Source organism: Microvirga sp. 2YAF29 (assembly GCF_052114605.1).
Lineage (GTDB): Bacteria > Pseudomonadota > Alphaproteobacteria > Rhizobiales > Beijerinckiaceae > Microvirga.
This window is the reverse complement of the sequence record NZ_JBFRFB010000001.1, coordinates 343903-400783: the sequence shown is the minus strand read 5'-3', so window position 1 is coordinate 400783 and position 56881 is coordinate 343903. Positions and strand designations below refer to the sequence as shown.

Here is a 56881-nt window from a genome sequence, read left to right as displayed (position 1 = left end):
GATCTGTTGACAGGCCGCAACGGGCACGGGTCCCGTCATCTGCGATACGCCGTAGAGGATGCCGAGCAGGACTGGCTGGTGGATGAGGTAGATCGGCAGGCTCTTGCGCCCACCCCATATGAGAGCCTTCGAGATGGGATTGCTTGATCTCCAGCGTGCAAGCGCCATCGTTGCATGCCGGGACACCAGCATTTTGCCGATGGCGACGCCGATCAGCACCATTCCGAACCACGGGAAAATCGGCACGTAATCGTTCGTCACAGGATCGCTCGCCCCAAGCCCGAGCCAATCGAGATAGGGCGCATCGAGGGCAAGGCTCGTGAAGAGCCAGGGCGCGACGATGCAGAAGGCAGCGGCCACGAGTGTGAGGGCAGGGTGCAGCCGCAGGAAAGGCAGCGCGAGCAGGCTTGAGACGGCAATGCAGTGCAGAATGCCGAAGAATATGTAGCTCTGAGGGAAGGCGAAGAAGCTCACCAGCGTGACGGCGAGCGCCGCGCCACCGACCTTCAGGACACGCTTGAGGAAAGGCCGTTTCCGAAAGCCCTGAGCGTGGGCGAGCGCGAGGCCTATACCTGCCAGCAACAGGAACGAGTCGGCAATGCCCCGCGCGAACCAACGCCATGCGGGCACATGCAGAATGTTGGTCTCGATCAGCTTGAAGAAGCTCAGGTCCCAGCTGAAATGGTAGACGATCATGGCTACGATCGCGAGCCCACGCGCGACATCGATGGCATCCCAGCGTTGAGACGCGACCAGCATTGCCTGGGCAGCCGGTGGATATGCGCGTTCCACAGCCTCCTGGGCTCGGGAGAAATCTGAACTCACGTTGTCCTATCCTGTCCGTCGCAGGGCATTCTGTCTCCGCCCGCATGTTCTATATTGAGTGACATGACCGAGAACATCGCCGCGTCAATCGCCACATTGCAGGAAATGATTCAAGAGTCCCGCATCGTCGCCGGGTTTACCGGGGCGGGGATCTCGACGGAAAGCGGCGTACCGGACTTTCGCTCGCCCAACAGTCCTTGGATGCGCAACAAGCCGATCCCCTTCGAGCATTTCGTGCAGAGCGCGGAGGCGCGCCGTGAGGCGTGGCGGCGCAAATTTACCATGGACGATATCTATCGCGATGCACAGCCGAGCATGGGGCACATGGGATTAGTCTCGCTCGTCGCCTCCGGGCGTATGCCCGCCGTGATCACCCAGAATATCGACGGCCTGCACCAGGACTCGGGCTTGTCGGACGATCAGGTGATCGAGCTGCACGGCAACGGGACTTACGCCAAATGCCTGTCCTGCGAGCGAAGGCATGAACTCGACTGGATCCGGGAGCGGTTCGAGGCCTCCGGTGAGCCGCCTGAATGCGTAGCCTGTGGCGGGGTGCTGAAATCTGCAACAATATCCTTCGGCCAGTCCATGCCCGAGACGGAAATGCGCCGAGCGCAGAAGCTGATCGCGTCCTGCGACCTTTGCCTCGTGCTCGGATCATCCCTGGTGGTCTATCCGGCGGCGGCATTTCCGGCCTTCGCCAAGGAGAACGGGGCGGCCCTGGTCATCGTCAATCGCGAGCCGACGCCGCTCGATCATGTTGCCGATCTGGTGATCCGCGCAGAAATTGGCGCCGTTCTGTCCAGTTTTATCCCGTAGTTTCAATAACCTCGCCGTTTGCCGAAAATTTCATCGCCCTCAAATGGCTCTTTCAGGCTTCCCCTGATTCAGGACGATGTTATCTTCTTCTTAAGAATCTGGTTCTTTGATTCGAGTTTGGGTTTCTGCATGACTGGCGATTTCGGCTCCAAGTCCTTCAATCTTCGAGAGGAAACCTCTTCTCTCGATCAGGGTCGCCGCGAGGTCACCCAGCCTGTTCCGGATGAAAGCGCGCTTGAACTCGTTCAGGTGAGCGGCCGGATCAAGTGGTTCGATGTGGCGAAAGGCTTCGGCTTCATCGTACCCGACAGCGGTGGCGCCGATGTGCTCCTCCACGTGACCTGCTTGCGCAGAGACGGCTATCAGGCCGCGAACGAGGGCGCCCGCATTGTCGTCGAGGCTGTCCAGCGCCCGCGCGGCCTGCAGGCCTTCCGCATCGTCTCCCTCGATGAATCCACGGCTCTGCACCCGTCCGAGCTGCCGCTGCCTCGCACCCATGTGCAGGTGGTGCCGACCAGCGGGCTCGAGCCTGCCGTGGTGAAGTGGTTCAACCGTCTGCGCGGCTTCGGTTTCCTCACCCAGGGCGAGGATAAGCCGGACATCTTCGTGCATATGGAAACGCTGCGCCGCTACGGCATTGCGGAGTTGAAGCCCGGCGAGAAGGTGTATGTGCGCTTCGGCGACGGCTCTAAGGGCCTCATGGCGGCGGAGGTTCGCCTCGCCGAGATGAACCTGCCTCACTCCCACTGATGGGCTCGAATGTGTTGAAGCAGTTCCGGCTGGGCCTTCAGGCCATCGGTCTCGTCGTGATGCTGGCGGGGACGGCCTATGCGCAGGCCCTCGAATCTCTATCCATTGCCAATCAAGGCGGTCAGCGCCAGACCTTCCAGGTTGAAGTGGCCCGCAACGACGCTGACCGCGCTCAGGGCCTGATGTATCGCCGCTCCATGCCGGCGAACCAGGGCATGCTGTTCGATTTCGGGCGGGTCGAGCCGGTCTCCATGTGGATGCAGAACACTTATCTGCCCCTGGACATGCTGTTTGTGCGCCAGGACGGCACGATTGCCCGCATCGCCGCGAACACGGAACCTTTATCCACTCGTACCATTCCTTCAGGCGAACCGGTGCTGGCCGTTCTGGAGCTGAATGCCGGTACCGCGGCCCGCCTGGGAATCAAGCCCGGGGACAAGCTCGAGCATCCGCTGTTCAAGCGGTAAAGTTCTCGTCTCTGTCGATTTCTGGCGCTTGCTGAAGCCAGGGGTCCGTGATAGCGAAAGCCTTACCGGTGCCGAGAGGCGGGGTGTAGCGCAGTCTGGTAGCGCATCTGCTTTGGGAGCAGAGGGTCGCGGGTTCAAATCCTGCCGCCCCGACCATCCACCGGTAAAGTCCTTGAGAGAGTGCCGAAATCGATGCCCGCACGGATCTATAAGCCCGCCAAATCCGCAATGCAGTCCGGCATGGCTCGGACCAAGCAATGGCTTCTGGAATTCGAGCAGGACAAACCCCGCGAGATCGAGCCGCTTATGGGCTGGACCAGCTCGGGCGACACCCGCCAGCAGCTGCGCCTGTGGTTCGACACGAAGGAAGAGGCCATGGCCTACGCCGAGCGCGAGGGCATTGCCTACCGTGTGGAGGAGCCGCACGAGGTGAAGCGGCGCACCATGTCCTACTCGGACAATTTCAAGTTCAATCGCGTCGGTCCCTGGACCCACTGATTTCTGGCCGCTGCGGCCCGACGGCCCCTTAGCTCAGCTGGATAGAGCAACTGCCTTCTAAGCAGTAGGTCGCAGGTTCGAGCCCTGCAGGGGTCGCCATTTCCAAAGAATCGGGCCGAGAGGCTGCAAGTATAAAAGGCCATGGAGCGGATATATCGCTCCATGGCCTTCGTCGTTGTGGCGCGATTGAGGTGAGGACGCAGGCAAGCCTAATCGACCGCCGGGGTCGGCGATTTCGGCTCCGGCACGATGGCGGCGAGAGGCTCGGACGTACCTTTCTTGAGGGTCTGCTCCCGGGCGAAGATGAACAGGCCCGCGCCGACGACGATGGCAATGCCGACGAGGGCCAGCGCATCCGGCCATTCATTGAAGAACAGCGCGCCGATGGCGAGCGCCCAGAGGATCTGGCTGTACTGGGCGGCGCCGATGCGATCCGCGGGCGCGTAGGTCGTCGCCACGATGAAAAGCGCCTGGGCTACGAACGCGGTGGCGGCGAAGGCGAGGAGCAGGATCCACTGGTTCAGATTGGGCCAGGAGAAGCCGGGGATCATCAGAATGCCGGCGATGACCGTTGTGCCGAGAAACACGCTGCCGATCAGCGCATAACGCTTTTCCGTCGTGCCGATCATCCGCCCCATGATCACGCCGCCCGCCGCACAGAGCGCGCCGGCGATGGCCGCGAGATGGCCGGGCTGGAGTTCCTTGAAGCCTGGACGGACGATGATGAGAACGCCGATGAAAGCCGCGCAGACCGCAAGTCCGCGCCGCCAGCGCACTTTTTCCTTAAGCACGAAGATCGAGAGCACAGTCACGAGGCTCGGCATGAGGAAGAGCAGCGCGAAGGCTTCGGCGAAGGGCAGGCTTGTGAAGGCCATGACGCTCAGAGGCGTCGTGATGGAGATGAAGAACACGCGCAGCGTCATCAACCAGGGGCGCTTCCAGCGCACGAGATCCTGGATCTTGTCTCCCGGCTTCATGAAGACGGGGGAGAGCATGAGGGGAATGAGGTAGCCGAAGAAGGTGACCTCGAAGGGATCGAGGTCATGGCCGATGGCCTTCACCACTGCGTCGCCCCAGGCGAAGACTGCAAAGGCAAGGAAAGCGAGGACGATGCCTTTGATCATTCGGGCGTCTCAAAGAAAATTATTCTGCAATGATACTTATAATCTCACGGGCAGACAAAGAACCCATGGTTGCGCCAGGCGGATATGCTTTGGCGTATCAGCGGGCCATGATGCGAGGGCGGCGGCGCTCCACGACGACGGCTTTAGGGCCCTCGGCGCGCTCGAAGCTGGGGATACGCTCGGCACGGCGCGGCTGCGCAGCGGCTTGCAGGACGGCGGGACGAACTTCATCGTCCGACATCCCCATGAGCTGGCAGGCGATCTCGATCTGGCTCTCGATGTCGTCGGTCAGGCCCTGAGCCGCAATGATGGCTTCTTCAAGCGCCGGAGCATCGACGCGCGTGACGCGGCGGCCCTGAGGGGCTGTTTTCTTCTTCGTTCCAAGCATTCCGCTTCTCCTGTGCACCCCATAACGTAGGAGTCCTGAGTTTGTGCAATGCACAAGCGAGACGGCAGGGATGCGCTGGGCGCAAGCTATGGCTGCTCAGAGCCTCAAGGGAAGGCGCATTCCTGGATGCCGACTGTGCATCGAACCTAAATGACGTTATCCCAACAAACGAACACGCAAATGGGCATTTTCAAGCCGTTTCACCTCTCTTAAGAGGTGTCGCGGCCACAACGTTCCCACAAAATTTCGGAAAGGCGTCCCAGTGTTTACAGCCAAAATCCTCCTCCTGGGTTCGGGCGAACTCGGCAAGGAATTCGTGATCTCCGCGAAACGATACGGGTGCCATGTGGTTGCCTGCGATTCCTATGCGCAGGCACCTGCCATGCAGGTGGCGGACGAGGCGGAGGTGTTCTCCATGCTCGATGCCGATGCCCTTCGGGCCGCCATCGAGAAGCACAAGCCGGATTTCATCGTTCCCGAGATCGAGGCGATCCGCACAGAAGTGCTTCAGGAGTTCGAGGACAAGGGGTTTACAGTCGTTCCATCCGCCCGCGCGGCGGCGCTCACCATGAACCGGGATCGCATCCGTGATGTTGCCGCGACTGAGTTGGGGTTGCGCACGTCCAAGTATCGATATGCGGAGAGCCTGGAAGAGGTGAGGACCGGCGCCGAGCACACGGGCCTGCCCTGCGTGATCAAGCCGGTCATGTCCTCCTCCGGGAAAGGACAGAGCACGGTTCATTCCCAGGACGAGTTGGAGAAGGCCTGGAATTATGCGGTGGCCAATATGCGTGGCGATCGGCGCAAAGTGATCGTCGAGGAATTCATCGCCTTCGAATACGAGATCACACTGCTTACCATCCGTGGCCGGGACGGCGTTTCCTATTGCGCACCCATCGGGCACCGGCAGGAGCGCGGCGACTACCAGGAATCCTGGCAGCCGACGCCGATGACGGACAAACTCTTGGGCGATGCGCAGGCCATGGCGAAGAAGGTCGTCGACAATCTCGGGGGCTATGGAATTTTCGGCGTCGAATTCTTCGTTACGAAGAACGAGGTGATTTTCTCCGAGCTGTCGCCAAGGCCGCACGATACGGGCTTGGTGACACTCCTCTCGCAGAACCTGTCGGAATTCGATCTGCACGCCCGCGCTGTTCTCGGCCTGCCGATCCCGGAAATCCGGTTGCATGGACCGACTGCATCGGCGGTCATCCTGGCGGATCGGGATTCCGATCAGTTCGCCATCGAAGGGCTCGCCGATGCGCTGGCTCTCGGATCGTCCGAGGGCGATGTCGAAGTTCGGTTGTTCGGCAAGCCGACGACGCGTCCTTATCGCCGCATGGGCGTGGCCTTGGCGTCAAGCGGAACGGAGGGCGAGGCCAGGGCGAGGGCGCGTGAGGCCGCCTCTCTCGTGCGGATCCGGTATGATGCCTGAAATTAATGTAATTTTATTGCATTTTACAAGCAGTGTCTTTTCCGTGACAGAGACGCCACAGTGTCAAACTGATTAATCTATGTACATGGCGACTGATTGGACCTGTTCTAAAATATGGGAAAGCTTGGAGCGGTAATAATATAAGGGGAGCTGGCGAAAGTCCGGCGCAAACCATTGAAATCCATAAACTTTGAGGCTCTTTTCAGCGCATCGCCCAACCCGTATGTGCTTCTCAGTCCTTCCCTCGAAATCATGGGAATGAACGAGGCCTATCTGCAGGCCACCATGAGGAAGCGGGGTGACTTGATCGGGCGGAACATGTTCGAGGCCTTCCCCAGCGATCCGAACTCCGACAGTTACAGGCAGCTCAAAGACTCGTTTTCGCGGGTTGTCCGGGAGAAGGTGACGGATCATCTGCCGATCATCGAATATGCGATTCCGCTTCCGGACGGACAGGGCTTCGAAGAAAGGTACTGGAGCGCCACGCACACTCCGCTTTTCAATGAGAAGGGGGAATTGATCTCCATTCTCCAGCACACGGTGGACGTTACCGAGCTTCACCGCCTGCGTACGCTTGCGAAATCGACAATCATCTCTTCCGGTCCCTCCGCGCTCATCGAGACCGATCTTTTCCGCCGCGCCAAGGCGGTGCAGGAGGTCAACCAATCGCTGAACAAGGAGCGGCAGCATCTTCGTGAGCTGTTCGAGCAGGCGCCGGGCTTCATCGCGGCGCTCAGCGGCCCCGACCATGTGTTCACGCTCGCGAATGCCGCCTATCGCGCGGTGGTGGGCCGTTCCGAGTTGATCGGCAAGCCTGTGCGTGAGGCGCTGCCCGAGGTGGTGGGGCAGGGCTTTCTCGATCTTCTCGACGGAGTGTACAAAAGCGGCGAAGCCTTCGTCGGGCGGAGCGTGAGCATTCATCTTGAGATGAAGCCGGGCGCGGAGCCGGAGGAGCGTTTCCTCGACTTCATCTATCAGCCCATCTTCAATCACGACGCCACGGTTTCCGGCATCTTCGTGCAGGGCCATGACGTCACGGAGCAGAAACGGGCCGAGATCGCCCTGCGGGAGAGCGAGCAGCGTTTCAAGCTCGTGGCCGAGAGCGCGCCGGTGATGCTCTGGATGGGCGATCAAAGCGGGCAATGTGTCTATCTCAACCGCATGCAGCGGGAGTTCTGGGGCGTGGAGGAGGACAGCATCCAGGATTTCACCTGGGTCGCAACGGTCCATCCCGACGATCTGGAGATCATGGTGAAGCCCTTCGCGGAGGCGATGGAGAAACACGAGCCGTTCATGTTCGAGGCACGCTTCCGGCGGGCCGACGGTGAGTACCGGGTAGTTCAGATCGACGCCCAGCCGCGCTTCGGCCCCACGGGCGAATTCCTCGGCATGATCGGCGTCAATGTAGATATGACGGAGACGCGCAAGGTCGAACAGGCCTTGAGGGAAAGCGAGGAGCGTTTCCGCGCCACCGCGAATTCCATCGAACAAATGATCTGGGCGACCCGGCCCGATGGCTTCCACGACTACTATAATCAGCGCTGGTACGAATATACGGGCGTGCCGGATGGCTCGACGAATGGCGAGGAGTGGAACGGCATGTTTCATCCGGATGACCAGGAACGGGCATGGGAGGTCTGGAGGCACTCTCTCGAAACCGGTGAGCCCTACCACATCGAATATCGCCTGCGGCATCGCTCGGGTCAGTATCGCTGGGTGCTGGGCCGCGCTCAGCCTGCGCGGGACGAGCAGGGGCGGATCACTCGCTGGTACGGCACCTGCACCGACATTCACGAGCTCCGCCAGATGCAAGATGCGCTCCGGGCGAGCCGCGAGCAGGCCGTTCAATCCGAAGAGGAAACGCGCCGCCTCGCCGGCATTCTTTCCGAGCGGGTCTCTGAACTCGATGTCGCCAACGAGGAGATCCAGCGTTTCGCCTATATCGTAAGCCACGATCTGCGCGCGCCGCTGGTCAACGTGATGGGCTTCACGAGCGAGCTGGAAAGCGCTCAGGGAGAGCTTGAGCGGTTCTATGCCCGGGTATCTCAGTCCCACCCCGAGTTGATCACTCCCAACACCCGTGAGGTCGTCGAGCGCGATCTGGCGGAGGCCATCGGCTTCATCCGGTCCTCGACCGTGAAGATGGACAAGCTGATCAATGCCATTCTGAAGCTCTCCCGTGAGGGCCGCAGGGTCCTGGTGCCGGAGCCGATCAGCATGCGGCAATTGCTCCAGGGTCAGGGGCGCAGCATGGAGCACCAGCTTCAGGAGCGGGGCACCGAACTCGTCGTTGAAAGCGTTCCGGATATGGTCAGCGACCGTCTGGCCATCGAGCAAGTCTTCGGCAACCTCATCGACAACGCGGTGAAGTATCTGAGCCCTGAGCGGAGGGGCAGGATCACGATCCGGGGACAGGAAACCGCAAGTGGTGTCCGCTTTGAGGTGGAGGATAACGGGCGCGGTATCGATCCGAAGGATTTCGAGCGGATCTTCGACCTGTTCCGGCGCTCGGGCATCCAGGATCGGCAGGGCGAAGGAATCGGTCTTGCACATGTGCGCGCGCTCGTGCGAAGGCTCGGCGGCACGATCTCCGTATCCTCGAGGTTAGGCGAGGGCTCGACCTTTACCGTCGTCCTACCCAAATACATCAGCATGAGTTCAGAGGCCGCGTAATATGCCACAGCAGCATCCCGTCACCATCATCATGATCGAGGACGACGAGGGCCACGCCCGTCTGATCGAGAAGAATATCCGTCGTGCCGGAGTGTGCAACGAAATCCGCGCCTTCGCCAACGGAACAGCTGCCCTTGCGCACATGTTCAGCGACGAAGTGCGCAATGCCGGCCCGTTCCTTGTGCTGCTAGACCTGAACCTGCCGGACATGAACGGCGTCGAAATCCTCGCGAAGCTGAAGAGCGATGAGAAACTCAAGCGCGCGCCTGTGGTGGTTCTGACCACGACGGACGACCAGCGCGAGGTTCAGCGCTGCTACGATCTCGGCGCCAATGTCTACATCACCAAACCGGTCGAGTACGAGTCGTTCTCGCAGGCTATCCGCCAGCTCGGCCTCTTCCTTTCTGTCATCCAGGTTCCCGAAACGCTGTGAGCCAGCTTCCGTCCATCCGCCTTCTTTATATCGATGACGACGCCGGCCTCGGGCGCTTGGTGGAGCGCTCGCTCGCCCGTCACGGCTTCGAGGTCACGCATGCATTGAGCGGCGACGAGGGTATGGAGAGGCTTTCGAAGAGCACTTTCGATATCGTTGCCCTCGACCATTTCATGCCCGGCAAGGAAGGGCTCGATGTTCTGGCCGATATTCAGGCCCTGGGCGATCCGCCGCCGGTCGTCTACGTCACTGGTGCAGACGAGGGGCGTATCGCCGTTGCCGCCTTGAAGGCGGGCGCAGCCGATTACGTCATCAAGGATGTCGGAGGCGTGTTCCTCGATCTTCTCCGCTCTGCTGCCGAGCAGGCGCTTGAGGCAGCGCGGCTGCGGCGTGAGAAGGAAGAGGCGCAGCACGAGATGCGCCAGGCACGCGAGCGCGCCGAGACGCTGCTGCGCGAGGTGAACCACCGCGTGGCCAACAGCCTTCAGCTGGTCGCGTCCCTCGTCGCGATGCAGAAGCGCGCCATCACGCAGGATCCCGTCGTTCAAGATACTCTGACGGAAACACAGAGCCGTATCGCCGCCATCGCGCAGATCCACCGCCGTCTCTACACCTCGAACGACGTCCGCTTCGTCGAGATGGACACGTATCTCGGGGGGCTCGTGGAAGAACTGGAAGGTGCCATGCGTGCCGCCGGCCGCGAGCACAGGATATCCCTCGTGGCCGAGGCGATCCCGATCGCGACCGACAAGGCCGTCTCCGTGGGCGTGATCGTGACGGAACTCGTCACGAATGCATTCAAATACGCTTATCCGGAAGGCGCTTCCGGCGACATTCGTGTCATGCTGTCCGCGATCGACGACAGGATCCGCCTGTCAGTCGAGGACGATGGCGTTGGCTGGAAAGGGACCGGCGAGGTGCAGGGAAGCGGATTGGGGACCAAGATCGTCAAGGCGATGGCGGCGAACCTGAAATCGGCTATCGAGTTCGACCAGCAGCACATCGGAACCCGCGCGGTTCTTTCCTTCATGGTTTGAGCGCCACTCTTCACGGGCCAGCCGCCCGGAAGACAGCCCTTTTGCCTGCGCAGGCGCTATGGGTGTTCGTTCTCTTGATCTTTCTTGTATGGCGAGACGGAGACCCGTGCCTTGATGGCGGCGGCGATGATGTTCAGCTCCCGCTGAACACGCTGCAATCGGGAAAGTAACTCCCCATCGCCCATCGTCGGGAGATTATGCAGGCGTTCCTCGACCGGCGTTTCCGCGATGAACCTGCGTATCTCCTCGAGGGTGGTCGGCCCGATATTGGGTACGGTGAGCCATTGCGCATCCGAGATGCTGGCGACCTCCCGTATCGTCGGGCATCGCCCCTGAAATTCCGCGAGGACTGCTCCTCTGACACGACCAGAGCATTTCTCGATTGGAAATGGATCGTCCAAACCCATCTCGTTTCCTCGCCCACTAACAGGTAACGCATTTTCTACCAGCACTGGGACCGTCTCCGATCTTGGCCATATTGACCCTTACATGCCTATCTGTTGCCTTTGGAAAAGAGCAGAGGTCATTACGGTGATTCAAGGCATGCGAATGGGGTAGTCAAAAGGGCTCAAGATTTTTCGATTAACTTATGTTGCATCGCGATAAGTCGAATGCGGCAAAATTTCCGCATATCCACATGGATTATATTCGGTATCGCGGTGTCTCATATCGTATAATATTGGAAAAAACCTGCCTTTTAGCCCTCTTTTGCCATACATATGGCGTTGAAGTGGCGCGAATACGATATGGTAAGGCGATATTACGTCCAGGAACCTATGCAATTGGCAGGAAATTCCGCCTGCGGCCTCAGGCGCTTATACTCCTTTTGCTCAGCTTTCTTATCGCCAAGCTGCCGCTTTTGACGGCTCCTACGGGTTTTGAACGCTAGACGCAAAAGCGATCACTACCCGTCAAGCCTCACCGAACAAAGGGGAGAGGGAGGTTCAAATTCACGAAAAGGCGTTGAGCGTGATGGATTTTTTCCGATTCGATGCATTATTAGCCGGCAACCTGATTGCCGTGCCTTTGCAACAGGATTAATCAGGACGCTTGTGCCGCCCTTAGAGTCTCCTAGAGGAATCGATGTCCGCGACTACCGTTCTGATTCACCTGATGGGTGAGATTGCCCTGCTTTTGTGGGGCATCAACATGGTCAATAGCGGGGTGCAGCGCGCGTTTGGCAGCGACCTGCGGTGGATTCTCGGCGTCGGCCTGCGCACGCGCCTTCGCGCATTCCTGGCTGGGGTCGGGGTGACGACGGTGCTCCAAAGCAGCACGGCGACGGCTCTGATGGTCGCGTCCTTCACGGCGGGCGGCGCGGTGGACATGGTACCGGCGCTGGCTGTGATGCTGGGCGCCAATGTGGGCACGACCCTCATCGTCCAGGTTCTGTCCTTCGACATCACCCTGATTTTCCCGTTTCTGATTTTCTCCGGCTACATCGCATATAAGCGCGGTTCCTCGAGCCGCGTGAAGGATCTGGGACGTGTGGCCATCGGCCTCGGCCTGATGCTGCTGTCGCTTCATCTCCTGAGCCAGACGATTCATCCCATCGAATCGTCGGAAGTGCTGAAGAACGTGCTCACGGTGATCGCGCCCGATCCGCTGATCCTGGTCCTGCTCTCCGGCATCTTTGCGTGGATGGCCCATTCCAGCGTCGCGGCGATGCTGTTCATCATGTCGCTCGCCACAGCCGGCGTCATCGATCCGCATGCGGCTCTCGTCATGGTTCTCGGCGCGAATCTAGGAAGCGCGGTCAACCCGATGCTGGAAGGCATGGAGGGCGACCCCGCCAAGTTCCGCGTGCCTTTCGGAAATCTCGCCATGCGCGTGATCGGCTGCTTGGTTGCGCTGCCGCTCATCGATCCCTTGCTGACATACATGGCTATCTTTGATCCGAACCCCGCGCGCCTGGCGGCGAACTTCCACACGATCTTCAACATCGCGATCGCGGCGGTCTTCATCCTGCCGCTGCCCTGGATCGCGACGCTGCTCTTGAAACTGTTCCCCGAAAAGATGCGTGCCTCCGATCCCGGTACGCCGCAATATCTCGATAAGGACGCCCTCGATACGCCCTCCGTCGCCCTTTCCAACGCGGCTCGCGAGGTTTTGCGCATGGCGGATACGGTGGAGATCATGCTCCGCAGTTCGCAGGACTTGTTCCGCGAGGACGATATCAGCCGCGTTGCGGAGGTCAGCCGCACGGACGACGTGGTGGATCGCCTCTACAGCGCCATCCGTCGCTATCTCAGCTCCATCAACCATGAGGCCCTGAGCGAGACAGAGGCGAAGCGCCTGTCGGATATCCTGACCTTCGCCATCAACCTCGAACATATCGGCGACATCATCGACAAAAACCTGATGGAGCTGGCCGCCAAGCGCATCAAGAATCATCTGCGCCTGCCAAAGGACAGTCTGGAGGACATCGACAGCATGCACGCGAAGCTGCTGGAGCACCTTCAGCTCGCAGCCTCGGTGCTCATGTTCCAGGACATCGGCTCGGCTCGCCGACTCGTCTCCGAGAAGGAGCGCTTCCGCGATCTCGAACGCGCCGTCACCCAGAAGCACCTGGAACAGATCCGTTCCGGCAAGACGGTGGGCGATACCAGCGCGCTGCAGCTGGACATCGTGCGCGATCTCAAGCGCATCGAGGCGCATATCGCCTCGACCGGCCATTCGCTCCTTGAGCAGAGCGGCGAACTCAAGCCCAGCCGCCTAGTCACCTGAGGGGCTGGACCAGCCGTTCTTACGGAGTGATTGCCAATCGGCATATCGTGGCGGGTCGGGCATTCCGATATCGCGGCGCAGATGCTCGGACAGATCGCCCGTGCCGAGAGAGCTGGCGCCCCTGTGAGGAAACGCCGGATGGAGCCAGAGCTTCAGACGCAGCCAAGCGCTCTCAAAGCCGCCGGGGCGGCGAGTTTCATCGTATCTCATGACAGCCTACTGATTTTCTCAAAGGCGAGGAGTTCAGTGCCTCGCTTCTGGAATTAATGTGCTCCTCTGGGCTGGCCTTGACAAAGTGAAAGCCAGCAGGCTGGCATAAGGCAGCCTTATGGATCAGCCATGCCCAAAATACCGTCCAAGCTTCCGCCCATGAGCGCTATTCGGGTCTTCGAAGCCGCCGCGCGTCATCAGAGCTTTACCCGCGCCGCAGAGGAGCTGGGGATGACTCAGGCGGCGGTGAGCTACCAAATTAAGATGCTCGAAGATAGGGTTGGAGCGCCCCTGTTCATTCGCATGCCGCGCCAGGTTTCTTTGACTGCCAAGGGACAGCAGCTGGCCCCTGCCGTAACCAGGGCTTTCGAGGCTTTGCGGGCGGCATTCGACGGGATCGAGGAGGCGGTTCAATCCGTCATTTCGCTGACGACATTGACCACCTTCGCATCGAATTGGCTCATTCCGCGTCTCGGGCGCTTTCAGCAGCTCTTTCCGAACATTGCCGTGCAGGTTTCCATCTCTCAGCAGGTGTTCGAACTTGTTCAAAGTGAGTTCGATATTGGAATCAGGAGCGGATCAGGAGAATGGCCAGGGCTTGAGGCTCATCTGCTGTTTCCCAACAAGTTCACGCCAGTATGCAGCCCCGAACTCATTAAGGGGCACACTCTGCGGGAGCCGCTGGACCTTCTGAAATTCCCTATCATCTCGCCGAACGATCCGTGGTGGCGGGATTGGTTCGCCGCTGCGGGCATCCACGATGTCGACCTGTCGCGCCGCTTGGATAATTCGCTCGGCGTTCAGCAATTCGAAGGCATGGCGGCCATGGCGGGGCAGGGCTTTGCGCTCATCAATCCCAGTTTTTTCCCAGCCGATCTCGCCGCGGGCCGCCTCGTCCAGCCTTTCGACCTTCTGGCGGCCACCGATAGCGGATATTGGCTGGTCTATCCGAAGTCCCGCAAACGCTCCGCGAAGATCCAGGCCTTCCGGGATTGGGTGTTGAGCGAGATCGCCGGAGATGCGGAAAAGGCTTCTGCATCGGCCCAACGAAAAACCGGGGCCTCAGCCCCGGTTGCATGACATTTCCTATTCGGCCGCTTCCGCGTCGACGGGTTTCGGCTTCAAATGGACGAGCATGTTGAGAAGTGCCCGATCATGAAGAACGACCATGCGCTCCTTCGGGTGCAGCCAGGCGATGGCGTCGTCGATGGTTTCGGCATCCACGAGTTTGGCCTCCGCTAGCGCGCGCTCCGTCTCGATGACTCCACGCTTACGGGCGGCTGCCGGGGGCAGCATCTCGAGATGGCGCTCGCGCAGATTAGCATCCGCATAAATCGCCCGCAGGCTGTCTGCGTCGTCGTAGCCGAAACCAGCGTTGCGGGCCTGCAGCTCGTTCGCCCGTAGGGCAATGGCTGGGGGCTGCTTTTCTTCGGGTGTCATGAGCAGGCCGAGCCGTTTTAGGGCGAGGCCCGCGCCGAGCTGCCCACTGAGCCAAGAGAGCGGAATCGCGAGCAGCAGGCCGAGAATCGTGGGCGACATCCATAAGAACAGGGAGGTCGCGATCATGAAGGCCGAGAGCCCCGCCAGAACGCCGAGGACCGTATGCGCCCTGTGACGTCGGACGATGTCTTTGAAGGGGATCGACCCGTCGTCGCGCCGCTGTGGTTGCCAGCCCGTGTCCCGACCAAGCAGGATCTGGAAGACCGAGCCGGATTGGATCAGCATCAGTATCGGCGCTACGAGCGCCGAGAGGGTGATCTCGATCACAGATGAAATGACGAGTCGGATGCCGCCGCCGGAGGCCCGGCGGTCGCGGCCCTTGATGAGCATCAGGATCAGGCCGAAAAACTTCGGCGCGAGGAGGATGCCCATGGTTACGGCGAACAGCGCCAAGGCGCGCTCGGGGTCGAACCGCGGCCAGATCGGGTAGAGCCGGAAGTCGCGGGAGAAGTATTCCGGGCGGATATAGGTCGTTTGCAGCACCAGCGCGATACCGACGATCAGCTGGAACAGCCAGAAGGGCGACGCGAGGTAGGACATGATGCCTGTCGCGAAATGCTGCCGCGTGGGCAGCTTGAAGCCCTTGGCGTTGACAACGCGCATGTGCTGAAGATTGCCCTGGCACCAGCGCCGGTCGCGCGCCGAGAGATCGATGAGCGAGGGCGGGCTTTCTTCATAGGAACCGCTGAGATCCGGCAGCATGTAGACTGCCCATCCGGCGCGGCGCAGCAACGCTGCTTCCACGAAATCGTGGCTCAGGATGTGGCCGCCGAAGGGCGGCTTGCCCTTCAGGTCCGGCAGGCCCGCATGGTCGGCGAAAGCCTTCGTGCGGATGATCGCGTTGTGACCCCAGTAATTGCCGTCGCGGCCCATCCATACGGAAAGGCCCATGGCGATGACCGGCCCGGTGACGCGGGCAGCATATTGCTGGAGGCGCGCGAAGAGGGTGTTGCGGTTGATGATGAGAGGCAGCGACTGAATGATGCCCGCATCCGGGTCCGCCTCCATGGCATCGGCCAGGCGCACAATGCATTCGCCGGTCATGAGGCTGTCCGCATCGAGAACCAGCATGTGCTCGTAATGACCGCCCCAGCGCGATACGAAATCCGCGATATTGCCGGCCTTGCGGTGATAATTCTTAGGCCTGTGACGGTAATAGAACCGCGCATTCGGTCCCAAACGCTCTCTCATCGCGAGGAAGGCACGCTCTTCCGCTACCCAGGCATCCGGATTCGTCGTGTCCGAGAGGATGAAATAGTCGAAATTCTGTCCGAGCCCGGTCGCCTCGACCGATTCGTAGATCGCCTCCAGCGCCGCATAGGTCCGGTCGGTCTGCTCATTGTAGACCGGCATGACGATGGCCGTCCGCTCTTTGAGAGAGGACGGCAGCGGGCCCGTATGGCGGGAAGGGCGGAGCAGGGCGAAGAAGCCGAGCAGGGCGCTCGTGAACGCTACAGCGATCCAGGAGAAATTGACCGTGAAAAGCGCCACCAGGACCCACTGGAGAACCGTCGTGCGGCTGACCGACACGACCTGGTACATTTCGTAAGTACCATAGGCGGTCAGCAACAATCCGCCCCCGAACACGAACAGCCTCGCGAGGTACATTCCCAGCTTGGAATGGTCCCGAACCGGCTTGCGCTCCTCCGAGGCCGACCAGCGCCGAAGCGACTGGGTCGGCATGTTCAGGTGCTTCTCGGGAGGCATGACTACATCGGGCCGCCCGATGGGAGCCACGTTCTGTTTCGAGTCTGGGCCTACGGTGTCCAACGATAAAGCCATGTCTCGCTAATAGGTTTTCCGCCAGCTTCAAGAATGAGACGCATCTCAACCGCGTTTTCGTTGCCCGGGTCAAGCTCGAATGCGACGCGTACCGTCTTTCGTTCCGGATATGGCAAAAGTTTGAGGTTCTGGAATGTTCCCGGTCCAACGGTCAGGACGGATTTAAGGTCCTTAGGCCAATTGTCACCCAGCATATCCCCCGAAAAGTCGATGGCGAACTTCCTGCGCCGTCCACCCGAGCCCCGGCCCACGCGGGTTCCGGAAACTGTGGCGAGCGGTGGACGCTCGGGGGAATTCCACCCCCAATACTGCCGGTAGGCGAAAGGCACCTCGGAGCCGGCTGCCATGGGGTTTTTCGGGCGCCAATAGGTGAGAATGTTGTCGTTGATCTCTGCATCCGTCGGGATTTCGAGGAGCTGGACGCTGCCCTGGCCCCAATCGCCCAGCGGCTCGATCCACAGGCTCGGGCGGCGCTCGAAGCGCTGGTCATCGTCCTGGAAGGCCTCGTAAGCGCGTTCGCGCTGGAGAAGGCCGAAGCCCTTGGGCGTATTGTCCACAAAGGCCGAAATCTGCAGCGTCTCGGGATTGTGAAGCGGTCGCCAGAGCCATTCGCCTTGGCCGTTCAGCATCTGAAGACCGGACGATTCGTATACGGCGGGGCGGATGTCGTCCGCCGTGCGGCGGTCGTTCGGGCCGTAGAAATAGGTGGAGGCGATGGCGCCGAGCCCTACGTGATCGAGGTTGGCGCGAGGGAAGAGCGTCGTCTCCACGTCGATGATGGTCATGTCGCCCGGGCGGAACGTCATGCGCACGGCACCGGTCGTGGACTCAGAATCAAGGACGCCGTGAACCGTGATGCTGTTGCTGCCGATGCCCGGACGCTCGATCCAGAACGCGCGGAAAATCGGGAATTCCTCGCCTTTCGCGTCGGCTGGCTTGAGGGTCAGGGCGCGGCTGATCGCGCCGTAATTCTGACCGCGGGCGAGCGCTCGGAAGAAGGTCGCCCCCTGAATGATCGCGAAATCGAAGGCCTGGGCGTCACCTTTTTGCGAGATCAGGCGGAAGCCCGAAAACCCGATATCGGTAAGATTGTTGGGTACGCTGACCCCACCGAAATTGAATTGGGCGGGGTCATAGCCCACCCGGCGCACGTTGCCGTCTTCCACCAGATAGAGATCGACCGCGTTGCTGAATACGAAGCCGCGATGCAGCGGCTCGACCGCGATTCCGCGTCCTTCGCCTTGCCAGATCGGCTGGCGGAGGGACTTGATGGTGACGTACTGGTCGTATGTCAGGTTCGCGAAAGCGTCCGGCAGGTCGTTCGCGGGGGCTGCGAAGGGCCGCTTGGAGAGCTGGCGCGCGATGTCGACGACGACGGAGGCGTCGAAGCGCTGATTGTCTCCCATACGGGCGAAAATGGAAGCTTGGGGTGTCTGGCCCCAGACGGCAGGTGCGTATGCGAGCCCGGCAATCGAAACGCCGATATAGGCCAGCATATCGCGCCGGCGGGGATGGGAAGGGCGCGAAGACCCCTGCGAATCCGGCACTGCGATACTCTTGTGTGAACGTGGCTCTTCAGCCAGAAAATCGGGAAGACTCATGTTTTATCGTGGATCACGAGTATGAAGTAAACGAGGCAGTTTCGATTCATACTCTTTCTTCATGAAAAGATTGCCGAATTGTCACTTCTGATCTAGCTCCACACACGAAACGCGACCGGATTGTAACCTGATGACATCAAGCGCCTCCTTCACGACACCGCCAGCCAGATCCTGCCTTGCCATTGTCCTGGCCGCTGGGGAAGGCACCCGGATGAAGTCGGACAGGCCCAAAGTGCTCCATCGGATTGCCAACCGCTCGCTGCTCGGCCATGTTCTCGCTGTCGTGACGGAAGCCGGCGCGACGCAGGTCGCCGTGGTCGTCGGTCCTGATCGCGAGGAGTCGGAAAAGGAAGTTCGCAAGGCCCTGCCCGAGGCCAGCACTTTCGTGCAGCGCGAGCGCCTTGGGACGGCGCATGCGGTTTTGAGCGCGCGGGAATCGCTGGCCGCCAAGCCGGACGATGTCCTCATCGCCTATGCCGATACCCCCCTCGTAAAATCCTCGACCTTCGCCACCTTGAGGGCTCCGCTGGCCGAGGGCGCAGCCGTGGTCGTGATGGCCTTCGAGGCCGAGGACCCGACGGGTTACGGTCGCCTGCTAACCTCCGGAGCTGAGGTTCTCGCGATCCGCGAGCACCGGGACGCCAGCGAGGAGGAGCGGAAGATCACTCTCTGCAACGGCGGGCTTATGGCTATCCGTGGCGACGTGGCCCTCACGCTTCTCGACAAGGTCGGCAACAAGAATGCCAAGGGCGAGTTCTATCTCACCGACATCGTCGAGATCGCACGCGATCTCGGATTGAAAACGTCCGTCGCCGTTGTGCCCGAGGAGGAAATTCACGGCGTCAACGATCGCGCTCAGCTGGCTGCCGCCGAGCGAATGATTCAGGAACGCCTTCGCGAAGCGGCGATGGTTTCCGGCGTGACGCTCGTTGCACCCGAAACAGTGTTCTTCAGCCATGACACGAAGCTCGGTCGGGATGTGATCGTGGAACCGAACGTGGTGTTCGGGCCGGGCGTTACGGTCGAAGCCGGTGTGGTGATTCACAGCTTCAGTCATCTCGAAGGAACGCATGTTGCATCGGGCGCTGCCATTGGACCCTTCGCGCGTCTGCGTCCGGGCGCTGCCATCGGGCCGAAGGCCAAAGTCGGCAACTTCGTCGAGATCAAGAACACGGAACTCGGCGCGGGCGCCAAGGTCAACCACCTGACCTATCTGGGCGATGCCACCATCGGGGCCGAGACCAATATCGGCGCGGGCACGATCACCTGCAATTACGACGGCTTCGGTAAATACCGCACGCAGATCGGGGAGGGTGCCTTTATCGGCTCCAACTCTTCGCTCGTCGCGCCGATCACCATCGGCAAGGGCGCTTTCGTGGGGTCGGGATCGGTCGTCACGGAGAGTATCCCGGACGACGCGCTGGCTCTCGGGCGTGGGCGCCAAGTCACGAAGGAAGGCTGGGCCGCCGAATTTCGCGCCAAGGCTAAATCTGCCAAGGGAAAATAAGTCTGCGTGTCATAAAGAGTCACGCAAGTTGATTCCAGGCTGGCCTGTTCCGCCTATATGGGAACGTTGAGCTTGGCATGGCTCGCAATGGAGGCCTCTCGGCATGTGCGGAATTGTTGGTATAGTCGGAAACGCGCCGGTTGCGCCTCAGATCGTCGAGGCGCTGAAGCGGCTCGAATACCGGGGCTACGATTCCGCAGGCGTTGCAACCCTCGAAAATGGTGCTCTCGACCGCCGCAGGGCGGAAGGAAAACTCCGCAATCTCGAGGAGAAGCTGTCGCAAGCGCCCCTCTCGGGGACCATCGGCATCGGCCATACCCGCTGGGCGACCCATGGCAAGCCCAATGAGACCAATGCCCATCCCCATGCCACGGACAAGCTGGCCGTCGTCCATAACGGCATCATCGAGAATTTCCGCGAGCTGAAGGCGGGTCTTGAGGCCAAGGGCGTCCGTTTCGAGACAGAGACGGATACCGAAGTTGTGGCACAGCTCGTCACCTATGAGATGCGCCAGGGCCGGCCGCCCGTCGAAGCCGTGGCCGTGAGCCTGCCGCGCCTTCGCGGCGCTTTCGCCCTCGGGTTTCTGTTCTCCGGCGAGGACGATCTTCTGATCGGCGCCCGTCACGGCGCGCCGCTCGCCATCGGCTATGGTCATGGCGAGATGTATCTGGGGTCGGACGCGCTGGCGCTGGCACCGTTCACCGACGAGATCGCTTATCTGGAAGAGGGCGATTGGGCGATCCTGCGCCGCAAGGGCATAGACATTCGTAACGCCTCCGGCGCGATGGTGACGCGGCCGCGTCATAAGATCCCCGCCGGTTCGTTCATGGCCGACAAGGGCAATTACCGCCACTTCATGGCGAAGGAAATTCACGAGCAGCCGGAGGTCGTCGGCCGCACGCTTGCCCATTACGTGAATTTCACCGCTGGGCGCGTGGAGTTGCCCTTCACGCTGCCGTTCGATTTCAAGGATCTGAAGCGCCTCTCGATCTCCGCCTGCGGCACGGCCTATCTCGCCGGTCTCGTCTCGAAATACTGGTTCGAGAGGCTCGCACGCATCCCGGTCGAGATCGATGTGGCGTCCGAGTTCCGCTATCGCGAAGCGCCGCTTGAACCAGGCAGCCTCGCGTTGTTCGTCTCGCAATCCGGCGAGACGGCGGACACGCTGGCATCGCTGCGTTATGCGAGCGCTGAGCAGCAGCACACGATGTCCGTCGTCAACGTGCCGACATCCACAATGGCGCGCGAAAGCAATGTGGTCGCGCAGACTTTGGCCGGTGTCGAAGTTGGCGTTGCCTCCACCAAGGCGTTCACATGCCAGCTCGCTGTTCTCCTGTCGCTCGCCATCGCCGCGGGCCGGGCACGGGGAACGCTGAGCACCGAGGATGAGAAAGAATTGGTCGACGCGTTGATCGCCATTCCGAGCCAGATGGCCGAGGCGATGAAGCGCGAGGCGCAGATCGAGGTTCTTGCGCGCGAGCTGTCGAAGGCGAAGGACGTGCTCTATCTTGGCCGCGGGACATCCTATCCGCTCGCCATGGAAGGCGCGCTGAAACTCAAGGAAATCTCTTATATTCACGCGGAGGGCTATGCGGCGGGCGAACTGAAGCACGGACCCATCGCGCTGATCGACGAGACGATGCCTGTCATCGTCATTGCGCCCTACGACAACATCTTCGAGAAGACCGTCTCGAACATGCAGGAGGTCGCCGCGCGCGGCGGCCGCATCGTCCTGATCACCGATGAGAAGGGTGCGCTGGAGACGGGCCTCGACACGATGGCGACCATCGTGATGCCGAGCGTGCACCCCATCGTCACGCCGATCGTCAACGCTGTGCCGATCCAGCTGCTCGCCTATCACACCGCCGTCTTCATGGGTAAGGATGTGGATCAGCCGCGCAATCTGGCGAAATCCGTCACGGTGGAGTGATCCGGCCTCTCATCTGCGACGGTTCGCTCCCCGGCAGCCACATTGATACATTGACGCAGACGCGCGGCCTTGTTTAATCCGCCGAGAGGATGGGAGTTTGTGATGGACGAGAGCCCGGAAGTCATTTGCGAAAAGCACGGCGAAGCGGGCCTGATCACGCTCAACCGTCCGCGAGCCCTCAACGCCCTGACGCTGACCATGGTCCGCGAGATGCGCCTGGCGCTCGATGCATGGGCCGATGATCCTTACATCACCAGGGTGGTCGTTCGCGGCGCCGGCGACAAGGCCTTCTGCGCGGGCGGCGACATCCGGCGGCTGACGGAAACGCTCAAGGCAGGTGAGCGCGAGGAGGCGTTGGCCTTCTGGCGTGAGGAGTACCAGCTCAACATCCGGATCAAGCGCTATCCGAAACCCTATGTCTCCCTCATCGACGGCATCGTCATGGGCGGCGGTGTCGGCATCTCCCTGCACGGTGCGTATCGCGTGGCGGGGGATCGCTATCTCTTCGCCATGCCGGAAGTCGGTATCGGATTTTTCCCCGATGTGGGTGCGACCTATGCCCTGCCGCGCCTGCCGGGAGAAACGGGCATGTATCTCGCGCTGACTGGGGACCGGGTGAAGCGGGCCGATGCGGTGATGCTCGGCCTCGCCACCCATTCCGTTGCCAGCGAGAACATGGAGGGAGTGTTGCAGGACCTGGCTTCGGGCACCCCCGTCGAGGCTGTCCTGGCGAAAGCCGCATCCGATCCCGGCCCGGCGCCGTTGGCGGAGCACCGCGACACCATCGACACCTGCTTCTCAGGCCGAAGCGTGGCAGAGGTGCTCCAGCGTCTCGACGAGGCGGCCGCAAGCGGCTCGGACTTCGCTGCCAGAACGGCTTCAAGCATGCGCGCCAAGTCGCCGACCAGCATGAGCATCGCTTTCGAGCAGGTCCGCCGCGGCGCCTCCCTCGATTTCGAGGATGCCATGAAGACAGAATTCCGTATCGTCTCCCGTATCGGCGAGGGACAGGATTTTTATGAAGGCGTCCGCGCCGTCCTGATAGACAAGGATAACCAGCCCCGCTGGCAGCCCGCCTCCCTGGAAGAGGTGCGGCGCGAGACGGTCGAGCACTATTTCGCCAGTCTTGGCGAGAACGATCTGGAGATAGCCTGATGGCAAAGAACGGCAGCCTGCCTGCCCATGAGGCACCCAGGGATTACCTGAGCGACCGCATCGAGGAGCGCCCGTCGTCCCAGGCTTCCATGCGCTGGGCCTCCCTTCTGACTTGGTTCATGCGTCTTCTCTCGATCATCTGGATCATGAAGGGTCTGAGTTCCTGGGCCATCATCCTCGGCGTCTGGACGCCTATCGGCCAGTTTGAGGTTCGCTCCACGGGCTATCAGGCTACCATCATCTATTTCGCCTTGATCGATCTCATCGCGGCTGTCGGCCTTTGGATGGCAAGCACCTGGGGTGGGATCATGTGGCTTCTGGCCGTCATGAGCCACCTCATTCTGGCGGCATTCTTTCCTGGTATCGTCTCCAGCGGAATCCTGACCATCGCCTTCTTCCTGACCCTGATTGCCGTCTATCTGGCTGTCTCCTGGCTGGCTGCGCGGGAAGAATAGCAAAAACAATATTTTGCTGGGTTTTTCGTAGGTATGGCGTGAGGCCAGGCTTTGCTGCGGGCTCCATGGGAGCCTAAGCCTCACGGAGAAGTGTATCCTCCAAACAACACTTCAACATTACATATGGGCGTAAGGCGGTTTCCAGGGATGGGGAGGCCATCGAGGAAGATTTTGCCATAAAACGGCCCCGATGTTCTTCGTTTTCGATACCGTTCCTTAATCCTATCCCGGCACTTTCCCGGGAGCGGAGGCAGTCCAAGACCACCATCCGCTGTTTCCGTTATCGACCCTCTAACGAGAAGAGCCTGCGCTCATGTTGTCCCGCCGTGCCCTCCTGACAGGATCGCTTGCCCTTGTGTTCACGCCGGCCACCGTCGCCTTGGCGCAGACCCAGGCTGAGTGGTCGCAGAATTACGAGGCAGTTTCGCGCACCCGTGTGCAGCGCACCTCGACGCCCATGCTCTCGGCCGAGTCCTTAGCTGCGACCGAGCAGATGATCGAATATTACCGCAACATCTCCGCTCGCGGCGGCTGGATGCCGGTTCAGGGCGTCCAGGGCCTGCGCGTCGGCTCCAAGAGCCCGGCGGTGATGGCTCTGCGTCAGCGCCTGATCATCACGGGCGATCTCGACCAGAACGCAGGCGAGTCGCCGATCTATGATTCCTACGTCGAAGCAGCCGTTCGCCGCTTCCAGGCCCGTCACGGTATCAGCTCCACCGGCACGGTGAGCGCGCCGACGGTCGCCGCCATGAACGTGCCGGTCGATATTCGCATCCGCCAGCTTGAGATCAACGTGAGCCGCCTGCGCAGCCTCGTTTCCGGCGGGCTTCCCAACCGGTATGCGGTCGCCAACATTCCCGCCGCTCTCGTAGAGACGGTGGAGGGTGGCATGGTCCATACCCGTCACGCCGCCGGCGTCGGCAAGAGCGACCGTCAATCGCCGCTGCTGAACTCGAAGATTGTCGAGGTCAACTTCAATCCGTTCTGGACGGCTCCCGCCTCCGTCGTGAAGAAGGACCTCATTCCGAAGATGCAGAAGGAGCCGAATTACCTGGCCGAGAACAAGATCCGCATCTTCAACGGTGCAGGTCAGGAAATTCCTTCCAGCCAGGTCAACTGGTTCTCGGACGAGGCGACCCGCTATCGTTTCCGCCAGGATCCGGGCGGCGACCTCAACTCCATGGGCTTCGTGCGCATCAACATCCCGAACCAGCACGGCGTCTACATGCACGACACGCCCTCCAAGGGCATCTTCGGCGACGATTTCCGCTTCGTGTCCTCTGGCTGCATCCGCATCCAGAACGTGCGCGACTACATCGAGTGGCTGCTGAAGGACACTCCCGGTTGGAGCCGCGAGCAGATCGACGCCACCTTCAAGTCCGGCGAGCGCATCGACGCCCGCCTCGCGACGGCTGTTCCGATCCATTGGATCTACATGACCGCCTGGGCGACCCCGGACGGCCTCGTGCAGTTCCGCGACGACATCTACAACAAGGATGGCCTCGGCAACGCGATCCCGGTGGCCAGCCGCACCCCGACCGAGCCGGATGAGGAAATGTTCCTCCAGAACTGAGGTTCTAGGTCGAAATTACCAGCAGCCCGCCTCTCGGCGGGCTGTTCCGTTTCAAAAGCTTGGTAGCCATGTCCCAGCCGGGTTGGCGGGTTCCATCGGCCCGTGATAAAGCCCTGTCCAGTTTATCGCGAGCGGCCGGTCGTGACCGGGCTCGGAGCAGGGTGAGGGTTGACCATGAGCGCGAGTGAAGCGGCACGTAGCCATCTGTCCAACAGCTTTTTCTCGGCGAGCCTCGCCGATAGCGATCCCGAGATCGCCCGCGCCATCGAGCTTGAGCTCGGCCGCCAGCGCGACGAGATCGAACTGATCGCCTCTGAGAACATCGTCTCCCGCGCCGTGCTCGAAGCCCAAGGCTCGGTGATGACGAACAAGTACGCGGAAGGCTATCCGGGTCGCCGCTACTATGGCGGCTGTCAGTTCGTGGACATGGCCGAGGAACTGGCTATCGACCGCGCCAAGCGCCTGTTCGACTGCAAGTTCGCCAACGTCCAGCCCAATTCCGGCTCGCAGGCCAATCAGGCCGTGTTCATGGCGCTCATGAAGCCGGGCGATACCTTCATGGGCCTCGACCTCGCCTGCGGTGGCCACCTGACCCACGGCTCCCCGGTCAACATGTCCGGCAAGTGGTTCAACGTGGTGAGCTACAAGGTCCGCGAGAGCGACCAGATCATCGACATGGACGAGGTGGCCGAACTCGCCCGCACCCACAAGCCCAAGGTGATCGTGGCCGGTGGCTCGGCCTATTCCCGTTTCTGGGATTTCGCCCGCTTCCGCGAGATCGCGGATGAGGTCGGCGCGTTCTTCATGGTCGATATCGCCCACTTCGCAGGCCTCGTGGCGGGCGGCGCGCATCCGTCGCCGTTCCCTCATGCCCATGTGGTCACCACCACGACCCACAAGACCCTGCGCGGACCGCGCGGCGGCATGATCCTCACCAACGAGGAGGACATCGCCAAGAAGGTCAATTCCGCGATCTTCCCCGGTCTCCAGGGTGGCCCGCTCATGCACGTGATCGCCGCCAAGGCCGTGGCCTTCGGCGAGGCTTTGCGCCCCGAGTTCAAGCTCTATGCCCGCTCGGTCGTCGAGAACGCCAAGGTGCTGGCCGATAGCATGCTCGCCAACGGCTATGACATCGTGGCAGGCGGTACGGACAACCACCTGATGCTGGTGGACCTGCGCCCGAAGAAGCTCACCGGCAAGGCTGCCGAGGCTGCGATGGGCCGCGCGCACATCACCTGCAACAAGAACGGCGTTCCCTTCGATCCAGAGAAGCCGATGGTGACGTCTGGTGTCCGTCTCGGCACTCCCGCCGCCACCTCGCGCGGCTTCGGCGTGTCCGAGTTCAAGAAGGTCGGCGAGCTGATCGTCGAGACCCTCGACGGGCTGGCGAAGAACGGCGACGAGGCGAATGCCTCAGTCGAGGAATCGGTGAAGACCCGCGTCCACGAGCTGACCCGCCGCTTCCCGATCTACGCCTAACACTCGGATCGACAAATGCGCTGTCCCTATTGCGGGAGTCTCGACACTCAGGTGAAGGACTCTCGGCCCACGGACGATTCCTCCTCCATCCGCCGCCGCCGCATCTGTCCGGATTGCGGCGGTCGGTTCACGACCTTTGAGCGTGTGCAGCTGCGCGAGTTGACGGTGGTGAAGCGTTCGGGACGGCGTGTGCCTTTCGATAGGGACAAGCTCCAGCAATCGGTGGATGTAGCCCTGCGCAAACGCTCGGTCGATCCCGACCGGGTGGAGCGCATGATCAACGGCATCGTCCGCCAGCTCGAGAGCATGGGCGAAGGCGATGTGCCGAGCGAGACCGTGGGCGAGCTGGTCATGGAAGGGCTCAAGGGCCTCGATGACGTGGCCTATGTGCGTTTCGCCTCGGTCTACAAGAACTTCCGTGAGGCGAGGGACTTCGAGGAGATCCTCGGCAAGCTCGCCGAGGAGCCCGAGGAGGACACGCCTCCCGCTCGCAAGAAAAAGCCCGCGCAGTCCGAGTGATGGAAAAAGCCGACAGAGCGGCGCAGGACATGCGCTTCATGCGCCTGGCGATTACCCTGGGCGAGCGCAACCTTGGCCTCACCTGGCCAAACCCATCCGTTGGGGCCGTTGTGGTGGATGAGAGCGGCGATTCCCCCGTCATCATCGCGCAGGGAGCCACCCAGCCGGGCGGACGTCCCCATGCGGAGCGTGTCGCGCTTGGCTCTGCCGGCGAGCGGGCGAGGGGTGCTACGCTCTATGTTTCGTTGGAGCCATGCGCACACCACGGCAAGACGCCGCCTTGCGCTGAAGGGGTGATCGAGGCAGGCATCGCTCGTGTCGTCTCTGCCATCGAAGACCCCGATTCCCGCGTCGCCGGTCATGGCCATAATCTTATGCGGGCAGCTGGAATCGAGGTCGTCACAGGCTGCCTTGAACCGCTCGCCCGCCGCGCTCATCGCGGCCACATCACCCGCGTTACAAAAGGGCGGCCCGCCGTCACCGTGAAGCTGGCGCGCACCACGGAAGGCCTCGCCGGCTCGCGGCAGGGGCCTCGCCTGATTATCACGGGTGAGATCGCCAATCGCAAAGTCCATCTGATGCGCGCCCATGCGGATGCCGTTATGGTGGGCGTGGGCACGGTGCTGGCCGATGATCCATTGCTCAATGTGCGCCTGCCGGGGCTTGAGAGCCGCTCGCCTCTTCGCGTCGTGATCGATTCTCAGTTGCGGTTGCCGCTTTCCGCCCGGCTTGTCGCAGGCGCGCGCGAGGTCCCGACCTGGATCGTCACGACGGTCGAAGCGCCTATCGAGGCTGAAAAAGCCCTCGTTGCACAGGGCGTCGAGGTCTTGCGGGTCTCGTCCGAGAATAACGGGCGAGTTTCTCTGCCCGGGGCCCTGGCCCTGCTCGGAACACGCGGCCTGACGCGCATTTTCTGCGAAGGCGGCCCCGATCTTGCGGATGCGCTGGCTCAAGGGGACCTCATCGATGAGCTCGTTCTGGTGACGGGACGATCCGCGCGCGGGCAGGGCGATGTTCCGGCCCTCGGCCTTGCCTTGCAGGACCGCATGGACGCTTTGAATCTTTATGCCGACGAACAGGTCGGCTCCGATCTTTTCATGTTCTGGGAGAGGCCTTGATGTTCACCGGCATTGTCACCGATATCGGCGAGGTCGTATCGGCGGAAGGCACACAGGGCACCCTGAAGCGCCTGCGCATTCACTCGTCGTACGATCCGGCCACCATCGCGCTCGGCGCCTCCATCGCCTGCGGCGGGCCGTGCCTGACCGTCGTCGCGGTGGGGAAACGCGAGGGAGGCTGCTGGTTCGACGTGGACGCCGCCGCCGAGACGCTCGAGCGCACCACCGTCGGCGAATGGCAGGCTGGCACCCGCATCAACCTCGAACGGTCCCTCAAGATCGGTGACGAGCTCGGCGGCCATATCGTCACGGGGCATGTGGATGGTCTTGCCACCATCGTGGCGCGGGAGGCGATCACCGCAGGCGACGACCCCTGGGGGCCGACCGCCCGCTTCACGCTCAAGGTTCCGGTGTTGTTGGCGGCTTATATCGCGGAGAAGGGCTCCGTCTGCCTCGACGGGACGTCGCTCACCGTGAATTCCGTGAACGACGACATGTTCTCGGTACTCATCATTCCGCACACCCTCGCGGTGACGACCTGGGGCGACCGGAAGGTGGGCGATAAGCTGAACCTGGAGGTCGATCTCATGGCCCGCTACGCCGCACGCCTTGCGGACGCTCGCCGGGCGGGGTAGGGGAACGCTAACTCTCGATATAGCTCTCATCCGTAGATGATGGCCTTTCAGGCCTCCTCAGGATGAGGGGCGATTCTGATTAAAGGTTTCAGGACTCCCATGGTCTCGCATTCCGCCAAGCCCCAAGCCGCCCGTGCCCCGGTTCCGGGTGCTCGAATCCTCGTCGTCGAGGCACGCTTCTATGACGATATCGCCGACGAGCTTCTGCGCGGCGTACACGGCGCTGTCGAAGCGGCGCAGGCCAGCATGGATGTGCTGACCCTCGACGGTGCGCTTGAGATTCCCGCGACCGTCGCCATCGCGCTCGATGCCGCGGCGAAGGCAGGCAAGCCCTATGACGCGGTCGTAACCCTCGGCTGCGTGATCCGCGGCGAGACCGGACATTATGACATCGTGGCGGGTGAAAGTGCCCGCGCGCTCATGGATTTGTCTGTCGCCCGCAAGATCCCGCTCGCCAACGGCATCCTGACCGTCGAGAATGACAAGCAGGCATGGACCCGGGCCAACGTGAATGAATTGAATAAGGGCGCGGGAGCCGTGGAAGCCGCGCTCGCCGTTCTTCGCATCAAACGCAAGCTGGAGGCCTGATCATGACGAAGCCTGCAGAGCGCTCTGCCGCTCGCCTTGCTGCCGTCCAGGCCCTCTATCAGATGGACGTGTCGGGCAAGAGCGTGATCGATGCCCTCGCGGAATTCGAGGCCTTCTGGATCGGCCGCGAGGTCGAGGGCATCGAGTTCAAGCCGTCGGACATCGAATTCTTCCGCAATGTCATTTCAGGCGTCGTCGAAAATCAGCGTTCCATCGACGTGAAGGTCGACAAGACTCTTTCCGAGGGCTGGCCCCTTCGCCGCATCGAGGCCGTGCTCCGCGCCATCCTGCGCGCGGGCGGCTATGAACTCATGTACCGCAAGGACGTTCCGGCTCGCGTCGTCATCACCGAATATGTTGACGTGACCCACGGCTTTTACGGCGACGACGAGCCCGGCCTCGTGAACGCCGTTCTCGACAATCTTACGCGCGAAGTGCGCCCCGGCGAGCTGGAGAAGAAAGCCGCAGGGCAGGGCAAGCGGTAAGAGCGATCCATGGCCGGGAAAATCGCCTGATGGCCTCTCCCGAACGCCCTAGCGAAGACAATCTGATCGCGCGCTATTTCGCGCCGATTGCCGGCGAAGGCGGGCTCGGCCTGAAAGACGATGCAGCCTGCCTGACGCCGAAGCCCGGGCACGATCTGGTTGTCACCACCGATGCCCTGGTCGAGACGGTTCACTTTCTGCCCGAAGATTCGCCCGCCTCCACCGCCCGCAAGGCGCTCGGCGTGAACGTGTCGGATCTTGCCGCTAAGGGTGCGGAGCCCACGGGCTTTCTCCTCACATTGGCTCTTCCTGAAAACTGGACGGAAGCCTGGCTCGCCGATTTTTCCGCTGGTCTCGGTGCGGCTTCTCGCGATTTTTCATGCCCGCTCTTAGGGGGAGATACGGTGAAGGCGAAAGGGGCGCTGACACTCTCCGTGACAGCGCTCGGGCAGGTTCCGACAGGCCGCATGATCCGACGTACGACGGCGCAGGAAGCGGATGTCATTTGCGTCAGCGGCACCATCGGCGATGCAGCCTTGGGCCTGCTCCTTCGACGCGATCCGGCATGGGCCGAGAGCCTGTCCGCCGAAGAGGCGGCGCATCTTGCCGACCGTTACCTGCATCCCCAGCCTCGCCATCGTCTGGCGAAGGCGCTGTGCGAGCATGCCAGTGCCGCCATGGATGTGTCGGATGGGCTCGCCGGCGATCTCGCCAAGATGATGCGCGCCTCAGGAGCAAGCGCCGTTGTGGAACTCGACAAGGTTCCTCTCTCTCAGGCTGCGCGTCAGGCCATAGCCGCCGATCCGGCTCTGCTCGATGTCGCGGTGACCGGCGGTGACGATTACGAAATTCTCTGCACTGTGGCGCAGAAGAACCTCGACATGCTGATCGAACAGGCAGATAGCGTGGGCATCACGTTATCCGCTATCGGCCGCGTCGTTGCAGGGCATGAACTGCCGGTCTTTCGGATGCAAGATCGCGAAAGACGCTACGATGCAGGCTCATACTCCCACTTCTGACGCTCTCGCCAAGCGAAACGCTCTCACTCTCGCATTGGCCACCGCCCTCGGCGGGTCGAGCCCTGCCATTGTCGTGTCTCTGGGCGGCCTTGTCGGCCAGAGCCTTGCGGAGAACAAGGAACTGGCGACACTGCCGGTGAGCCTGTTCAATCTCGGGCTCGCGATGGGCACCATCCCGGCCGCGATGATCATGAGGCGTGTCGGGCGGCGCATCGGCTATATCCTTGGAGCGGGCATCGGTCTGTCGGGCGGGTGCCTTGCGGCTTTCGGCATCGCCTCCTGGAGCTTCGTGCTGTTCTGCCTCGGCGCCATGATCGTCGGCATGTACGGCTCTTTCAATCAGAGCTACCGATTCGCTGCGACGGATGCGGCCTCCGATGCTTTCAAGCCGCGTGCCATCGCCTGGGTCATGACCGGTGGGCTGGCCGCCGGGATCATCGGGCCGCAGACGATCATCTGGTTCAGGGACGCCATTCAGACCGCTCCTTTCGCCGGCGCATTCCTCGGTCAGGCCGTTCTTGCCCTCATGTCCATGGTCGTCGTGTCCTTCCTTCGGCCAGCACCCGTCAGCGTTGCGCACAAGGCGGGCGGACGGCCCTTAAGCGAGATCGTGCGGCAGCCTCGGTTCATCGTCGCGGTAACGGCGGGGCTGGTGTCTTACGGCCTCATGAGCTTCCTGATGACCGCGGCGCCTCTCGCGATGATAGGCTGCGGCCACTCGGTCGGAGCGGCAGCATTGGGCATCCAATGGCACATCCTCGCCATGTACGGCCCGAGCTTCTTCACCGGACGTCTGATCGGCCGCTTCGGCAAGCTGCCGGTGACGGCGGCGGGGCTTGTTCTGATCGGGCTTTCGGCGGCCATCGGCCTGTCGGGAATAGAGATCGCGCATTTCTGGGCGACCTTGATCATGCTCGGCATCGGCTGGAACTTCGGCTTCATCGGCGCGACTTCCATGGTGACCGATTGCTATCGTCCCGAGGAGCGCACGAAAGTGCAGGCCGCAAACGACTTTCTCGTGTTCGGCGCCACGGCGACGGCCTCCTTCTCATCGGGCACGCTCCTGAACACCGGAGGTTGGGTTATCGTCAACTGGATGGTCTTCCCGCCGGTCGCAATTGCCCTCGTTCTGCTCGCCTGGCAGCATCGTTCCAAATCCGCCATACCCGCATAAAGTATTAAGGCCTTCTTGTGGGTTTACTGCGAAGTATCGTTGCGAACCGCTTCCTTTTTTGCCACCAAATATGAACTTCGCAGGGGGTAGGGGCCGTTCTAGGCCGATAAACAGGCCTTGAAGAACGGCATTCTGCTTTCCCATAACAAGGATGGCATGATGGAACTGACCCTAATTATTGTGGGCGGTCTGCTCTCGATTGCGTATGGCCTGTGGGCCATTAGCGATGTGATGAAGCGGGACGCCGGTTCGCAGCGCATGCAGGAGATTGCGGGCGCCATTGCTGAAGGCGCAAAGGCATATCTCCGCCGACAATACCTGACGATCGGCATCGTCGGCGTCGTCCTGTTCGTCGTCATTGCCTACCTCCTCGGCCTGCGTGTTGCCTTCGGTTTCGCCATCGGGGCGATTCTCTCCGCTGCCGCGGGCTTCATCGGCATGAACGTCTCCGTCCGCGCCAATGTGCGCACGGCACAGGCGGCTACCCAGTCGCTGGGCGGCGGCCTCGATGTCGCCTTCAAGGCAGGTGCCGTCACGGGCATGCTGGTGGCCGGTCTCGCGCTGCTGGGCGTGTCCATCTACTACGGCTACCTCACCAAGATCGTCGGCCTGAACCCGGCGGACCGCGTGGTCATCGACAGCCTCGTGGCCCTCGGCTTCGGCGCCTCGCTGATTTCGATCTTCGCCCGTCTCGGCGGCGGCATCTTTACCAAGGGCGCCGACGTGGGTGGCGATCTCGTGGGTAAGGTGGAAGCCGGCATTCCCGAAGACGATCCGCGCAATCCCGCCACCATCGCCGACAACGTGGGCGACAATGTCGGCGACTGCGCCGGCATGGCGGCCGACCTGTTCGAGACCTATGCGGTGACCGTGGTCGCCACCATGGTGCTCGGCGCGATCTTCTTCGGCGGGCAACCGATTCTCGAATCGATGCTGCTCTATCCGCTCGCCATCGGTGCAGCCTGCATCGTCACCTCGATCATCGGCACCTTCTTCGTGAAGCTCGGTCAGAACGAGTCCATCATGGGCGCGCTCTACAAGGGCCTCATCGCGACGGGTGTCCTCTCGGCAGCGGCCATCGCCCTCGTCACGTGGCGGGTTATCGGCTTCGGCCCGATTGCCGGTACGGACTATACGGGGCTGGACCTTTTCTGGTGCTCGCTCATCGGCCTTGCGGTCACGGCCTTCATCGTCGTCATCACCGAATATTACACGGGCGTCGGCTTCCGCCCGGTGCGCTCCATCGCACAATCCTCGGTGACAGGCCATGGCACCAACGTGATCCAGGGTCTCGCCGTGTCTCTCGAATCGACCGCGCTGCCGACCATCGTGATCATCGCGGGCATCATCGTGGCCTACTCGTTCGCGGGCCTCTTCGGCATCGCCATTGCGGTGACCGCGATGCTGGCTCTCGCCGGCATGATCGTCGCGCTCGATGCCTTCGGTCCGGTGACGGACAACGCGGGCGGTATTGCCGAAATGGCGGGCCTGCCGAAGGAGGTGCGCAAGTCCACCGACGCGCTCGACGCAGTGGGCAATACCACGAAGGCGGTGACGAAGGGCTACGCCATCGGCTCTGCCGGTCTCGGCGCTCTCGTGCTGTTCGCGGCCTATACCTCGGACCTCGACTACTTCGCCCGAAACGCGGCGCAGTATCCCTACTTCCAGGGCGTGAAGCCGGACTTCTCGCTGACCAATCCCTACGTCGTGGTCGGCCTCCTGTTCGGCGGCCTCATTCCCTTCCTGTTCAGCGGCATCGCCATGACGGCGGTGGGCCGCGCGGCAGGCGCGGTGGTGGAGGAAGTGCGCCGTCAATTCCGTGAGAAGCCGGGCATCATGGCAGGCACCGACCGTCCCGATTATGGGCGTGCGGTGGACATGCTTACCCGTGCGGCGATCAAGGAAATGATCATCCCCTCGCTCCTGCCGGTGCTGGCGCCGATCGTGACCTATTTCGTGATCTACTGGGTCGCGGGCAAGTCACAGGCCTTCTCGGCTGTGGGTGCGATGCTGCTTGGCGTGATCGTCACGGGTATCTTCGTGGCGATCTCCATGACCTCCGGCGGCGGCGCATGGGACAATGCGAAGAAGTCTTTCGAGGACGGCTTCACTGATTCTTCCGGCACCGTTCACCACAAAGGTTCCGAAGCGCACAAGGCTTCGGTCACGGGCGATACCGTCGGCGATCCCTACAAGGACACGGCGGGCCCTGCCGTGAACCCGGCGATCAAGATCACGAACATCATCGCCCTGATGTTGCTTGCGATCCTCGCGCATTCTTAAGAGACCGAGACAATCGATCATCCAGAGCCCGCGGCGTGAGCCGCGGGTTTTTATTTTCGGTGCTCACAAAACGACAATGGCCGGGACATGAGCCCGGCCATTGTCATTGGAACTGTCGAGAAACTTAGGTGCCGAAAGGATTGAAGCTGTTCGTGCCGCGCAGGATCTGGCCGAGGAAGCTGGTTTCCTGGCCACCCGACGGGGTGGTGCGGCTGATGAAGTCGAACACCTTGCCGTCCTGAATGCCGTAAACGGCTACGCGCTCGACCCGCAGGCCGTTGTCGAAATAGACCGCCGCCACGCGCTGATCCACCACCTGCTCGCCCAGGAACTGGAACGTGCGGCGGGAGCGCTGGCTGATGTAGTACCAGCTCTTGTTGCCGACCGTGGAGACGGTCGAGGGCGTGCCGAGGGATGCCAGGACTTGGTCTGCGCTCTGGCCCTTCTTGATCTGAGCCACGACATTCTCATCGAGCTGGTAGCCGCGCTGGAACTCTTCGCCCATCGTGCAGGCAGCAACGGACAGGCCAAGAAATGCCGCAGTAGCCAAGCGTGCCAAAAGAGGTTGATATCGACGCATCGTACGGTTCTTCCAGGAATGCGGCGCGGATAAGCTTGCGCCTGTGGATGGTGATGGCGTAACCCGAGGCTACGAATTTGACAAGCTTGGAAGGGCAAAGGCTGTGATCTTCAGTCTCTTCCGCAAAGACCCCCGGCGCGTTGCCATCGCGGCTCTCTATGCGAGAATCGCCACGGCTTCCCGCGCGCCGGGCCTTTATGCGGCACTTGGTATCCCGGATACCCTGGAGGGGCGCTTCGAGTCCCTCTCTCTCCATATGGTGTTGGCTTTACGGGCCCTGCGCAACCTGCCGGCACCCGCCGATGACGTCGCCAAGGACCTGACCGACGCCTTCTTCCGGGACATGGATGCGTCTCTTCGCGAGATGGGCGTTGGCGACACGGTCGTGCCCAAGCGCATGAAGAAGGTCGCGGAGTCCTTCTTCGGCCGCGCTCACAGCTACGACCCGGCCCTGAATGGCGGCGATGAGGCGGCCCTGGCCGAGGCGCTGGGGCGCAATGCCCTGGGCGGCGAGACACCCGCCGTATCCTTGGCGCGTTATGCCTTTGCGGCGGACCAGGCGTTTAAAGTGGCTGATCTGGATGCCATCCTGGAGACCGGACCTGTTTTTCCCGCGCCTGAGGCCTTCAAAGAGGAGGATAGCCGATGACCCCTGAGACTGTGGGCCCCCTGTCGCGGCTCGTCGACGTCAGAAACATTCCACCGAGGGGCCAGGAGAAACGCGTGGATACGAGCCCCGAGGAGCGCTCAGCGCTTGCTAAGGATTTCGGCTTGCCGGGAATTCGGGCGCTTTCCGGCGAGTACAAGCTCACCAGCACCGCCAAGGGCATTCATGTGGTGGGCGTGGTAAAGGCCTCGATCACCCAGGTGTGCGTCGTGACCATGGAGCCGTTCGATTCCGATATCGCGGAGGACGTCGAGGTCGATTTTGCCGAGCCCTCCGGTATGCCGGCTGAGCCTCCGACCGACATCAACGAATACGAACCCCCGGACGAGATCGTGAATGGCCAAGTGGATTTGGGTGCCCTGACCGCGGAATTCCTAGCTCTCGGCCTTGATCCTTATCCCCGTAAGCCGGGTGTGGATTTCAACCACAACGATCCCGCCGGCGCGAAAGACTCGCCGTTTGCGGCTTTGGGGAAGCTGAAGGGCGAAAAGTAGCGGTTTTCAAAGGGCTAGACGGTTTTCCCAATCGTCAGGCCGTCACGAAAGCCTTATGGGTGCAGGGATAGAATTCGGTTGCGATGCCTCTGCAAACCGCTATTTTCCGCCCCCTGTCCATGCCGAAAGAAAGAATAAGAATTCATGTCGAAGCCAGTGCGTATTTCGCTTGATGCGATGGGGGGGGACCATGGCCCGTCGATCGTCATCCCGGGCGCTGCCCTGGCATTGGAGCGTCATCCCGACATTCGTTTTCTGATGTTCGGCAATGAGGCGATCATCGCCCCCCTCCTGAATGCCCATCCCAAGCTCAAGGAGGCGACGGAGCTTCGCCATACCGATATCTCCATCTCCATGGACGAGAAGCCGAGCCAAGCCATCCGCATGGGGCGCGGCAAGTCCTCCATGTGGCGGGCCGTTCAGGCTGTGAAGGACGGGGAGGCCGATGCCGCCGTGTCCGCCGGCAATACTGGCGCCCTCATGGCGACCGCCAAGATCTGTCTGAAGACCATGGCGCATATCGAGCGCCCGGCCATCGCCGCCATGTGGCCGACCATGCGGGGCGAGAGCATCGTCCTCGACGTGGGCGCCACCATCGGCACAGATGCCGGGCATCTGGTCGATATGGCGATCATGGGCGCCGCCATGGCCCGCATCGTCTTCGATCTCCAGCGCCCGACCGTGGGCCTGCTCAACGTGGGCACCGAGGAGATCAAGGGAATCGAGGCCGTGAAGGAAGCCGGCCGCCTTCTCAAGGAAATGAACGCTCCCCATCTGGACTATCGCGGCTTCGTGGAAGGCGACGATATCGGCAAGGGCACGGTGGACGTGGTGGTGACGGAAGGATTCACAGGCAACATCGCCCTGAAGACCGCCGAGGGCACCGCCAAGCAGATCGGTCAATACCTGCGCTCTGCCATGAGCCGCACCCTGATGGCGAAGATCGGCTATCTCTTCGCGAAACAGGCTTTTAACGCCTTGAGGGACAAGATGGACCCGCGCAAGGTCAACGGCGGAGTCTTCCTCGGTCTGGAAGGTGTCGTCGTGAAGAGCCACGGCGGCACGGACGATCTCGGTTTCGCCAGTGCCATCGACGTGGCCTATGACATGGCGCATTTTGAATTGATGAACACAATCCGGAGCATGCTGGAGCATGACTCGGTCAGCCATACGGCCTGAGGAAGCGCATCTTGAAACGCACCCGTTCCATCGTCCGCGGCGTCGGCTCCTATCTGCCGAAGCGTGTGGTCACGAACCAGGATCTCGAGAAGCAGGTGGAGACGTCGCACGAATGGATCGTGCAGCGCACCGGCATCGAGCAGCGCCACATCGCCGATGACAGCGAGACCACCTCCGTGCTCGGCATCAAAGCCGCCGAGGCGGCGCTGACTGACGCGGGCCTGAAGGCCGAAGACATCGACCTCATCGTCTGCGCCACCTCGACGCCGGACCATACCTTTCCGTCCACGGCCACGATGATCCAGAACGGCCTCGGCATCACCCACGGCGCTGCCTTCGATCTTCAGGCTGTCTGCACCGGATTCGTCTATGCGGTGGCCACTGCCGACAAGTTCCTCCAGTCCGGCTCGCACAAGCGCGCGCTCGTTATCGGCGCCGAGACCTTTTCGCGCATCCTCGACTGGAACGACCGCACCACCTGTGTGCTTTTCGGAGATGGCGCGGGCGCCATCGTGCTGGAGGCTCAGGAAGGCGAGGGCACCTCGACCGACCGCGGCGTCCTGAGTTCCCACCTGCGCTCCGACGGGCGCTACCGGGACAAGCTCTATGTGGATGGCGGCCCGGGCTCCACGAAGACGACCGGCGTTCTCAAGATGGAGGGCCGCGAGGTTTTCAAGTTCGCGGTCGGCATGGTCGCGGACGTGGTGCGGGACGCCTTCGATTCGACAGGGACGAGCGCAGAGGAGCTGAAGTGGTTCGTGCCGCATCAGGCCAACAAGCGCATCATCACCGCGAGCGCCGAGAAGTTGGGCATCGCGCCCGAGAAGGTTGTGATCACCGTCAACAAGCACGGCAACACCTCGGCTGCATCAATCCCTCTGGCGCTCGACGCGGCATGCAAGGACGGGCGCATCCAGAAGCGTGATCTCGTGATGATCGAGGCCATCGGGGGTGGTTTCACCTGGGGCAGCGCCCTTATTCGTTGGTAATCACTGCGCTGCGACAGGCGGTCTCCCAAAAGGGTGATTTCTCTTTTGGGCCCGTTACCCTAGACCATCTGGCCTATGTGGATTTCCTTGACGTTGCCTGTAAGGTTGACCATACGGACCCATCTGCATAGCGTCTTAAGCGCTTGAAACACCAAAGAACTCATTCTGTTCGGGGAGCTCAATGGCTGGCAAAACTGTGACAAGGGCGGACCTGAGCGAGGCCGTTTACCAGAAGGTCGGTCTCTCGCGGACCGAATCGGCGGAACTAGTGGAACGGGTCCTGGCCGAGATCTGCGACAGCCTTGCAGCCGGCAAGACCGTGAAGCTGTCCTCGTTCGGTTCCTTCGTGGTGCGCAGCAAAGGCGAGCGCGTCGGCCGCAACCCGAAGACCGGCGTCGAAGTGCCCATCGACCCGCGCCGGGTCATGGTGTTCAAGCCATCCAATGTGCTCAAGGCCTATATCAACGGCGAGATCATCGAGGGCGAGGACTAGTCGCGCGATGGCAGGAGGCGCCTTGGACAAGAGCCCTGACGCGTTCCGCACCATCAGCGAAGTTGCGGAAGACCTCGACCTGCCGCAGCACGTCCTGCGATTCTGGGAAACACGCTTCAACCACATCAAGCCGCTCAAGCGCGGCGGCGGTCGGCGCTATTATCGCCCGGACGACGTGGATCTGCTCAAGGGCATTCGGCATCTCCTCTACGGCGAAGGCTATACGATCAAGGGCGTCCAGCGCATCCTGAAGGAGGAGGGTGTCCGTTTCGTCCAGGCCGTGGGTCGAGGCGAAGAAAGCGTAGCCGCGCCGCGCCATGAGCCTCAGGATGCCCACCAGGCCGAGGATGACGACCGGCTCGCCCCGCTCGATGACGAGGCCGACACCCACGCACCGGACCATGCCTTTTCCGAGGATGCTCTTCAAAAGCTTCAAGGCGCCTTGGACGACCTGATCGAATGCGACCGGGTGCTCCGTTCCCTGAAAGCCCCGAGCGAGCCTGTTTCCGCTGAATGAGCCGGCACGGAACGGCCCGGCTCATTACCTTCGGGGAGCCTGAAACAACCGGATTGCAAAGTTTTCGGGACCTTCGCGAAAATGGTTGAACGGAACGCTTGACAGGGGTCGGGGTGCCGCTTAAACCGCACCCACTCACCGCTTCGGCGGTCCAATGCGCGGGCGTAGCTCAGTTGGTTAGAGTGCCGGCCTGTCACGCCGGAGGTCGCGGGTTCGAGCCCCGTCGCCCGCGCCACTTATCCCCTGCAAAGTCAAATAGTTAAACTGGAAACGACAGCTTCACCGCAGGCGAAGCGTAGCGCCTTTTCGCGGCTTATCGCACTTTTCCTCTGTCTCAAGCACCGAGCGCGGTTCGGGTGCGCGCGATGCAAGGGCAGTAAGGCGTTCCGCCATGTCCGCATCCAGGTACTTTCCGAGCTCCTTCAGTTGGGTTGCCCACCTCACCAGCCCGCTCTTCCATTCCTCGGACACGTGGTAATTGGTCCCTCCGCGCTCCGACGGCCAGGACCTTTCCGATTGTTTCCTTGATCCAGGGCACCTAAAATCGGGGCAGAGCAGCGATTCAGGCCAAGCTTGACGAGGTTATTAGGGTCAAAGCCGAATCCGCCGGAAATCAAGCCCAGGATCGCGCTAGCCCCTGGGCTGCCAAGGCTGCGGATAAAGCCACATCTCAGTTTGGAATGGTTCTTTTTGCGGCAGTGCAAACACTTGTCAGGGCAGGGGATCTCGGATAAGCCTCCCCGCACAAACCGCCGTTTGTCGCAGGACCTTTATTTGGGCGTTTCTGTGGCTTAAATGCGTGGCATGTCGCCGGCCTTTCCAGCCGCGCTCCGTTCCTTCTAGGTGTCGTATGACGAATCTTCTCGCCGACTACCTGCCTCTCGTAATCTTCATCGGCGTGTCTCTCCTGATCGGGGTGGCGCTGCTCGTGGCCCCGTTCCTGGTGGCCTACAGCAAGCCCGACTCGGAGAAGCTTTCGGCCTACGAGTGCGGGTTCAATGCCTTTGACGACGCACGCATGAAATTCGACGTGCGCTTCTATCTGGTCGCCATCCTCTTCATCATCTTCGATCTGGAAGTGGCGTTCCTGTTCCCCTGGGCAATCACGTTCGGGAACCTGGGCTGGTTCGGCTTTATTTCAATGATGATCTTCCTGGGCGTCCTGACGGTCGGTTTCGTCTATGAGTGGAAGAAGGGAGCCCTGGAATGGGATTGATCTCCGAGAACGCCTCGACCCTCGTGGCTCCCGCACCTCGCGGGATCATCGACCCGAATACGGGAAAGCCGGTCGGCTCCACTGACCCCTATTTCGTTTCCATCAACGACGAGTTGTCCGACAAGGGCTTCCTCGTCACTTCCACTGAAGACCTCATCACCTGGGCGCGCACCGGCTCGCTCATGTGGATGACCTTCGGCTTGGCCTGCTGCGCGGTCGAGATGATGCAGATGTCCATGCCTCGCTACGATGTCGAGCGTTTCGGCTTTGCGCCCCGCGCCTCGCCGCGCCAGTCGGACGTGATGATCGTCGCCGGCACGCTGACCAACAAGATGGCTCCGGCTCTGCGCAAGGTCTACGACCAGATGCCCGAGCCCCGCTATGTCATCTCCATGGGCTCCTGCGCCAATGGCGGCGGCTATTACCATTATTCCTACTCGGTGGTTCGTGGGTGCGACCGTATCGTTCCCGTGGATATCTATGTGCCTGGTTGCCCTCCGACGGCTGAAGCGCTCCTCTACGGCGTGCTGCTTCTCCAGAAGAAGATCCGCCGCACAGGCACCATCGAGCGCTGAGCAAGGGTCATTTCATGAGTGCTGACCTCCAAGTCCTGAGCGATCACATCGCCGCGTCCCTCGGTGACGCGATCGAGGATCGCGCCATCTCTTATGGCGAGCTGACCCTGGTCGCTCGCCGGGACGATATCGTGCGCGTGATCGCCTTCCTGCGGGACGACCCGCAGTGCCGTTTCGTCTGCTTCATCGATATCTGCGGAGCGGATTATCCGGCCCGCGAGAAGCGCTTCGATGTGGTGTACCATCTGCTGTCGCCGTACCAGAATACCCGCATCCGCGTGAAGGTGCAGACGGACGAGGTCACCCCTGTCCCCTCGCTCATCGGCCTTTTCCCGGCGGCCAACTGGTTCGAGCGTGAGACGTATGATCTTTACGGCGTCCTGTTCTCGGGCCATCCGGACCTGCGTCGTCTGCTGACCGATTATGGCTTCGAAGGTCATCCGCTCCGCAAGGACTTCCCGATGACCGGCTATGTCGAGGTTCGCTACGACGACGGCCAGGGCCGCGTGGTCTACGAGCCCGTGAAGCTCAACCAGGAATTCCGCAACTTCGACTTCCTCTCTCCCTGGGAAGGCACGGATTACGTGCTGCCCGGCGATGAGAAGGCCAAGGCATAAGGCGGAAAGGGCGACCCATGGGCGAGCATAACATCCGCAACTTCACCATCAATTTCGGTCCGCAGCATCCGGCAGCGCACGGTGTGCTGCGCCTCGTGCTAGAGCTCGACGGAGAGATCGTCGAGCGCGTCGATCCGCATATCGGCCTGCTTCATCGCGGCACCGAGAAGCTGATCGAGTACAAGACCTACGTTCAGGCAAATCCCTATTTCGACCGGCTCGACTATGTCGCGCCGATGAACCAGGAACATGCCTATTGCATGGCTGTCGAGAAGCTTCTCGGCATCGCAGTGCCGCGCCGCGCGCAGCTGATCCGCGTTCTCTATTCCGAGATCGGGCGCCTGCTTTCTCACCTCCTCAACGTGACGACGCAGGCCATGGACGTCGGCGCCCTCACGCCGCCACTCTGGGGCTTCGAGGAGCGCGAGAAGCTCATGATCTTCTATGAGCGCGTCTCAGGCTCGCGCATGCACGCCAACTATTTCCGCCCCGGCGGCGTGAGCATGGACATCCAGCCCGAGCTGATCGACGACATCGAAGCATTCTGCGATCCGTTCCTGACGGTGCTGGACGATCTCGATACTCTCGTCATGGGCAGCCGCATCTTCAAGCAGCGCAATGTCGATATCGGCGTACTCACGCTCGATGATTGCTGGAAGTGGGGCTTCTCGGGTCCTATCGTCCGCAGTTGCGGTGTCGCGTGGGACTTGCGCAAGTCTCAGCCCTACGAGTGCTACGAGGAAATGGAGTTCGACATTCCTGTCGGCCTCAACGGCGACAACTATGACCGTCAGGTCATCCGCATGGAAGAAATGCGCCAGTCCGTGCGCATCATGCGCCAGTGCCTCGACAAGCTGCGCGCGCCGGATGGGCAGGGGCCAGTAGCGACCCTCGATGGCAAGGTGGCTCCCCCGTCCCGCAAGGACATGAAGCGCTCCATGGAAGCGCTGATCCACCACTTCAAGCTCTACACGGAAGGCTTCCACGTCCCGGCGGGCGAGGTCTATACCGCCGTGGAGGCCCCGAAGGGTGAGTTCGGCGTGTATCTGGTCTCGGACGGCACCAACAAGCCGTACCGCTGCCACGTCCGCGCTCCGGGATTCGCTCACCTGCAGGGCATGGATTTCATGTGCCGCGGCCACATGCTGGCCGACGTCGCAGGCATTCTCGGCTCCATCGACATCGTGTTCGGTGAAGTGGATAGGTAAGTTTTTAAACCGCGCCCGGTCTCGGGCACGGCATCGCGCCGCAAGGCGTGTTGAACGAGTTCAAGTCGTGGATGGCCGGGCAAGACCCGGCCATGGCGATGAGGAGAAGAGTTAAATGGCCGTTCGTAAGCTCGCGCCTGAAGAGTTGCAGCCGAAAAGCTTCGTGTTCTCCGCTGAGACCGAGGCTTTCGCAGAACAGCAGATCGCCAAGTACCCGTCCGACCGACAGGCTTCGGCGGTGATCGCGCTGTTGTGGAAGGCGCAGGAACAGGCCGGCGGCTGGTTGCCCCGCAAGGCCATCGAAGCCGTGGCCGCCCGTCTGGACATGCCCGACATCCGCGTGATGGAAGTGGCGACCTTCTACACGATGTTCAACCTCGAGCCGGTTGGAAAGCATTTCATCCAGTTCTGCGGCACCACTCCTTGCGTGCTGCGCGGCGCGGGCGACATCAAGAAGGTTCTTGAAAAGCGCATCGGCGAGCAGAACCACGTCACCGCCGACGGCAAGTTCTCGTGGCTCGAAGTCGAGTGCCTGGGCGCCTGTTCCAATGCGCCGATGGTGCAGATCAACGACGATTACTACGAGGACCTGACACCTGAGAATTTCGAGAAGCTTCTCGACGATCTCGCGGCAGGCCGTCCAGTCAAGACCGGTTCGCAGATCGGCCGTAACCGCTCCGAGCCTTTCGAGGCCGTGAACACCCTTCTGGATCCGGCGCTTTACGACGGTTCCGTGGTCGGCGCATGGCGTAAGCGCTTCGAGGAGCAGGCCAAGCCCGCCGAGACCGGTGAGGCCCATGCCGCGACCGCGAGCGTGCCAGGAGAGGTCAAGGCTGCGAAGCCCACGGCAGGCCGCGCCATCGAGAGCGATGCCGCCGACACGCCGGCCAAGCGTGCCAAGGAAGGCGAGGCTCCGATCAAGCCGGTCGACCAGAAGGAAGCCGCCGATCCGTCCCGCGCGACCAAGGTCGAGGCCAAGACGGAAGGTGCCGCTACGCCTGCGCCGCAGAGCGGCAAATCCTATGTGACGACGCCGGGTGAGGGTGCTACTCCGGCAAGCCCCACGACGCCGGAAGCCGGGACGCCTCCGTCCCAGGCCGAGACGCGCCGTGACGGCAGCGAGAGCAAGCCGGGCGTTGTTGTCGACAAAGACAACAAGACGTCCTGAGGGGAGTGAACGGGAATGCTTCAGGACAGAGATCGTATCTTCACTAACCTCTACGGCTTCCATTCGCCGGGGCTCCAGGCCGCCAAGATGCGCGGCGCTTGGGACGGAACCAAGTTCCTGCTCGAGAAGGGCCGCGACTGGATCATCGACGAGATGAAGGCGTCCGGTCTGCGTGGACGTGGCGGCGCGGGCTTCCCCACCGGCCTGAAATGGTCGTTCATGCCCAAGCAGTCGGATGGCCGTCCGCATTACCTTGTGGTCAATGCCGACGAGTCGGAGCCGGGTACCTGTAAGGACCGCGAGATCATGCGGAACGATCCGCATCTTCTCGTCGAAGGCTGCCTCCTGGCTTCCTTCGCCATGGGCGCTCACGCGGCCTATATCTACATTCGCGGCGAATACATCGCCGAGCGCCATGCGCTCCAGCGCGCGGTGGACGAGGCTTACGAGGCCGGTCTCATCGGCAAGAACAACATTCACGGCTATCCCTTCGACCTCTATGTCCACCACGGCGCAGGCGCTTACATCTGCGGCGAGGAGACGGCTCTCATCGAGAGCATGGAAGGCAAGAAGGGCATGCCCCGCATGAAGCCTCCGTTCCCGGCGAATATGGGCCTCTATGGCTGCCCGACGACGGTGAACAACGTGGAGTCGATTGCGGTCGCGGGCACCATCCTGCGTCGCGGCGCTTCCTGGTTCTCCAGCATCGGCCGTCCCAACAACGTCGGCACCAAGCTGTTCTGCGTGTCGGGCCACGTGAACAAGCCGTGCAACGTGGAAGAGGCCATGGGCCTGACCTTCCGCGAGTTGATCGACACCCATTGCGGCGGCATCCGGGGCGGCTGGGACAACCTGCTCGCCGTGATCCCCGGCGGTTCGTCGGTCCCTTGCGTGCCTGCCGACCAGATCATCGATGCGCCGATGGATTTCGACACCCTGCGCAACCTGCGCTCGGGTCTCGGCACCGCTGCCGTGATCGTCATGGACAAGTCCACCGACATCGTCCGCGCCATTGCCCGCATCTCGTACTTCTACAAGCACGAGAGCTGCGGCCAGTGCACGCCGTGCCGTGAGGGCACAGGCTGGATGTGGCGCGTGCTCAACCGCATGGCCGAGGGCCGCGCCCAGAAGCGCGAAATCGACATGCTGCTCGAAGTCTCGACCCAGATCGAAGGCCACACCATCTGCGCGCTCGGCGACGCGGCAGCATGGCCGGTCCAGGGTCTGATCCGCCACTTCCGTCACGAGATCGAGAAGCGGATTGACGACTACGCGGCGAACCCGCATTCAGAATCCGTCATGATCGCGGCGGAGTGAGATAGAGATGGCTAAAATCATCGTTGATGGCGTCGAGGTAGACGTCCCCGTCGAATTCACGCTGCTCCAGGCCGCCGAGGCCGCGGGCGCGGAAGTTCCGCGCTTCTGCTACCACGAGCGCCTTTCGATCGCCGGCAATTGCCGCATGTGCCTCGTCGAGGTGAAGGGCGCGCCGAAGCCGGTCGCATCCTGCGCCTGGGGCGTGCGCGATTGCCGTCCGGGCCCGAACGGCGAGCCGCCGGAAATCTCCACCAAGTCGCCGACCGTAAAGAAGGCGCGCGAAGGTGTGATGGAGTTCCTGCTCATCAACCACCCGCTCGATTGCCCGATCTGCGACCAGGGCGGCCAGTGCGACCTGCAGGACCAGGCCATGGCCTACGGCGTCGATACCAGCCGTTACCATGAGAACAAGCGCGCGGTGACCGACAAGTATCTCGGCCCACTGGTGCGCACCTCCATGAACCGCTGCATCCACTGCACCCGCTGCGTGCGCTTCACCGACGAGGTGGCGGGCGTGCCGGATATGGGTGCCCTGTGGCGCGGCGAGGACATGGAGATCACGAGCTATCTCGAGCGGGCGCTCGGATCCGAACTTCAGGCCAACATCGCGGATCTTTGCCCGGTCGGCGCGCTTACCCATAAGCCCGAATCCTTCCACTTCCGTCCGTGGGAGCTCACCAAGACCGATTCCGTCGACGTGATGGATGCGGTCGGCTCCGCGATCCGCGTCGATTCCCGTGGCCGCGAGGTCATGCGCATCTTGCCGCGCGTGAACGAAGCGGTGAACGAGGAGTGGATCACTGACAAGACACGCCAGATCGTCGATGGCCTGCGCCTCCAGCGTCTCGACCGGCCCTTCGTGCGTGAGAATGGCCGCCTGCGCCCGGCCTCCTGGCAGGAAGCGTTCGGCGCCATTGCCAAAAAGGTGAAGGGTACTTCGCCCCAGAAGATTGGCGCCATCGTCGGCGATCTTGCTGCGGTCGAAGAGATGTTCGCTCTGAAGCTTCTCATGGAAAGCCTCGGCGTGAAGAATGTCGATGCCCGCCAGGACGGCACGGTGCTGTCGCCTGCCTACGGCCGTGGCTCCTACCTCTTCAACTCCACCATCGCCGGCATCGAGGATGCGGACGCGATCCTGATCGTGGGCTCCAACCCGCGCATCGAGGCCTCGCTCGTCAATGTGCGCATCCGCAAGCGTTGGCGCGTGGCTCCGCCGCCGATCGCTCTGATCGGCGAGCATGCCGACCTGACCTACCCCTATGATTATCTCGGCGCCGGTTCTGAAACCCTGGCCGAGCTCGTTGCCGGCCGCCACAGCTTCATCGAGAAGCTGAAGGGCGCCGAGCGTCCGCTGATCATCGTGGGGCAGGGCGCTCTCTCGCGTCCGGATGGCCTCGCAATCCTCTCCGCGGTGGCGCAGCTTGCCCGCGACGTGAATGCGGTCACGGATAACTGGAACGGTCTCTCGGTTCTCCACACCGCCGCCGCCCGCGTCGGCGCGCTCGATCTCGGCCTCGTGCCGGGTGAGGGCGGCCTGACCGCTCAGCAGATGGCGCAGGGTGGTGTCGAGGTACTGTTCAACCTCGGCGCCGACGAAATCGACATCGCTCCTGGCGCCTTCGTGATATACCAAGGCACCCATGGTGACCGTGGCGCTCACCGCGCCGACGTGATCCTGCCCGGCGCGACCTACACGGAAAAGTCCGGCACCTACGTGAACACGGAAGGCCGGGTGCAGCTCGCCAACCGCGCAGCCTTCGCTCCGGGCGAAGCGCGTGAGGACTGGGCGATCCTGCGTGCCCTGTCCGATGTGCTGGGCCACCGCCTGCCGTTCGACTCGCTGAACGCCCTTCGTGCGAAGCTCTATGCGGCCCATTCGCATTTCGCTTCCATCGACAGGGTTCAGCCCGCCGATGGTGCAGCTGCGATCCAGGCTCTCGCCGGGATCGGCGGCGCACCGGGCCGCGAGGCGCTCATCAGCCCTGTGAAAGACTTTTATCTGACGAACCCCATTGCCCGCGCCTCCGGCGTCATGGCCGAGTGCTCCGCGCTCGCCCGTGAGCTGAAGCTCGAAGCGGCAGAATAAGAGGGAGGAGAGTACCGTGGAATTGGGAGACATCCTCCTTAGCTTTGCGATCATGGTGGGCAAGAGCCTGCTGATGCTCGTCGCACTGCTGATCTTCATCGCCTATGCGCTGTACGCCGACCGTAAGGTCTGGGCAGCAGTGCAGTTGCGCCGCGGCCCGAACGTGGTCGGTCCCTGGGGCCTGCTGCAATCCTTCGCGGATCTGCTCAAGTTTGTGCTCAAGGAGCCGATCATCCCGGCTCCTGCCAACAAGGGCATGTTCCTGCTGGCGCCCCTGGTGATGTGTACGCTGTCGCTCGCGGCCTGGGCGGTCATTCCGCTCAATGCCGGATGGGCGATTGCAGACATCAATGTGGGCATCCTCTACATCTTCGCGATCTCGTCGCTCGGCGTCTACGGCGTCCTCATGGGCGGCTGGGCTTCGAACTCGAAGTATCCCTTCCTCGGCGCGCTCCGCTCGGCGGCGCAAATGGTGTCCTACGAGGTCTCCATCGGCTTCGTCATCGTGACCGTGCTCATGTGCGCCGGAACGCTGAACCTTTCGGGTATCGTCGAGTCGCAGAACACCAGCCTCGGCATCCTGGGCTGGTACTGGCTGCCGCTCTTCCCGATGTTCGTGGTGTTCTTCATCTCGGCCATGGCCGAGACGAACCGCCCGCCCTTCGACCTGCCGGAAGCGGAATCGGAACTGGTGGCGGGCTACATGGTGGAATACTCCTCCACCCCGTACCTGCTGTTCATGCTCGGCGAATACGTGGCCATCATGACCATGTGCGCGCTCGGCACTATCCTGTTCCTCGGCGGCTGGCTGTCCCCGATCCCGTTCGCCCCCTTCACCTGGGTGCCTGGCGTGATCTGGTTCGTGCTGAAGGCGAGCTTCCTCTTCTTCCTCATCGCCATGGTGAAAGCCCTGGTGCCGCGCTACCGCTACGATCAGCTCATGCGCCTCGGCTGGAAGGTCTTCCTTCCGCTGTCGCTCGCCATGGTCGTCATCGTGGCAGGCGTGCTGATGGCGACCGGCAATGCGCCGGGCATGCGCTAAGGAGATCGACATGAAGATCGGTCAATTCTTCAACGCCCTTCTGCTCCGGGAATTCGTGGTGGGCTTCGCCCTCACCATGAAATACTTCTTCAAGCCGAAGGCGACGCTGAACTATCCGTTCGAGATGGGTCATCGCGGGCCGCGTTTCCGTGGCGAGCATGCTTTGCGCCGCTACCCGAACGGGGAAGAGCGCTGCATCGCATGCAAGCTCTGCGAGGCGATCTGCCCGGCGCAGGCCATCACCATCGAGGCCGGCCCGCGCCGCAACGACGGCACCCGCCGCACGACGCGCTACGACATCGACATGGTGAAGTGCATCTATTGCGGCATGTGCCAGGAGGCCTGCCCGGTGGACGCCATCGTGGAAGGTCCGAACCTGGAATTCTCCGTGGAGACCCGTGAGGAGCTCTACTACGACAAGGCCAAGCTTCTCGATAACGGGGAGCGCTGGGAGCGTGAGATCGCGCGCAACATCGCGAAGACCGCTCCTTATCGTTAAAGGATCCGGCCTGCACACGGGCAGGGGGCAAACATTCCCGGTGGGTTGTCCCCGCCGGGTCGGGATTTTATAGACAGGCCACCGGATTCGCCGGAGCCACGTCGGAAGGGGCCGCCTTTGGCGGCTTGAGTTTGAGCATGACGGTAACCGCCGCCTTCTTTTATCTGTTCGCGACGATCACAATCGCGTCCGGCTTCATGGTCATCGCCTCGCGCAATCCCGTGCAGTCGGTGCTCTTCCTGATCCTTGCCTTCGTCAACGCGGCGGGGCTGTTCCTGATGATGGGGGCGGAGTTCCTGGCGATGATCCTGATCATCGTCTATGTGGGCGCCGTCGCGGTTCTCTTCCTCTTCGTCGTCATGATGCTCGACGTGGACTTCGCGGCGCTCCGCCAGGGCTTCCTGCAATACCTGCCCATCGGCGGCCTTATCGGTCTCGTATTGCTGATCGAGCTGATCTTCGTGGTAAGCGCCTATGTGGTCGATCCCGGCCTCGTCCGTTCGCCCGCCGTGCCGATCCCGTCCCCGGACGTCATGACCAACACCGAGGCGCTCGGCCAGGTGCTCTACACCCGCTACTTCTATTTCTTCCAGGCGGCAGGCCTCATCCTCCTGGTGGCCATGATCGGCGCCATCGTGCTGACCCTGCGCGAGCGGGTGGGCGTGAGGCGCCAGGACATCACGAAGCAGAACGCCCGCACGCAGGAAACCGCCGTCGAGCTGCGGAAGGTTCCCTCCCGCCAGGGCATTTAAGGAGACACGTGATGGTTATCGGACTGGGCCATTATCTCACCGTCGCCGCCGTGCTCTTCACGCTCGGCGTGTTCGGCATCTTCGTAAACCGGAAGAACGTGATCGTCATCCTGATGTCGGTAGAGCTCATCTTGCTCGCCGTGAACATCAACATGGTGGCCTTCTCCACCCATCTGAACGACATCGTCGGCCAGGTCTTCGCCCTGCTGATCCTTACGGTCGCGGCGGCAGAGGCAGCCATCGGCCTTGCCATTCTGGTGGTCTTCTTCCGCAACCGCGGCTCCATCGCGGTTGAAGACATCAATACGATGAGGGGCTGAGCCCTAAAGGCGAAGTAAACGGAAATGTATCACGCAATCGTTTTCCTGCCGCTCGTCGGCTTCCTCATCGCAGGTCTCTTCGGACGCCTGATCGGACATCGTCCGTCCGAGATCATCACCACGGCGCTGCTCTTCGTCTGCGCGGTTCTGTCCTGGGTGTCTTTCATCACCGTCGGCTTCGGCGACGAGCCGATGCACCGGATTCAGGTGGCCCAGTGGATGTCCGTCGGCGACCTTCAGGTCGACTGGGCGTTCCGCATCGACACGCTCACCGCCATGATGCTGGTGGTGGTCAACACCGTGTCGGCGCTCGTGCACCTCTATTCCATCGGCTACATGCACGAGGATCCGCACCGCTCGCGCTTCTTTGCCTATCTGTCGCTCTTTACCTTCGCCATGCTCATGCTGGTAACGGCGGACAACCTCGTCCAGATGTTCTTCGGCTGGGAAGGCGTGGGTCTGGCAAGCTACCTGCTCATCGGCTTCTGGTATAAGAAGGACTCGGCCAACGCTGCCGCCATGAAAGCCTTCATCGTCAACCGCGTTGGCGATTTCGGCTTCCTGCTCGGCATCTTCACCCTGTTCGTGCTGTTCAACGGTGTGACCTTCGAGTCGATCTTCCCGCGCGTGGCCGAGTTCGAGAACGCCAAGTTCATGTTCCTCGGCATCGAGTGGCATGCCCTGACCATCGCCTGCCTGCTCCTCTTCATGGGCGCCATGGGCAAGTCGGCGCAGTTCCTGCTCCACACCTGGCTGCCGGACGCCATGGAAGGCCCGACACCGGTCTCCGCGCTCATCCACGCCGCCACCATGGTGACGGCCGGCGTGTTCATGGTCGCGCGCCTGTCGCCGGTCTTCGAATATGCTCCGTCTGCTCTGGCCTTCGTCACCGTCATCGGCGGCATCACGGCCTTCTTCGCCGCGACCGTGGGTCTGGTGCAGAACGACATCAAGCGCGTGATCGCGTACTCGACCTGCTCGCAGCTCGGCTACATGTTCGTGGGCCTGGGCGTGGGGGCATATGGCGCGGGTGTGTTCCACCTCTTCACGCACGCCTTCTTCAAGGCTCTGCTGTTCTTGGGCGCGGGCTCGGTGATCCATGCCATGCATCATGAGCAGGACATGCGCTATATGGGGCATCTGCGCCGGTACATCCCACTTACCACGTCGATGATGGCGATCGGCACGCTGGCGCTGACCGGCTTCCCATTCACCGCAGGCTACTACTCCAAGGATGCGATCATCGAAGCGGCCTTCGCGTCGCATAGCGCCGCCGGCAACTTCGCCTTCTTGGCGACGGTCGTCGCGGCCCTCATGACCTCGTTCTATTCCTGGCGTCTGTTCTTCATGACCTTCGAGGGCAATGCCCGCTGGTCGCACTCCGAGCATCACGCCCACGGCACCCATGAGGGCGCCGAGCACGACGTTCACAGCCACGATGTGGAGCCCGCCACCCATGCGGACCACGAGCATGGTCATCATGGCCATGGGGCTCATACGCCTCACGAGAGCCCGCTGGTGATGCTGATCCCGTTGATCGTGCTCGCCATCGGCGCAGTCGTTGCCGGCGTGGTCTTCCACGGCGCCTTCATCGGCGAGGGCTACCAGGAGTTCTGGAAGGGCGCGATCTACACCCGCCCGGACAACCACATCCTGGAAGAAATGCACCATCTCCCGGGCTGGGTGCCGCTGCTCCCGACCGTCATGATGATCCTCGGCTTCGTGCTCGCCGTGTACATGTACATCGTCGATACCAAGCAGCCTGTGCGGATCGCGGCGGATCATCCGATCCTGTACCGCTTCCTGCTCAACAAGTGGTATTTCGACGAGCTCTACGACGCGATCTTCGTCCGTCCCGCCATGGCTATCGGCCGCTTCTTCTGGCGCACAGGTGACCAGAAGATCATCGATGGTCTCGGGCCTGACGGCATCTCGGCCCGCGTTCTCGACGTGACGCGCGGCGCGGTTCGTATTCAGACCGGCTATGTCTATCACTACGCCTTCGCGATGCTGATCGGCGTTGCGGCTCTCGTGACCTTCTATCTTTTCAGGGGAGCCCACTGATGTTTGGCTTCGGCATCCTCTCCGGCCTGCTCATCCTGCCCCTCGTCGGCGCGGCCTTCATTCTGACGCTGCGCAATGACAGCGAAGCGGCGCGCTCCAATGCCCGCTGGGCGGCGCTCGCCACCACTCTTGCGACCTTCGTCCTCTCGCTTGTCGCCTGGGGCCGGTTCGATACGGCCTCGGCCAGCTTCCAGCTGGTTGAGGTTCACCCCTGGCTTGCGGAGAACATCCGGTTCAAGCTCGGCGTCGACGGCTTCTCCATGCCGCTCATCCTGCTCACCACATTCCTGATGCCCTTCTGCATCCTGGCCTCGTGGGATTCCATCGAGCATCGGGTGAAGGAATATTTCGTCGCGTTCCTTGTGCTCGAGACCACGATGATCGGCGTGTTCTGCGCGCTCGACCTCGTGCTGTTCTACCTGTTCTTCGAAGCAGGCCTCATTCCGATGTTCCTCATCATCGGCATCTGGGGCGGCAAGCGGCGCATCTACGCCAGCTTCAAGTTCTTCCTCTACACGCTTCTCGGCTCGGTGCTGATGCTCCTCGCCATCATGGCCATGTACTGGCAGGCTGGCACCACGGACATCCCGACGCTGCTCGCGTTCGACTTCCCGTCCAACCTGCAGACCTGGCTATGGCTCGCCTTCTTTGCCTCCTTCGCGGTGAAGATGCCCATGTGGCCGGTCCATACCTGGCTGCCGGACGCACACGTGGAAGCGCCGACGGCGGGCTCGGTCATCCTGGCAGGCGTGCTCCTGAAGATGGGCGGCTACGGCTTCATCCGAGTCTCGCTGCCGATGTTCCCGGATGCGTCGCTCTACTTCGCGCCCTTCGTGTTCGCCCTGTCGGTGATCGCGATCATCTACACGTCGCTCGTCGCCCTCATGCAGGAGGACATCAAGAAGCTCATCGCCTACTCGTCGGTGGCGCATATGGGCTTCGTGACCATGGGCCTGTTCAGCATGAACGAGCAGGGCATCCAGGGCGCCATGTTCACAATGATCTCTCACGGCCTCATCTCCGGCGCGCTCTTCCTCTGCGTCGGCGTTATCTACGACCGGATGCATACCCGCGAGATCAAGGCCTATGGCGGCCTCGTGAACCGCATGCCCATGTATGCGGTGGTGTTCCTGATCCTCACCATGGCCAACGTGGCGCTTCCGGGCACTTCGGGCTTCATCGGCGAGTTCCTGACGCTCATGGGCGCTTTCCGCTCGAACACCTGGGTGGCGTTCTTCGCGACTTCAGGCGTGATCCTGTCGGCGGCCTATGCGCTCTGGCTCTACCGCCGCGTGGTCTATGGAGAGCTCGACAAGCCGGCTCTCCAGGGCATCACGGATCTGAACCGCCGCGAGATCATCACCTTCGTGCCGCTCGTCCTGCTCATCATCTATTACGGCGTGCAGCCCGGTCCGATCCTCGACGCCTTCGCCGCGCCGACGGATGCGCTCATGCAGAATGTCCAGGCCGCGCTCGCAACCGTGAAAACGGCGGCCGTTGCCGCTCACTGAGGTCAAGATGAATACCGCCCTCACCATTCCCGCTTTCGGACCCGTCCTGCCGGAGATCATCCTGGCCGCCGGCGCTCTTGTCCTCATCCTGTTCGGCGCGATCCGTGGCGAGCGTTCCGGCGAGTCGATGAACTTCATCGCTCTGGCTCTTCTGGCCGTCGCCTTCGTGGCGGTGCTGATGCTGCCGTCCGAGCGCGTCGAGACCATGAGCGGCTCGTTCGTGATCGACGGCTTCGCCAAGTTCATGAAGTCGCTGATCCTGCTGGCCTCCGCCGGCGGTGTGATCCTCTCCATGGATTACATGCGCCGCGAGGGAATCCAGCGCTTCGAGTATCCGATCCTCATCGTGCTCTCGACCATCGGCATGATGATGGTAACCTCGGCCAACGACCTGATCGCCCTCTATCTCGGTCTCGAGCTGCTCTCGCTGTCGTCCTACGTGATCGCTGCCTTTGACCGTGATAACGTGCGTTCCACCGAAGCAGGCCTGAAGTATTTCGTGCTCGGTGCATTGTCCTCTGGCATGCTGCTTTACGGTGCGTCGCTGGTTTACGGCTTTACGGGCAGCGTATCCTTCCCGACCATCGCGGGCGTGCTCCAGGGCAACAACGTGGGCATCGGTGCCATCGTCGGACTCGTCTTCGTGGCAGCCGGTATCGCCTTCAAGATCTCCGCCGTGCCGTTCCACATGTGGACGCCCGACGTCTATGAAGGCTCGCCGACCCCGGTCACGGCTTTCTTCGCCGCCGCTCCCAAGATGGCCGGCATGGCCATGGCGACCCGCGTTTTCATCGATGCGTTCCCCAACATCGTCGACCAGTGGCAGCAGATTATCGTTTTCATCTCGATCGCCTCCATGGCGCTCGGCTCCTTCGCCGCGATCGGCCAGCGTAATATCAAGCGCCTGATGGCCTATTCCTCCATCGGTAACGTGGGCTATGCGCTCATCGGCCTTGCCGCCGGCACGGTCGAGGGCGTTCAGGGTGTGATCGTCTACATGGCGATCTACCTCGCCATGACGCTGGGCTCCTTCGCCGTCATCCTCGGCCTTCGCCGCGGCAAGGTGATGTACGAGAATGTCGAGGACCTGTCGGGCCTCGCCCGCACGCATCCGGTTCTCGCCTTCTGCTTGGCAATGATGATGTTCTCGCTGGCGGGCATTCCGCCGCTCGCCGGCTTCTTCGCCAAGTTCCAGGTGTTCACTGCCGCCATTGAGGCGAACCTCGTCGCTCTCGCCGTCATCGGCGTGGTGACCAGCGTGATCGGCGCCTACTATTATCTGCGCATCGTGAAGGTGATGTACTTCGATGAGGCCGGCGCCGGCTATGACGCCATGCCTGCCGGTGTGAAGCTGGTGCTCGCGGTCAGCAGCATCTTCGTGGTCCTGTTCGGCATCGTTCCGGCACCACTCGTATCGGCTGCGGGTGCTGCAGCGCGTTCGCTGTTCTGATCGTGCAGCTGTCGTCCGACGCCGAGTCCGCCGGTTATCGCCTCGTCTCCCTTGAGGCGACGGACTCGACGAACGACGACTGCCTGCAGGCCGCCCGCGCGGGAGATCCAGGTCAGCTCTGGATCACCGCTGCGGAGCAACGGGCGGGCAGGGGGCGGCATGGCCGACAATGGTCTTCGCCCCAGGGAAACCTCTATGCCAGCCTTCTGCTGATCGACCCCTGCGAGGTGCAGTTYGCGCCTCAACTCGGGTTCGTGGCGGGGCTTGCGCTGCATGAGGCGGTCGAACAGGTCATCGGGCTCGGTGCTCCGCGCCTGTCGCTCAAATGGCCGAACGATCTTCTTTTCGACGGCGCCAAACTCTCCGGGCTTCTGCTAGAGGGTCACCGGTTGGATGGCGGCAGGCTCGCGATCATCATCGGCTTCGGCGTCAACGTCGCCTTCGCGCCCACCGGCACGCCCTATCCCGCAGTCGCTCTTCAGGCGATCAAGCCGGGCTTGCCACGGGAAGATATGCTCAACGCCTTGTCTTCGAGCTTTGCCCGCACATTTTCAGCCTGGCGCAATGCGACGCGTCTCAATCCTTCCGATCCGTTCGGGGCCATTCGGCGCCTATGGCTCGAGCGAGCCGCCGGAATCGGCCAGGAGGTGACGCTTCGTCTGCCTTCGGGTGAGAAGAAGGGCATCTTCGAGGGACTGGATCGCTTCGGACGCCTGCAATTGAAGAGCTCTTCGGACACGGAACTCATCGATGCGGGCGATCTTTATTTTCCTAATTTTCGACATGATACGGCCAAGCCCTAAGGCTGGCATGACAAGGTCTTGATCAAGTATGACTTCCTCCCAGGACGAACTGGTATTTCTGCCCCTCGGCGGGCTCGGCGAAATCGGCATGAACGCCGCGCTTTACGGCTTCGGCCCCGAAAAGGATCGGAAATGGATCCTTGTCGATTGCGGCATGGGCTTTGGCGGCGAGGAGCAACTGCCCGGCATCGACGTCGTCTATCCGGATATGCGCTTCATCGAGAAGCAGCGGCACAATCTGCTCGGCATCTTCATCACCCACGCGCATGAAGATCACATCGGCGCCCTCGTGGAGATGTGGCCGCGCCTGGAAGCGCCGGTCTACGCCACGAAGTTCGCCATCGGCCTCCTCGAAACCCGCCGCCTGTCCGAAGCCGGTGCGCCGAAGATCGATCTCAACGAAATCGCAACCGGACAGCGCCTGAAGCTCGGTCCGTTCGAGATCGAATATGTGCCGGTCGCCCACTCGATTCCTGAATCGAACGCCCTCGCCATTCGTACGCCGCAAGGTCTCGTTGTGCATACGGGCGACTGGAAGCTCGATCCGACGCCCTATCTCGGCAGCCTCACCTCCGAGGAAACCTTCCGCGCTCTGGGCGAAGAGGGCGTTCTTGCGCTCATCTGCGATTCCACCAACGTCGTCCGCGAAGGCGTGAGCCCGAGCGAGGCCGATGTAGCGAGGAACCTTGCACAGATCATCAAGGACGCGCCGCATCGCATAGCGGTCACCACATTCGCATCCAATGTCGCGCGCATCCGCTCCGTCGCGGAAGCGGCTCGCGAATGCGGACGCGAGGTTGTTGTCGTTGGACGCGCTATGGACCGCGTGGTCGAGGTGGCGAAAGAATGCGGCTTCCTCGATGGGTTGCCGGAATTCCGCTCGGCCGAGAATTACGGCTATCTGCCGCGTGACAAGGTCGTCGCCATTCTCACCGGCTCGCAGGGTGAGCCCCGCGCGGCGCTCGCGCGCATCGCAGCCGACGAGCATCCCGACATTACCCTCACCGCCGGCGACCGGGTGGTGTTCTCGTCCCGTGCCATTCCCGGCAACGAGAAGTCCGTCGGCTCCATAATCAACAGCCTGATCGAGCAGGGCGTCGAGGTCATCACCGACCGCACGGAGCTGGTGCACGTGTCCGGCCATC

Annotated in this window: 54 protein-coding genes and 3 tRNA genes (2 of these 57 running past the window's edge); 49 read left to right on the top strand and 8 right to left on the bottom strand. The window is 62.0% G+C overall.

Translation table 11 applies throughout. The features are described 5' to 3' along the window. Positions 1-825, bottom strand: partial view of a DUF1624 domain-containing protein gene (locus AB4Y85_RS01840; RefSeq protein WP_441983140.1) — the 5' portion only. It extends 174 nt beyond the left edge of the window; only the first 825 of its 999 coding nucleotides appear in the window; its start codon is at positions 823-825; its stop codon lies beyond the left edge, outside the window. 63 nt (positions 826-888) lie between these two features. On the opposite strand from AB4Y85_RS01840, the gene AB4Y85_RS01835 reads away from it, so the two are divergent. The 6 genes from AB4Y85_RS01835 (at position 889) to AB4Y85_RS01810 (ending at position 3458) form a co-directional block, all read left to right on the top strand. Next, complete coding sequence (locus AB4Y85_RS01835) at positions 889-1644, top strand: SIR2 family NAD-dependent protein deacylase (protein WP_441983139.1); 756 nt, start codon at positions 889-891, stop codon at positions 1642-1644. Positions 1645-1773: 129 nt separating this feature from the next. Next, positions 1774-2394 (top strand): cold-shock protein, encoded by a 621-nt coding sequence (locus AB4Y85_RS01830; protein WP_441983138.1) that lies wholly within the window; start codon positions 1774-1776, stop codon positions 2392-2394. A gap of 59 nt (positions 2395-2453) precedes the next feature. Then, positions 2454-2861 (top strand): DUF192 domain-containing protein, encoded by a 408-nt coding sequence (locus tag AB4Y85_RS01825; protein ID WP_441983231.1) that lies wholly within the window; start codon positions 2454-2456, stop codon positions 2859-2861. A 79-nt stretch (positions 2862-2940) separates the two neighbouring features. Continuing rightward, positions 2941-3017 (top strand) — tRNA-Pro (locus AB4Y85_RS01820). 36 nt (positions 3018-3053) lie between these two features. Next, positions 3054-3359, top strand: coding sequence for an ETC complex I subunit (locus AB4Y85_RS01815; protein ID WP_441983137.1), 306 nt, complete (start codon positions 3054-3056; stop codon positions 3357-3359). 22 nt (positions 3360-3381) lie between these two features. Next, positions 3382-3458 (top strand) — tRNA-Arg (locus tag AB4Y85_RS01810). A 110-nt stretch (positions 3459-3568) separates the two neighbouring features. Here the strand turns inward: AB4Y85_RS01810 and AB4Y85_RS01805 are convergent. Both AB4Y85_RS01805 and AB4Y85_RS01800 read right to left on the bottom strand, forming a co-directional pair. Next, positions 3569-4483, bottom strand: coding sequence for a DMT family transporter (locus AB4Y85_RS01805; protein WP_441983136.1), 915 nt, complete (start codon positions 4481-4483; stop codon positions 3569-3571). Positions 4484-4580: 97 nt separating this feature from the next. Beyond that, entirely contained in the window at positions 4581-4871 is a 291-nt protein-coding gene (locus tag AB4Y85_RS01800) for a hypothetical protein (protein WP_441983135.1), read from the bottom strand. 262 nt (positions 4872-5133) lie between these two features. Between AB4Y85_RS01800 and purT the strand changes: the two genes are divergently transcribed. The 4 genes from purT to AB4Y85_RS01780 all read left to right on the top strand — a co-directional run bounded on the left by purT (position 5134) and on the right by AB4Y85_RS01780 (position 10449). After that, positions 5134-6306: a formate-dependent phosphoribosylglycinamide formyltransferase gene (purT, locus tag AB4Y85_RS01795; RefSeq protein WP_441983134.1), complete on the top strand. Its 1173-nt coding sequence runs from the start codon at positions 5134-5136 to the stop codon at positions 6304-6306. 174 nt (positions 6307-6480) lie between these two features. Further along, positions 6481-8979: a PAS domain S-box protein gene (locus AB4Y85_RS01790; protein WP_441983133.1), complete on the top strand. Its 2499-nt coding sequence runs from the start codon at positions 6481-6483 to the stop codon at positions 8977-8979. 1 nt (position 8980) lies between these two features. Continuing rightward, positions 8981-9412, top strand: a complete 432-nt coding sequence (locus AB4Y85_RS01785; protein WP_441983132.1) for a response regulator — start codon at positions 8981-8983, stop codon at positions 9410-9412. Then, positions 9409-10449, top strand: coding sequence for a histidine kinase dimerization/phosphoacceptor domain -containing protein (locus tag AB4Y85_RS01780; protein WP_441983131.1), 1041 nt, complete (start codon positions 9409-9411; stop codon positions 10447-10449). Before AB4Y85_RS01785 ends, AB4Y85_RS01780 begins: the two co-directional genes overlap by 4 nt. Positions 10450-10505: 56 nt before the next feature. Here the strand turns inward: AB4Y85_RS01780 and AB4Y85_RS01775 are convergent, their stop codons facing one another. Then, positions 10506-10856, bottom strand: coding sequence for a hypothetical protein (locus tag AB4Y85_RS01775; RefSeq protein WP_441983130.1), 351 nt, complete (start codon positions 10854-10856; stop codon positions 10506-10508). A gap of 676 nt (positions 10857-11532) precedes the next feature. Between AB4Y85_RS01775 and AB4Y85_RS01770 the strand changes: the two genes are divergently transcribed. After that, positions 11533-13176 carry a Na/Pi cotransporter family protein gene (locus tag AB4Y85_RS01770; protein WP_441983129.1) on the top strand — a complete coding sequence of 548 codons (1644 nt, stop codon included), beginning with the start codon at positions 11533-11535 and terminating at the stop codon, positions 13174-13176. Here AB4Y85_RS01770 and AB4Y85_RS01765 read toward each other — a convergent pair. Next, a complete protein-coding gene (locus tag AB4Y85_RS01765; RefSeq protein ID WP_441983128.1) occupies positions 13165-13386 on the bottom strand; it encodes a hypothetical protein in 222 nt (73 codons plus the stop codon). The two genes, AB4Y85_RS01770 and AB4Y85_RS01765, sit on opposite strands and share 12 nt — an antisense overlap. Positions 13387-13515: 129 nt before the next feature. On the opposite strand from AB4Y85_RS01765, the gene gcvA reads away from it, so the two are divergent. Continuing rightward, positions 13516-14466, top strand: coding sequence for a transcriptional regulator GcvA (gcvA, locus tag AB4Y85_RS01760; RefSeq protein ID WP_441983127.1), 951 nt, complete (start codon positions 13516-13518; stop codon positions 14464-14466). Positions 14467-14472: 6 nt separating this feature from the next. Here gcvA and mdoH read toward each other — a convergent pair whose 3' ends face one another. Together mdoH and AB4Y85_RS01750 are read right to left on the bottom strand one after the other, a co-directional pair. Beyond that, positions 14473-16668: a glucans biosynthesis glucosyltransferase MdoH gene (gene mdoH, locus AB4Y85_RS01755; protein WP_441983126.1), complete on the bottom strand. Its 2196-nt coding sequence runs from the start codon at positions 16666-16668 to the stop codon at positions 14473-14475. Next, positions 16644-18215, bottom strand: a complete 1572-nt coding sequence (locus AB4Y85_RS01750) for a glucan biosynthesis protein (protein WP_441983125.1) — start codon at positions 18213-18215, stop codon at positions 16644-16646. The genes mdoH and AB4Y85_RS01750 overlap by 25 nt, the downstream gene beginning before the upstream one ends. Before the next feature lie 184 nt (positions 18216-18399). Between AB4Y85_RS01750 and glmU the strand changes: the two genes are divergently transcribed. The 14 genes from glmU to AB4Y85_RS01680 all read left to right on the top strand — a co-directional run bounded on the left by glmU (position 18400) and on the right by AB4Y85_RS01680 (position 34189). Further along, a complete protein-coding gene (glmU, locus tag AB4Y85_RS01745; RefSeq protein ID WP_441983124.1) occupies positions 18400-19776 on the top strand; it encodes a bifunctional UDP-N-acetylglucosamine diphosphorylase/glucosamine-1-phosphate N-acetyltransferase GlmU in 1377 nt (458 codons plus the stop codon). Between the two features lie 103 nt (positions 19777-19879). After that, positions 19880-21706: a glutamine--fructose-6-phosphate transaminase (isomerizing) gene (glmS, locus tag AB4Y85_RS01740; RefSeq protein WP_441983123.1), complete on the top strand. Its 1827-nt coding sequence runs from the start codon at positions 19880-19882 to the stop codon at positions 21704-21706. 102 nt (positions 21707-21808) lie between these two features. Next, the gene (locus tag AB4Y85_RS01735; protein ID WP_441983122.1) at positions 21809-22861 is read left to right on the top strand and encodes an enoyl-CoA hydratase/isomerase family protein; all 1053 of its coding nucleotides are present in this window, start codon (positions 21809-21811) and stop codon (positions 22859-22861) included. Next, a complete protein-coding gene (locus AB4Y85_RS01730) occupies positions 22861-23316 on the top strand; it encodes a hypothetical protein (RefSeq protein ID WP_441983121.1) in 456 nt (151 codons plus the stop codon). The genes AB4Y85_RS01735 and AB4Y85_RS01730 overlap by 1 nt, the downstream gene beginning before the upstream one ends. A gap of 313 nt (positions 23317-23629) precedes the next feature. Beyond that, positions 23630-24889, top strand: a complete 1260-nt coding sequence (locus AB4Y85_RS01725) for a L,D-transpeptidase family protein (protein WP_441983120.1) — start codon at positions 23630-23632, stop codon at positions 24887-24889. A gap of 174 nt (positions 24890-25063) precedes the next feature. Next, a complete protein-coding gene (gene glyA, locus AB4Y85_RS01720; RefSeq protein WP_441983119.1) occupies positions 25064-26368 on the top strand; it encodes a serine hydroxymethyltransferase in 1305 nt (434 codons plus the stop codon). Between the two features lie 15 nt (positions 26369-26383). Continuing rightward, positions 26384-26887, top strand: coding sequence for a transcriptional regulator NrdR (gene nrdR, locus AB4Y85_RS01715; RefSeq protein WP_441983118.1), 504 nt, complete (start codon positions 26384-26386; stop codon positions 26885-26887). Then, positions 26887-28005, top strand: a complete 1119-nt coding sequence (gene ribD, locus AB4Y85_RS01710; protein ID WP_441983117.1) for a bifunctional diaminohydroxyphosphoribosylaminopyrimidine deaminase/5-amino-6-(5-phosphoribosylamino)uracil reductase RibD — start codon at positions 26887-26889, stop codon at positions 28003-28005. The genes nrdR and ribD overlap by 1 nt, the downstream gene beginning before the upstream one ends. Continuing rightward, on the top strand, positions 28005-28640 hold the full coding sequence (locus AB4Y85_RS01705) for a riboflavin synthase (RefSeq protein ID WP_441983116.1): 636 nt from the start codon (positions 28005-28007) through the stop codon (positions 28638-28640). Before ribD ends, AB4Y85_RS01705 begins: the two co-directional genes overlap by 1 nt. A 99-nt stretch (positions 28641-28739) precedes the next feature. Further along, positions 28740-29228 carry a 6,7-dimethyl-8-ribityllumazine synthase gene (gene ribH / locus AB4Y85_RS01700; RefSeq protein WP_441983115.1) on the top strand — a complete coding sequence of 163 codons (489 nt, stop codon included), beginning with the start codon at positions 28740-28742 and terminating at the stop codon, positions 29226-29228. Between the two features lie 2 nt (positions 29229-29230). Further along, positions 29231-29713, top strand: coding sequence for a transcription antitermination factor NusB (nusB, locus tag AB4Y85_RS01695; protein ID WP_441983114.1), 483 nt, complete (start codon positions 29231-29233; stop codon positions 29711-29713). 29 nt (positions 29714-29742) lie between these two features. Next, a complete protein-coding gene (gene thiL, locus AB4Y85_RS01690) occupies positions 29743-30732 on the top strand; it encodes a thiamine-phosphate kinase (RefSeq protein ID WP_441983113.1) in 990 nt (329 codons plus the stop codon). Next, entirely contained in the window at positions 30707-31906 is a 1200-nt protein-coding gene (locus AB4Y85_RS01685) for an MFS transporter (protein WP_441983112.1), read from the top strand. The genes thiL and AB4Y85_RS01685 overlap by 26 nt, the downstream gene beginning before the upstream one ends. Before the next feature lie 156 nt (positions 31907-32062). Then, positions 32063-34189 carry a sodium-translocating pyrophosphatase gene (locus tag AB4Y85_RS01680; protein WP_441983111.1) on the top strand — a complete coding sequence of 709 codons (2127 nt, stop codon included), beginning with the start codon at positions 32063-32065 and terminating at the stop codon, positions 34187-34189. A gap of 124 nt (positions 34190-34313) precedes the next feature. On the opposite strand, the gene AB4Y85_RS01675 is transcribed toward AB4Y85_RS01680, so the two are convergent. Further along, positions 34314-34769 (bottom strand): outer membrane protein assembly factor BamE, encoded by a 456-nt coding sequence (locus AB4Y85_RS01675; RefSeq protein WP_441983110.1) that lies wholly within the window; start codon positions 34767-34769, stop codon positions 34314-34316. A gap of 103 nt (positions 34770-34872) precedes the next feature. Here AB4Y85_RS01675 and AB4Y85_RS01670 point away from each other — a divergent pair, with 103 nt between their 5' ends. The 23 genes from AB4Y85_RS01670 to AB4Y85_RS01560 form a co-directional block, all read left to right on the top strand. Beyond that, complete coding sequence (locus AB4Y85_RS01670; RefSeq protein ID WP_441983109.1) at positions 34873-35418, top strand: ubiquinol-cytochrome C chaperone family protein; 546 nt, start codon at positions 34873-34875, stop codon at positions 35416-35418. Further along, complete coding sequence (locus AB4Y85_RS01665; RefSeq protein ID WP_441983108.1) at positions 35415-35930, top strand: YceD family protein; 516 nt, start codon at positions 35415-35417, stop codon at positions 35928-35930. The genes AB4Y85_RS01670 and AB4Y85_RS01665 overlap by 4 nt, the downstream gene beginning before the upstream one ends. 144 nt (positions 35931-36074) lie before the next feature. Then, complete coding sequence (plsX, locus tag AB4Y85_RS01660) at positions 36075-37109, top strand: phosphate acyltransferase PlsX (protein ID WP_441983107.1); 1035 nt, start codon at positions 36075-36077, stop codon at positions 37107-37109. Between the two features lie 11 nt (positions 37110-37120). Then, the gene (locus AB4Y85_RS01655) at positions 37121-38098 is read left to right on the top strand and encodes a beta-ketoacyl-ACP synthase III (protein ID WP_441983106.1); all 978 of its coding nucleotides are present in this window, start codon (positions 37121-37123) and stop codon (positions 38096-38098) included. Positions 38099-38279: 181 nt separating this feature from the next. Further along, positions 38280-38591, top strand: coding sequence for an integration host factor subunit alpha (locus tag AB4Y85_RS01650; RefSeq protein WP_441983105.1), 312 nt, complete (start codon positions 38280-38282; stop codon positions 38589-38591). 22 nt (positions 38592-38613) lie between these two features. After that, complete coding sequence (locus AB4Y85_RS01645; protein WP_441983104.1) at positions 38614-39108, top strand: MerR family transcriptional regulator; 495 nt, start codon at positions 38614-38616, stop codon at positions 39106-39108. Positions 39109-39266: 158 nt separating this feature from the next. Continuing rightward, a tRNA-Asp gene (locus AB4Y85_RS01640) sits at positions 39267-39343 on the top strand. A gap of 615 nt (positions 39344-39958) precedes the next feature. Next, positions 39959-40324 (top strand): NADH-quinone oxidoreductase subunit A, encoded by a 366-nt coding sequence (locus tag AB4Y85_RS01635; protein ID WP_441983103.1) that lies wholly within the window; start codon positions 39959-39961, stop codon positions 40322-40324. Then, positions 40315-40899, top strand: coding sequence for a NuoB/complex I 20 kDa subunit family protein (locus tag AB4Y85_RS01630; protein WP_441983102.1), 585 nt, complete (start codon positions 40315-40317; stop codon positions 40897-40899). The genes AB4Y85_RS01635 and AB4Y85_RS01630 overlap by 10 nt, the downstream gene beginning before the upstream one ends. A gap of 14 nt (positions 40900-40913) precedes the next feature. Then, positions 40914-41516 carry an NADH-quinone oxidoreductase subunit C gene (locus AB4Y85_RS01625; protein ID WP_441983101.1) on the top strand — a complete coding sequence of 201 codons (603 nt, stop codon included), beginning with the start codon at positions 40914-40916 and terminating at the stop codon, positions 41514-41516. 17 nt (positions 41517-41533) lie between these two features. Further along, positions 41534-42724, top strand: a complete 1191-nt coding sequence (locus tag AB4Y85_RS01620; protein WP_441983100.1) for an NADH-quinone oxidoreductase subunit D — start codon at positions 41534-41536, stop codon at positions 42722-42724. A 115-nt stretch (positions 42725-42839) separates the two neighbouring features. Continuing rightward, a complete protein-coding gene (nuoE, locus tag AB4Y85_RS01615) occupies positions 42840-43892 on the top strand; it encodes an NADH-quinone oxidoreductase subunit NuoE (RefSeq protein ID WP_441983099.1) in 1053 nt (350 codons plus the stop codon). Between the two features lie 15 nt (positions 43893-43907). Next, positions 43908-45209, top strand: a complete 1302-nt coding sequence (gene nuoF, locus AB4Y85_RS01610) for an NADH-quinone oxidoreductase subunit NuoF (RefSeq protein ID WP_441983098.1) — start codon at positions 43908-43910, stop codon at positions 45207-45209. Positions 45210-45216: 7 nt separating this feature from the next. Next, positions 45217-47295, top strand: a complete 2079-nt coding sequence (gene nuoG / locus AB4Y85_RS01605; RefSeq protein WP_441983097.1) for an NADH-quinone oxidoreductase subunit NuoG — start codon at positions 45217-45219, stop codon at positions 47293-47295. 16 nt (positions 47296-47311) lie between these two features. Continuing rightward, complete coding sequence (nuoH, locus tag AB4Y85_RS01600) at positions 47312-48337, top strand: NADH-quinone oxidoreductase subunit NuoH (protein ID WP_441983096.1); 1026 nt, start codon at positions 47312-47314, stop codon at positions 48335-48337. 10 nt (positions 48338-48347) lie between these two features. Then, positions 48348-48836 (top strand): NADH-quinone oxidoreductase subunit NuoI, encoded by a 489-nt coding sequence (gene nuoI / locus AB4Y85_RS01595; protein ID WP_441983095.1) that lies wholly within the window; start codon positions 48348-48350, stop codon positions 48834-48836. A gap of 137 nt (positions 48837-48973) precedes the next feature. Continuing rightward, positions 48974-49588 (top strand): NADH-quinone oxidoreductase subunit J, encoded by a 615-nt coding sequence (locus AB4Y85_RS01590; RefSeq protein ID WP_441983094.1) that lies wholly within the window; start codon positions 48974-48976, stop codon positions 49586-49588. An 11-nt stretch (positions 49589-49599) separates the two neighbouring features. Next, on the top strand, positions 49600-49908 hold the full coding sequence (gene nuoK / locus AB4Y85_RS01585) for an NADH-quinone oxidoreductase subunit NuoK (RefSeq protein WP_441983093.1): 309 nt from the start codon (positions 49600-49602) through the stop codon (positions 49906-49908). A gap of 24 nt (positions 49909-49932) precedes the next feature. After that, positions 49933-51972, top strand: coding sequence for an NADH-quinone oxidoreductase subunit L (gene nuoL, locus AB4Y85_RS01580; protein WP_441983092.1), 2040 nt, complete (start codon positions 49933-49935; stop codon positions 51970-51972). After that, on the top strand, positions 51972-53483 hold the full coding sequence (locus tag AB4Y85_RS01575; RefSeq protein WP_441983091.1) for an NADH-quinone oxidoreductase subunit M: 1512 nt from the start codon (positions 51972-51974) through the stop codon (positions 53481-53483). Before nuoL ends, AB4Y85_RS01575 begins: the two co-directional genes overlap by 1 nt. A gap of 7 nt (positions 53484-53490) precedes the next feature. Continuing rightward, entirely contained in the window at positions 53491-54933 is a 1443-nt protein-coding gene (nuoN, locus tag AB4Y85_RS01570) for an NADH-quinone oxidoreductase subunit NuoN (protein ID WP_441983090.1), read from the top strand. Between the two features lie 2 nt (positions 54934-54935). Then, a complete protein-coding gene (locus tag AB4Y85_RS01565; RefSeq protein ID WP_441983089.1) occupies positions 54936-55736 on the top strand; it encodes a biotin--[acetyl-CoA-carboxylase] ligase in 801 nt (266 codons plus the stop codon). A gap of 28 nt (positions 55737-55764) precedes the next feature. Beyond that, positions 55765-56881, top strand: the 5' portion of a protein-coding gene (locus AB4Y85_RS01560) for a ribonuclease J (protein WP_441983088.1). It continues 557 nt past the right edge of the window; only the first 1117 of its 1674 coding nucleotides appear in the window; its start codon is at positions 55765-55767; its stop codon lies off the right edge, out of view.

Bases quoted from the DNA above. Each gene is read 5' to 3' on its own strand.
- AB4Y85_RS01680 (WP_441983111.1), top strand. From the start codon at position 32,063: ATGATGGAACTGACCCTAATTATTGTGGGCGGTCTGCTCTCGATTGCG.
- AB4Y85_RS01725 (WP_441983120.1), top strand. From the start codon at position 23,630: ATGTTGTCCCGCCGTGCCCTCCTGACAGGATCGCTTGCCCTTGTGTTC.
- thiL (WP_441983113.1), top strand. From the start codon at position 29,743: ATGGCCTCTCCCGAACGCCCTAGCGAAGACAATCTGATCGCGCGCTAT.
- glyA (WP_441983119.1), top strand. From the start codon at position 25,064: ATGAGCGCGAGTGAAGCGGCACGTAGCCATCTGTCCAACAGCTTTTTC.
- nuoI (WP_441983095.1), top strand. From the start codon at position 48,348: ATGAAGATCGGTCAATTCTTCAACGCCCTTCTGCTCCGGGAATTCGTG.
- glmU (WP_441983124.1), top strand. From the start codon at position 18,400: ATGACATCAAGCGCCTCCTTCACGACACCGCCAGCCAGATCCTGCCTT.
- AB4Y85_RS01650 (WP_441983105.1), top strand. From the start codon at position 38,280: ATGGCTGGCAAAACTGTGACAAGGGCGGACCTGAGCGAGGCCGTTTAC.
- nuoK (WP_441983093.1), top strand. From the start codon at position 49,600: ATGGTTATCGGACTGGGCCATTATCTCACCGTCGCCGCCGTGCTCTTC.
- AB4Y85_RS01620 (WP_441983100.1), top strand. From the start codon at position 41,534: ATGGGCGAGCATAACATCCGCAACTTCACCATCAATTTCGGTCCGCAG.
- ribH (WP_441983115.1), top strand. From the start codon at position 28,740: ATGGTCTCGCATTCCGCCAAGCCCCAAGCCGCCCGTGCCCCGGTTCCG.
- nuoG (WP_441983097.1), top strand. From the start codon at position 45,217: ATGGCTAAAATCATCGTTGATGGCGTCGAGGTAGACGTCCCCGTCGAA.
- AB4Y85_RS01685 (WP_441983112.1), top strand. From the start codon at position 30,707: ATGCAGGCTCATACTCCCACTTCTGACGCTCTCGCCAAGCGAAACGCT.
- AB4Y85_RS01575 (WP_441983091.1), top strand. From the start codon at position 51,972: ATGTTTGGCTTCGGCATCCTCTCCGGCCTGCTCATCCTGCCCCTCGTC.
- AB4Y85_RS01675 (WP_441983110.1), bottom strand. From the start codon at position 34,769: ATGCGTCGATATCAACCTCTTTTGGCACGCTTGGCTACTGCGGCATTT.
- ribD (WP_441983117.1), top strand. From the start codon at position 26,887: ATGGAAAAAGCCGACAGAGCGGCGCAGGACATGCGCTTCATGCGCCTG.
- AB4Y85_RS01665 (WP_441983108.1), top strand. From the start codon at position 35,415: ATGACCCCTGAGACTGTGGGCCCCCTGTCGCGGCTCGTCGACGTCAGA.
- AB4Y85_RS01590 (WP_441983094.1), top strand. From the start codon at position 48,974: ATGACGGTAACCGCCGCCTTCTTTTATCTGTTCGCGACGATCACAATC.
- AB4Y85_RS01825 (WP_441983231.1), top strand. From the start codon at position 2,454: ATGCTGGCGGGGACGGCCTATGCGCAGGCCCTCGAATCTCTATCCATT.
- AB4Y85_RS01770 (WP_441983129.1), top strand. From the start codon at position 11,533: ATGTCCGCGACTACCGTTCTGATTCACCTGATGGGTGAGATTGCCCTG.
- AB4Y85_RS01630 (WP_441983102.1), top strand. From the start codon at position 40,315: ATGGGATTGATCTCCGAGAACGCCTCGACCCTCGTGGCTCCCGCACCT.
- nrdR (WP_441983118.1), top strand. From the start codon at position 26,384: ATGCGCTGTCCCTATTGCGGGAGTCTCGACACTCAGGTGAAGGACTCT.
- gcvA (WP_441983127.1), top strand. From the start codon at position 13,516: ATGCCCAAAATACCGTCCAAGCTTCCGCCCATGAGCGCTATTCGGGTC.
- AB4Y85_RS01775 (WP_441983130.1), bottom strand. From the start codon at position 10,856: ATGGGTTTGGACGATCCATTTCCAATCGAGAAATGCTCTGGTCGTGTC.
- nuoL (WP_441983092.1), top strand. From the start codon at position 49,933: ATGTATCACGCAATCGTTTTCCTGCCGCTCGTCGGCTTCCTCATCGCA.
- nuoF (WP_441983098.1), top strand. From the start codon at position 43,908: ATGCTTCAGGACAGAGATCGTATCTTCACTAACCTCTACGGCTTCCAT.
- AB4Y85_RS01635 (WP_441983103.1), top strand. From the start codon at position 39,959: ATGACGAATCTTCTCGCCGACTACCTGCCTCTCGTAATCTTCATCGGC.
- AB4Y85_RS01800 (WP_441983135.1), bottom strand. From the start codon at position 4,871: ATGCTTGGAACGAAGAAGAAAACAGCCCCTCAGGGCCGCCGCGTCACG.
- AB4Y85_RS01805 (WP_441983136.1), bottom strand. From the start codon at position 4,483: ATGATCAAAGGCATCGTCCTCGCTTTCCTTGCCTTTGCAGTCTTCGCC.
- glmS (WP_441983123.1), top strand. From the start codon at position 19,880: ATGTGCGGAATTGTTGGTATAGTCGGAAACGCGCCGGTTGCGCCTCAG.
- AB4Y85_RS01730 (WP_441983121.1), top strand. From the start codon at position 22,861: ATGGCAAAGAACGGCAGCCTGCCTGCCCATGAGGCACCCAGGGATTAC.
- mdoH (WP_441983126.1), bottom strand. From the start codon at position 16,668: ATGGCTTTATCGTTGGACACCGTAGGCCCAGACTCGAAACAGAACGTG.
- AB4Y85_RS01625 (WP_441983101.1), top strand. From the start codon at position 40,914: ATGAGTGCTGACCTCCAAGTCCTGAGCGATCACATCGCCGCGTCCCTC.
- AB4Y85_RS01765 (WP_441983128.1), bottom strand. From the start codon at position 13,386: ATGAGATACGATGAAACTCGCCGCCCCGGCGGCTTTGAGAGCGCTTGG.
- AB4Y85_RS01830 (WP_441983138.1), top strand. From the start codon at position 1,774: ATGACTGGCGATTTCGGCTCCAAGTCCTTCAATCTTCGAGAGGAAACC.
- AB4Y85_RS01735 (WP_441983122.1), top strand. From the start codon at position 21,809: ATGGACGAGAGCCCGGAAGTCATTTGCGAAAAGCACGGCGAAGCGGGC.
- nuoN (WP_441983090.1), top strand. From the start codon at position 53,491: ATGAATACCGCCCTCACCATTCCCGCTTTCGGACCCGTCCTGCCGGAG.
- AB4Y85_RS01835 (WP_441983139.1), top strand. From the start codon at position 889: ATGACCGAGAACATCGCCGCGTCAATCGCCACATTGCAGGAAATGATT.
- nusB (WP_441983114.1), top strand. From the start codon at position 29,231: ATGACGAAGCCTGCAGAGCGCTCTGCCGCTCGCCTTGCTGCCGTCCAG.
- plsX (WP_441983107.1), top strand. From the start codon at position 36,075: ATGTCGAAGCCAGTGCGTATTTCGCTTGATGCGATGGGGGGGGACCAT.
- nuoE (WP_441983099.1), top strand. From the start codon at position 42,840: ATGGCCGTTCGTAAGCTCGCGCCTGAAGAGTTGCAGCCGAAAAGCTTC.
- AB4Y85_RS01785 (WP_441983132.1), top strand. From the start codon at position 8,981: ATGCCACAGCAGCATCCCGTCACCATCATCATGATCGAGGACGACGAG.
- AB4Y85_RS01705 (WP_441983116.1), top strand. From the start codon at position 28,005: ATGTTCACCGGCATTGTCACCGATATCGGCGAGGTCGTATCGGCGGAA.
- AB4Y85_RS01815 (WP_441983137.1), top strand. From the start codon at position 3,054: ATGCCCGCACGGATCTATAAGCCCGCCAAATCCGCAATGCAGTCCGGC.